The organism is Kitasatospora sp. NPDC058492, from assembly GCF_042720685.1.
GTDB lineage: Bacteria > Actinomycetota > Actinomycetes > Streptomycetales > Streptomycetaceae > Kitasatospora.
This window is the reverse complement of the sequence record NZ_JBHXMU010000034.1, coordinates 1-54,523: the sequence shown is the minus strand read 5'-3', so window position 1 is coordinate 54,523 and position 54,523 is coordinate 1. Positions and strand designations below refer to the sequence as shown.

48 protein-coding genes and 2 pseudogenes are annotated in these 54,523 nt (G+C 73.6%); 26 read left to right on the top strand and 24 right to left on the bottom strand.

What is annotated here, in order from left to right; genetic code table 11:
- Nucleotides 1–143: 143 nt before the first annotated feature.
- Together ACFWPI_RS22560 and ACFWPI_RS22555 are read left to right on the top strand one after the other, a co-directional pair.
- Nucleotides 144–782: a DUF6461 domain-containing protein gene (locus ACFWPI_RS22560; protein WP_380371498.1), complete on the top strand. Its 639-nt coding sequence runs from the start codon at nt 144–146 to the stop codon at nt 780–782.
- Between the two features lie 165 nt (nt 783–947).
- A pseudogene (locus ACFWPI_RS22555) lies at nt 948–1,205 on the top strand (transposase family protein); the annotation flags it as partial.
- A 93-nt stretch (nt 1,206–1,298) separates the two neighbouring features.
- On the opposite strand, the pseudogene ACFWPI_RS22550 reads toward ACFWPI_RS22555, so the two are convergent.
- The 3 genes and pseudogenes from ACFWPI_RS22550 to ACFWPI_RS22540 all read right to left on the bottom strand — a co-directional run.
- Nucleotides 1,299–2,141: pseudogene (locus ACFWPI_RS22550) on the bottom strand (IS5 family transposase); the annotation flags it as partial.
- Between the two features lie 60 nt (nt 2,142–2,201).
- Complete coding sequence (locus ACFWPI_RS22545) at nt 2,202–2,639, bottom strand: Scr1 family TA system antitoxin-like transcriptional regulator (RefSeq protein WP_380371501.1); 438 nt, start codon at nt 2,637–2,639, stop codon at nt 2,202–2,204.
- A gap of 110 nt (nt 2,640–2,749) precedes the next feature.
- The gene (locus ACFWPI_RS22540) at nt 2,750–4,795 is read right to left on the bottom strand and encodes an alkyl/aryl-sulfatase (RefSeq protein WP_380371504.1); all 2,046 of its coding nucleotides are present in this window, start codon (nt 4,793–4,795) and stop codon (nt 2,750–2,752) included.
- 769 nt (nt 4,796–5,564) lie between these two features.
- On the opposite strand from ACFWPI_RS22540, the gene ACFWPI_RS22535 reads away from it, so the two are divergent.
- Entirely contained in the window at nt 5,565–6,674 is a 1,110-nt protein-coding gene (locus tag ACFWPI_RS22535) for a hypothetical protein (protein ID WP_380371506.1), read from the top strand.
- A gap of 205 nt (nt 6,675–6,879) precedes the next feature.
- Entirely contained in the window at nt 6,880–7,389 is a 510-nt protein-coding gene (locus ACFWPI_RS22530; protein WP_380371509.1) for a hypothetical protein, read from the top strand.
- A gap of 78 nt (nt 7,390–7,467) precedes the next feature.
- On the opposite strand, the gene ACFWPI_RS22525 is transcribed toward ACFWPI_RS22530, so the two are convergent.
- The 6 genes from ACFWPI_RS22525 to ACFWPI_RS22500 form a co-directional block, all read right to left on the bottom strand.
- The gene (locus ACFWPI_RS22525) at nt 7,468–8,367 is read right to left on the bottom strand and encodes a Gfo/Idh/MocA family protein (protein ID WP_380371513.1); all 900 of its coding nucleotides are present in this window, start codon (nt 8,365–8,367) and stop codon (nt 7,468–7,470) included.
- A gap of 33 nt (nt 8,368–8,400) precedes the next feature.
- A complete protein-coding gene (locus ACFWPI_RS22520) occupies nt 8,401–9,069 on the bottom strand; it encodes an O-methyltransferase (RefSeq protein WP_380371515.1) in 669 nt (222 codons plus the stop codon).
- Between the two features lie 108 nt (nt 9,070–9,177).
- The gene (locus ACFWPI_RS22515; protein WP_380371518.1) at nt 9,178–9,843 is read right to left on the bottom strand and encodes a DedA family protein; all 666 of its coding nucleotides are present in this window, start codon (nt 9,841–9,843) and stop codon (nt 9,178–9,180) included.
- A gap of 202 nt (nt 9,844–10,045) precedes the next feature.
- A complete protein-coding gene (locus tag ACFWPI_RS22510) occupies nt 10,046–10,858 on the bottom strand; it encodes a class I SAM-dependent methyltransferase (protein ID WP_380371520.1) in 813 nt (270 codons plus the stop codon).
- Between the two features lie 218 nt (nt 10,859–11,076).
- Nucleotides 11,077–11,871, bottom strand: coding sequence for a fused MFS/spermidine synthase (locus ACFWPI_RS22505; RefSeq protein ID WP_363373491.1), 795 nt, complete (start codon nt 11,869–11,871; stop codon nt 11,077–11,079).
- 83 nt (nt 11,872–11,954) lie between these two features.
- Nucleotides 11,955–12,971 (bottom strand): alpha/beta hydrolase, encoded by a 1,017-nt coding sequence (locus ACFWPI_RS22500; RefSeq protein WP_380371523.1) that lies wholly within the window; start codon nt 12,969–12,971, stop codon nt 11,955–11,957.
- Nucleotides 12,972–13,218: 247 nt separating this feature from the next.
- Here ACFWPI_RS22500 and ACFWPI_RS22495 point away from each other — a divergent pair, with 247 nt between their 5' ends.
- Nucleotides 13,219–14,625, top strand: coding sequence for a selenium-binding protein SBP56-related protein (locus tag ACFWPI_RS22495; RefSeq protein WP_380371526.1), 1,407 nt, complete (start codon nt 13,219–13,221; stop codon nt 14,623–14,625).
- A 92-nt stretch (nt 14,626–14,717) separates the two neighbouring features.
- Here ACFWPI_RS22495 and ACFWPI_RS22490 read toward each other — a convergent pair whose 3' ends face one another.
- Both ACFWPI_RS22490 and ACFWPI_RS22485 read right to left on the bottom strand, forming a co-directional pair.
- Complete coding sequence (locus ACFWPI_RS22490; RefSeq protein ID WP_380371528.1) at nt 14,718–15,980, bottom strand: globin domain-containing protein; 1,263 nt, start codon at nt 15,978–15,980, stop codon at nt 14,718–14,720.
- A 116-nt stretch (nt 15,981–16,096) separates the two neighbouring features.
- A complete protein-coding gene (locus ACFWPI_RS22485; protein ID WP_380371531.1) occupies nt 16,097–16,993 on the bottom strand; it encodes a helix-turn-helix domain-containing protein in 897 nt (298 codons plus the stop codon).
- Between the two features lie 158 nt (nt 16,994–17,151).
- On the opposite strand from ACFWPI_RS22485, the gene ACFWPI_RS22480 reads away from it, so the two are divergent.
- Nucleotides 17,152–18,246, top strand: coding sequence for an NAD(P)-dependent alcohol dehydrogenase (locus ACFWPI_RS22480; protein ID WP_380371533.1), 1,095 nt, complete (start codon nt 17,152–17,154; stop codon nt 18,244–18,246).
- A gap of 131 nt (nt 18,247–18,377) precedes the next feature.
- Here the strand turns inward: ACFWPI_RS22480 and ACFWPI_RS22475 are convergent, their stop codons facing one another.
- The 3 genes from ACFWPI_RS22475 to ACFWPI_RS22465 all read right to left on the bottom strand — a co-directional run bounded on the left by ACFWPI_RS22475 (nt 18,378) and on the right by ACFWPI_RS22465 (nt 20,456).
- A complete protein-coding gene (locus ACFWPI_RS22475) occupies nt 18,378–18,902 on the bottom strand; it encodes a DUF6114 domain-containing protein (RefSeq protein WP_380371536.1) in 525 nt (174 codons plus the stop codon).
- Between the two features lie 2 nt (nt 18,903–18,904).
- A complete protein-coding gene (locus ACFWPI_RS22470) occupies nt 18,905–19,561 on the bottom strand; it encodes a DUF6230 family protein (RefSeq protein WP_363373305.1) in 657 nt (218 codons plus the stop codon).
- A gap of 142 nt (nt 19,562–19,703) precedes the next feature.
- Entirely contained in the window at nt 19,704–20,456 is a 753-nt protein-coding gene (locus tag ACFWPI_RS22465; protein WP_380371540.1) for a TetR/AcrR family transcriptional regulator, read from the bottom strand.
- 387 nt (nt 20,457–20,843) lie between these two features.
- Here ACFWPI_RS22465 and ACFWPI_RS22460 point away from each other — a divergent pair, with 387 nt between their 5' ends.
- The 3 genes from ACFWPI_RS22460 to ACFWPI_RS22450 all read left to right on the top strand — a co-directional run bounded on the left by ACFWPI_RS22460 (nt 20,844) and on the right by ACFWPI_RS22450 (nt 24,078).
- Nucleotides 20,844–21,515 carry a hypothetical protein gene (locus ACFWPI_RS22460; RefSeq protein ID WP_063346150.1) on the top strand — a complete coding sequence of 224 codons (672 nt, stop codon included), beginning with the start codon at nt 20,844–20,846 and terminating at the stop codon, nt 21,513–21,515.
- Between the two features lie 263 nt (nt 21,516–21,778).
- The gene (locus tag ACFWPI_RS22455; RefSeq protein ID WP_380371543.1) at nt 21,779–22,651 is read left to right on the top strand and encodes an AAA family ATPase; all 873 of its coding nucleotides are present in this window, start codon (nt 21,779–21,781) and stop codon (nt 22,649–22,651) included.
- On the top strand, nt 22,648–24,078 hold the full coding sequence (locus tag ACFWPI_RS22450) for a VWA domain-containing protein (protein ID WP_380371545.1): 1,431 nt from the start codon (nt 22,648–22,650) through the stop codon (nt 24,076–24,078). The genes ACFWPI_RS22455 and ACFWPI_RS22450 overlap by 4 nt, the downstream gene beginning before the upstream one ends.
- Nucleotides 24,079–24,119: 41 nt before the next feature.
- Here ACFWPI_RS22450 and ACFWPI_RS22445 read toward each other — a convergent pair whose 3' ends face one another.
- On the bottom strand, nt 24,120–24,962 hold the full coding sequence (locus tag ACFWPI_RS22445; protein WP_380371546.1) for a DUF4328 domain-containing protein: 843 nt from the start codon (nt 24,960–24,962) through the stop codon (nt 24,120–24,122).
- Between the two features lie 308 nt (nt 24,963–25,270).
- Complete coding sequence (locus ACFWPI_RS22440; protein WP_380371548.1) at nt 25,271–26,173, bottom strand: MBL fold metallo-hydrolase; 903 nt, start codon at nt 26,171–26,173, stop codon at nt 25,271–25,273.
- A gap of 129 nt (nt 26,174–26,302) precedes the next feature.
- On the opposite strand from ACFWPI_RS22440, the gene ACFWPI_RS22435 reads away from it, so the two are divergent.
- The 4 genes from ACFWPI_RS22435 to ACFWPI_RS22420 all read left to right on the top strand — a co-directional run bounded on the left by ACFWPI_RS22435 (nt 26,303) and on the right by ACFWPI_RS22420 (nt 28,983).
- Nucleotides 26,303–26,581: a hypothetical protein gene (locus tag ACFWPI_RS22435; protein ID WP_380371552.1), complete on the top strand. Its 279-nt coding sequence runs from the start codon at nt 26,303–26,305 to the stop codon at nt 26,579–26,581.
- Nucleotides 26,568–27,959, top strand: a complete 1,392-nt coding sequence (locus tag ACFWPI_RS22430; RefSeq protein WP_380371554.1) for an amidase — start codon at nt 26,568–26,570, stop codon at nt 27,957–27,959. The genes ACFWPI_RS22435 and ACFWPI_RS22430 overlap by 14 nt, the downstream gene beginning before the upstream one ends.
- 104 nt (nt 27,960–28,063) lie before the next feature.
- On the top strand, nt 28,064–28,645 hold the full coding sequence (locus ACFWPI_RS22425; protein ID WP_380371556.1) for a TetR/AcrR family transcriptional regulator: 582 nt from the start codon (nt 28,064–28,066) through the stop codon (nt 28,643–28,645).
- 137 nt (nt 28,646–28,782) lie between these two features.
- Nucleotides 28,783–28,983, top strand: coding sequence for a hypothetical protein (locus ACFWPI_RS22420; RefSeq protein WP_063346158.1), 201 nt, complete (start codon nt 28,783–28,785; stop codon nt 28,981–28,983).
- Nucleotides 28,984–29,046: 63 nt separating this feature from the next.
- Here ACFWPI_RS22420 and ACFWPI_RS22415 read toward each other — a convergent pair whose 3' ends face one another.
- The 3 genes from ACFWPI_RS22415 to ACFWPI_RS22405 all read right to left on the bottom strand — a co-directional run bounded on the left by ACFWPI_RS22415 (nt 29,047) and on the right by ACFWPI_RS22405 (nt 34,963).
- Nucleotides 29,047–30,015, bottom strand: coding sequence for an alpha/beta fold hydrolase (locus ACFWPI_RS22415; RefSeq protein ID WP_380371559.1), 969 nt, complete (start codon nt 30,013–30,015; stop codon nt 29,047–29,049).
- A 157-nt stretch (nt 30,016–30,172) separates the two neighbouring features.
- On the bottom strand, nt 30,173–33,523 hold the full coding sequence (locus ACFWPI_RS22410) for a S8 family serine peptidase (RefSeq protein ID WP_380371562.1): 3,351 nt from the start codon (nt 33,521–33,523) through the stop codon (nt 30,173–30,175).
- A gap of 588 nt (nt 33,524–34,111) precedes the next feature.
- Nucleotides 34,112–34,963 (bottom strand): siderophore-interacting protein, encoded by an 852-nt coding sequence (locus tag ACFWPI_RS22405; protein ID WP_380371564.1) that lies wholly within the window; start codon nt 34,961–34,963, stop codon nt 34,112–34,114.
- A gap of 82 nt (nt 34,964–35,045) precedes the next feature.
- Here ACFWPI_RS22405 and ACFWPI_RS22400 point away from each other — a divergent pair, with 82 nt between their 5' ends.
- Nucleotides 35,046–35,843, top strand: coding sequence for a TetR/AcrR family transcriptional regulator (locus ACFWPI_RS22400; protein WP_380371566.1), 798 nt, complete (start codon nt 35,046–35,048; stop codon nt 35,841–35,843).
- A 31-nt stretch (nt 35,844–35,874) separates the two neighbouring features.
- Here the strand turns inward: ACFWPI_RS22400 and ACFWPI_RS22395 are convergent, their stop codons facing one another.
- Complete coding sequence (locus tag ACFWPI_RS22395) at nt 35,875–36,072, bottom strand: hypothetical protein (protein ID WP_363373336.1); 198 nt, start codon at nt 36,070–36,072, stop codon at nt 35,875–35,877.
- Nucleotides 36,073–36,284: 212 nt separating this feature from the next.
- On the opposite strand from ACFWPI_RS22395, the gene ACFWPI_RS22390 reads away from it, so the two are divergent.
- The 3 genes from ACFWPI_RS22390 (at nt 36,285) to ACFWPI_RS22380 (ending at nt 38,561) form a co-directional block, all read left to right on the top strand.
- Complete coding sequence (locus ACFWPI_RS22390; protein ID WP_380371599.1) at nt 36,285–37,598, top strand: D-alanyl-D-alanine carboxypeptidase family protein; 1,314 nt, start codon at nt 36,285–36,287, stop codon at nt 37,596–37,598.
- Between the two features lie 25 nt (nt 37,599–37,623).
- The gene (locus ACFWPI_RS22385) at nt 37,624–38,034 is read left to right on the top strand and encodes a PPOX class F420-dependent oxidoreductase (RefSeq protein WP_380344840.1); all 411 of its coding nucleotides are present in this window, start codon (nt 37,624–37,626) and stop codon (nt 38,032–38,034) included.
- 113 nt (nt 38,035–38,147) lie between these two features.
- Entirely contained in the window at nt 38,148–38,561 is a 414-nt protein-coding gene (locus ACFWPI_RS22380; protein ID WP_380371570.1) for an NTP pyrophosphohydrolase, read from the top strand.
- A 102-nt stretch (nt 38,562–38,663) separates the two neighbouring features.
- On the opposite strand, the gene ACFWPI_RS22375 is transcribed toward ACFWPI_RS22380, so the two are convergent.
- Nucleotides 38,664–39,101 (bottom strand): hypothetical protein, encoded by a 438-nt coding sequence (locus ACFWPI_RS22375; protein ID WP_380371572.1) that lies wholly within the window; start codon nt 39,099–39,101, stop codon nt 38,664–38,666.
- 610 nt (nt 39,102–39,711) lie between these two features.
- Between ACFWPI_RS22375 and ACFWPI_RS22370 the strand changes: the two genes are divergently transcribed.
- Nucleotides 39,712–42,051 carry a heavy metal translocating P-type ATPase gene (locus ACFWPI_RS22370; RefSeq protein ID WP_380371575.1) on the top strand — a complete coding sequence of 780 codons (2,340 nt, stop codon included), beginning with the start codon at nt 39,712–39,714 and terminating at the stop codon, nt 42,049–42,051.
- 8 nt (nt 42,052–42,059) lie between these two features.
- Nucleotides 42,060–42,566: a copper chaperone PCu(A)C gene (locus ACFWPI_RS22365; protein ID WP_380371577.1), complete on the top strand. Its 507-nt coding sequence runs from the start codon at nt 42,060–42,062 to the stop codon at nt 42,564–42,566.
- 152 nt (nt 42,567–42,718) lie between these two features.
- Here ACFWPI_RS22365 and ACFWPI_RS22360 read toward each other — a convergent pair whose 3' ends face one another.
- From ACFWPI_RS22360 to ACFWPI_RS22350, 3 genes are all read right to left on the bottom strand, one after another.
- Nucleotides 42,719–43,141, bottom strand: coding sequence for a PIN domain nuclease (locus tag ACFWPI_RS22360; RefSeq protein WP_380371579.1), 423 nt, complete (start codon nt 43,139–43,141; stop codon nt 42,719–42,721).
- Nucleotides 43,138–43,353, bottom strand: coding sequence for a type II toxin-antitoxin system VapB family antitoxin (locus tag ACFWPI_RS22355; protein ID WP_280695502.1), 216 nt, complete (start codon nt 43,351–43,353; stop codon nt 43,138–43,140). Before ACFWPI_RS22355 ends, ACFWPI_RS22360 begins: the two co-directional genes overlap by 4 nt.
- A gap of 266 nt (nt 43,354–43,619) precedes the next feature.
- Nucleotides 43,620–44,486 carry a universal stress protein gene (locus ACFWPI_RS22350; protein ID WP_380371582.1) on the bottom strand — a complete coding sequence of 289 codons (867 nt, stop codon included), beginning with the start codon at nt 44,484–44,486 and terminating at the stop codon, nt 43,620–43,622.
- 339 nt (nt 44,487–44,825) lie between these two features.
- Here ACFWPI_RS22350 and ACFWPI_RS22345 point away from each other — a divergent pair, with 339 nt between their 5' ends.
- From ACFWPI_RS22345 to ACFWPI_RS22315, 7 genes are all read left to right on the top strand, one after another.
- Complete coding sequence (locus tag ACFWPI_RS22345; RefSeq protein ID WP_380371601.1) at nt 44,826–46,523, top strand: GAF domain-containing protein; 1,698 nt, start codon at nt 44,826–44,828, stop codon at nt 46,521–46,523.
- A gap of 223 nt (nt 46,524–46,746) precedes the next feature.
- Nucleotides 46,747–48,330 (top strand): amino acid adenylation domain-containing protein, encoded by a 1,584-nt coding sequence (locus tag ACFWPI_RS22340; protein ID WP_380371584.1) that lies wholly within the window; start codon nt 46,747–46,749, stop codon nt 48,328–48,330.
- Complete coding sequence (locus ACFWPI_RS22335) at nt 48,320–48,562, top strand: phosphopantetheine-binding protein (RefSeq protein ID WP_063346173.1); 243 nt, start codon at nt 48,320–48,322, stop codon at nt 48,560–48,562. The genes ACFWPI_RS22340 and ACFWPI_RS22335 overlap by 11 nt, the downstream gene beginning before the upstream one ends.
- Nucleotides 48,559–50,007, top strand: a complete 1,449-nt coding sequence (locus ACFWPI_RS22330) for a flavin monoamine oxidase family protein (RefSeq protein WP_380371587.1) — start codon at nt 48,559–48,561, stop codon at nt 50,005–50,007. Before ACFWPI_RS22335 ends, ACFWPI_RS22330 begins: the two co-directional genes overlap by 4 nt.
- Before the next feature lie 103 nt (nt 50,008–50,110).
- Nucleotides 50,111–51,934: a class I adenylate-forming enzyme family protein gene (locus tag ACFWPI_RS22325; RefSeq protein WP_380371590.1), complete on the top strand. Its 1,824-nt coding sequence runs from the start codon at nt 50,111–50,113 to the stop codon at nt 51,932–51,934.
- A 6-nt stretch (nt 51,935–51,940) separates the two neighbouring features.
- Nucleotides 51,941–53,329: a KamA family radical SAM protein gene (locus ACFWPI_RS22320; protein WP_380371592.1), complete on the top strand. Its 1,389-nt coding sequence runs from the start codon at nt 51,941–51,943 to the stop codon at nt 53,327–53,329.
- On the top strand, nt 53,326–54,468 hold the full coding sequence (locus ACFWPI_RS22315; RefSeq protein ID WP_380371594.1) for a RimK family alpha-L-glutamate ligase: 1,143 nt from the start codon (nt 53,326–53,328) through the stop codon (nt 54,466–54,468). The genes ACFWPI_RS22320 and ACFWPI_RS22315 overlap by 4 nt, the downstream gene beginning before the upstream one ends.
- Nucleotides 54,469–54,523 lie beyond the last annotated feature (55 nt).

The window sequence follows — 54,523 nt, the reverse complement described above, 5'->3', positions numbered from 1 at the left end:
GTTGCTCACCCTCCCTCGCGCCCCCCCGCCCGCCCCGGGCGCCCCCCCCTACCCAGCGGGGGGGCGGGGGGGGGGGCACCGCCCCCCGGGCGCGGCCGCGGAGCCCCGACAACGAACGGCCCAGCAGAAAGAGGATCGCGACGATGACCACGCAGGACCCCTGGTGGGCGCACGACATCATCGTGTGCCTGACCTTCGCCCGCCACCGCGGCCCCGCACACGTCCTCGACGCCTACGGGGCAGCCGCCGAACCGGTCCGGGAGCTGACGCTGCAGCAGGCCCGCACCACCCTCCCGATCGCGGAGGGAGGCGTCGTCCTGCGCACCGGTGTCCTCGGGGACGGGGAGTGGGCGTTCTGCCACGAGAGCGGCGAGCCCGAGGGCTTCAAGGAGGCCGTGCTCTCACGCCTGTCGGCAGGCACCGAGGCCGTCCAGCTGTACAGCGTCGACGGCATGACCACCCTCGAACGCTACCGGGACGGCGTACGGATCGAGTCCTTCGAGGCGGGCTTCCCGTCGACGCTGCGCAGCGGCCCGGACCACCCGCTGTGGGACGCGGTCCAGGTGCTCCCGGACCGCTCCACGGCCACGCAGGCGGCCGAGGGAGTCCAGGCGTACCTGGGCGTCCGCATCGACGGCGACGTCCTGGAAGGCCCCCTGCCCACCGCGTACCTGCCTCCGGAGCGACGGGCGCCACTCTCCTCCCGCGCCCCCGCAGCCCCGGAGGACGCGTCCTCACAGGGGCTCGGCCGCCTCCTCCCAGGGCTTCCCCCGCACCCCTGACCCGCCGGCGCAGGACGCCACCGCTCGGGACGCCACCGGCCTCGACCTCCACCCCGCCAGAATGGGGTCTGTACAGCCAAAGGCTCTGTCCAGTAATCGGTGGTGACGAAGGGTGACGTCGGTCGTCGGCATGATGTGCGTGATGTCAACGAGCTTGTGAGCGTGGTGTTTTCGGGGCTGTCGGCCCTCGTCATCGAGGGGGTGGCGGACGAGGGCGAGGTCATCCGGGTGTCGGCGCGGACGCGGGATGATCCGGTGCCGTGCCCGGTGTGTGGGCGGCCGACGGGGCGGGTGCACGGGTTCCACGGCCGGGTGGTCGCGGATGTCCCGGTGGATGGGCGGCGGGTCGTCGTCTCGGTGCGGGTCCGACGTCTGGTCTGCCCGGTGCTCGGCTGCCCACGGCAGACGTTCCGCGAGCCTGTTCGCGCAGTTGCGCGATGGTCTCGCGCACCAGCAGCTGCCGGGTGCTGATCTTCTCCAGCATGTCCCTCCTGGGGTCCTCCCGTCACAGTCGTCGGCCCGCGCGGCGGGCGGGTCGCGCCAGCTCGCAGTGGCGGTGCGGGTCAGCCGGTGGAGCATGACGTCGGTCATCGACCAGTGGACCACCGCCACCGAGCTGGCGGGCAGTGCCTCGTAGTCCCGCGCCAGGCGGCGGTGCAGCATCAAGGGCCCCACGTCTGCTCGACCATCCACCGCTTCGGCTCGGGCGTGAACCCTCGTGTGCCGGGCGCGCGCTGGACGACCTCGACATCGATGCCCATGCGGGCGCCGTGCGCGACGACGGCGTTCTTGAATCCGGCGTCGACCCATGCCTTGGTCACGGTGGGCGCGCTCGCGGCGACCTTGTCCAGCAGCGTGATTCCGATGGCGTTGTCGTGCACGCTGGCGGCGACCACCACGACGGCGATGATCAGGCCCAGGACGTCGGTGGCGATGCCCCGCTTGCGGCCTGGGCTTCTCTTGCCCGGGTCCAGTCCGGTGGTGTCCTTGGGTGCCGTTCGTCGAGGCCCGCACGGTCTGCGAGTCCAGGACGACAGCGGTGGGGTCCTCGTGACGTCTGCGCATTTCGCGGACCTGCCATCGCATCAGGTCGTGGACGGTCTCGGCGGTGCCGTCGTCGCGCCACAGTGCGAAGTAGTAGTACACCGCGCTCTTCGGCGGCAGGTCATGCGGCAAGTACCGCCACTGGCAGCCGGTGCGAGCCTGGTAAAAGATCGCGTTCACGATCTCCCGCATGTCGTAGCCGCCCTGGTGGCCGCTGACCGAGGTGTGCCGGCCCTTCCAGGAGACGATGACCGGCCCGATCAGCTCCCAGGCCTCATCCGACAGGTCGCTCGGGTACGGAGCGCGTCCACCCACGCCCACCAGCGCACCGCATTTCCGGCCGGTCGGGAAGCCCTAAAACCGGACAACCTGCCTTCAAGCACGACGAGACCCACCGACACTCGCAGAACGCCCTCTCACATCGGCCGCCACCAACGCCTCCGCGTAGGCCCTGGTCTGGAACAACCCAGGAACAACACCCAACTCGAACTGCCGCAGCTCAACCGCCCTTGCCTCGTGCGCCGCATACTCCGGGAAACCTTCCAGCAGGGATCCCCCACCGCTGAGGCTCCAATAGGTCAGCTCCAGCGTCCCTCCCGTGTTCAGAACCCGATCGACCTCAATCACCCAGTCGAGTGTGGGACTGCGTGCCCCTCTTTCGAGGTTCGAAATCTGACTGTCACTCAGCGACATAAGCCTGCCGAGCTCGGCCTGGGTCATACCAGCCGCCTGGCGGGCCTTGCGAAGTTGGGCGCCGAACGCCGCAAGGGAGGATGCCGACGGATCGAGTTTGCCGAGGTGGTCCCGCAGCACGCGCCGGACGGTGTCCCGTTGCGGGGAGGTCGACGCCCCGGAACGTCAGGTACCGGCCGACTGCTGGCAGCCGGCCGGTACCGAATGGGGGTGAATGGGAGGTGAGGGGATCAGGGGGTGGTGAGGGCGAACCAGAAGTCGAAGCTCTCCAGCAGCCCCGCGAGAGTGTTCAGCGGGTCGATGGTGCCGGAGTCGACCGTCAGGTCCTTGCTGTCCGCGAGCGCGGCCACTTCCTTCTGCGCGTCCTTGGCGAGGGCGAGTTGGTTGAGACCGGTACGGGTGAGGGTGTACGAGGCATCGGCGCCGGTGCCGGTGTCGGCGGTGTAGACGAGGACGCCGTTTCGCAGCTGGACGGTGCACTGCGTGGGGTCTCCGGCGTTCCCGCCGGCGATGGTGAGGGCGATGGTGAGCGGGTTGTTCGCGGCGTCGGGGCCGTTGAGGCGGATGCCGAGGTAGTCGAAGACCATGTCCTGGGGCATGGCGGCGATCACGTCGTCCGTGATGATCTCGGGTGCGGGCAGCGCGCCGGTGCTGCCGGTGCCGGCGCCGGGGTTGCGCAGTTCCGCGGCCCCGGCGAGGTAGAAGTTGCGCCAGGGGCCGCTTTCGGCGAGGTAGCCGAGCTGCTCCAGCGCATCGGCCTCCAGCTTCCGGGCATCGGTGTTGGCCGGGTCCGCGAAGACCACGTGGCTGAGCAGTTCGGCGACCCACCGGTAGTCGTCGGCGGTCGTCGCGTTCCCGTAGGCGGTCTGCGCCGCCTTCACAATGGTGTCGGCGCCGAACGTGTCCGTGTAGCGCTTGCCGACCTCCTCGGGGGGCAGGCCGTGCAGGTGGGCCGCGTTGCCGTCGAACCAGCCGAGGTAGCGCTGGTAGACGGCCTTGATGTCGTGGTTGGTGGTGCCGTAGTAGCCGCGGTTGAACCACTGGCCGGCCAGGCTCTGGGGCAGCTGCTGGTCGAGGTCCTCGGCGATCTCGTGCATGGTCCGGCCGTGGTTGGCCAGGCGCAGGGTCTGGTCGTGCAGGAAGCGGTAGAGGTCGGCCTGGCTGGTGAGGAAGTCGACGATCTCGTTGCCGCCCTCGCTCTTCCAGCGGGGCCAGAAGTGGCTGGCGAACAGGGAGGTGGCGTCGCCCCCGTAGAGAGTGGCGGACTCGGTGAGGTAGTTCGACCACTCCTTGGCGTCGCGGACCTGGGCGCCGCGCAGGCTGTAGAGGTTGTGCAGGGTGGGCGTGGCGTTCTCCGCCATGCACAGCGACTTGACGTCGGGGAGGTAGAAGTTCATCTCCGCCGGCGCCTCGGTGCCGGGCGTGAGCTGGAACTCGAACTGGATCCCGGCCAGGGTGCAGGGGACGCCCGCGGGGATCTGGGTGTCCTCGTCGGTGACACTGGCGACGACGGTGTGGGTCGGGGCGAGCAGGCCGGTGGTCCCCGACGACATCGTCTTGCCGAGTCCCGCGTCGATCTGCTGGTCCGCGCCCTTGTGGAGCAGTGATCCGTACATGAAGGTGGCGCGACGGCTCATCGCGTTGCCCGCGTACACGTTCTCGCTGACGGCGTGCTCCAGGAAGCCGTCCGGCGCGACGATCTTGACGTCGGCATCGGGGGTGCCGCCCGCGAACAGGCCCCGGACGCCGCCGTAGTGGTCGGTGTGGGAGTGGCTGAAGATGACGGCCTTGATGGTGCGCGCACCGCGCTCGCCGAGGTAGAGGTCGAGGGCGGCCTTCGCACACTCCTCGCTGATCAGGGGGTCCAGGACGACGATGTCGCTGCTCTGCTGGGTCGGGTCCTCCATGAAGGTGATGTTGGATATGTCCATGCCGCGGACCTGGTAGACGGCGTCCTTCACCACCTCGTACAGGCCGGCGTTCATGTTCAGCACGGCATTGCGCCACAGGCTCGGATTGGCCGTGTCCGGCGCGGGGGTCTGCTCCGACAGGAACGCCGCGTAGGGGGCCAGGTTCCAGGCATAGGGCTGACCGCTGGGGCTGGGGCCGGGAACGGGGTCGTTGGGGTCCAGGGCCACCAGCAGGCCCTGCTTCGCGAAGTCCGCCTCGGCGTCCTGGCCGGGCGGCGGGAGCGCGACGCCGGCGTTCAGCTGTGCGGTCAGCGGGGTCGCCGGCTGCGGTTCGTCGTAGGGGGTGGGAAGAGCGGAGTCGGGCATGGACGCTTCCTCTCGGTGGTGGGGCGGAGCAGCGGCCGGCGGGCGAGCGCGCACGGCGCATCGCCCGCCGGGGGCCGCGGAATCCCGGGACGGTGGAAGACCAGGGGTCGCGACGACTCCCCCAGCGCGTCCCGGCAGGGTTCAGAAAGTACGCAGCCCTCCCCCGCACCGGCAGGGAATCGCCAAGAGCCGACACCTGCGCCTCCCAGAACCGGACAACCCGTCAGACCGGGGTTTCGGAGAGCTCCGGGCAAGCGCCGCACGGGGCTTACGTCACCACCGCCCCGCGGCCGGACACCACACGGGTGGTCGGGACGAGCGGACTCACCGGCGAACGGAATCGAACACGAGCGTGTGGGATCACGGGGCCGCGAGCGGGGCACGGTCTACGCAGCCCATCCGGCCGGATCCCGCCGGTGGCCGGATCAGATACGGCGCCCGGTGGCGGCAGCACGCGACCGAGCGACAGCCCGTAGCAGTCTGATCACGACGTCCGCGATCACGGACCGGCGCGTCCTCGTCGCCGGACGTGACCGCGACATGGCCGAAGACGTCCCCGCACTCACCCGCGGGTCCGAGGACATCTCCAGCGACGCGAGCCGCGCGCCGGCCTCGACAACCGCACGGGGAGCGGTCCCAACCTCGTCCGCGCCGCCCCGGCCACAGCGCCCCCGGATCTGGCCCGATCAAGGCCCGGCCGGCACCGAACTCCGCCACCCGGCGCCCGCCCCGCGCCGCACCCGTCCCACCCGACCGCCACAATGGCGCCATGAGGTTGATCCACGCCGTGGCCGGCGCACTGCTGCTCCTGCTCATCGTCGGCAGCATCCTGCGCACGCTGGTCGTCCCGCGCGGGCTGTACTCGGCGCTGGTCAGCCGGCTCTGGCGGGTGCTGCGGACCGTGCTCCGGCTCTACGCGACGCCGTTCCGCACCTATTACGCGCAGGACCGGGCGCTGACCTGGCTGGCGCCGCTGATCCTGCTCGGCATGCTCGGGGTGTGGCTCAGCGGCATGCTGCTCGCCTACACCCTGCTGCTGCACGGCACGTCCGACCTCAGCTGGTCGGTGGCCATCCGGGAGGCCGGATCCAGCCTCTTCACCCTCGGTTACGCCAGCGGCGAGCGCCTGCAACTGTCGGCGATCGACTTCATGGCCGCCGCCAGCGGCCCGCTGGTGATCGCCCTCCAGATCGCCTACCTGCCCACCCTCTACGCCGCCTACCAGCGGCGGGAGACCGAGGTGACCCTGCTCCAGTCCCGGGCCGGCGAGCCCGCCTGGGGCCCGGAACTGCTGGCCCGGCAGTCCCTCGTCGACACCGAGACCGCCCTCCCCCAGCTCTACCGGGACTGGGAGCGGCTCGCCGCCGACATCGGCGAGAGCCACTCCAACTACCCGGTGCTGCTGTCCTTCCGCTCCCCGCAGCCGAACCGCAGCTGGGTGGTCGGCCTGATCGCGGTGCTCGACGCGGCCGCCCTCCACCTCGCGCTCTGCCCGCGCTCGGCCCCGCCCGAGGCCCGCCTGGTGCTGCGCGCGGGCTTCACCGCGCTGCGCGACATCGGCCGCTCCGTGCGGATCGACTTCGACCCGGACCCGGACCCGGACGTCCCGATCCGCCTGACCTACACCGAGTACATCGGCGCCGTCGCCATGATCACGAGCGCCGGTTTCCCCCGTGAGCGCCCGGTCGACGAGGCCTGGCAGCACTTCCACGGCTGGCGCGTCAACTACGAGGCGCTGGCCTACGAACTCGCCCGCCGCGGCGACGCCGTCCCCGCCCTGTGGACCGGCCCGCGCGACTTCCACGCCCCCGTCATCCCCCCGGCCCGCCCCACCGACCGCCGCCCGGGCCCGACCGGCCCCACCCTCCCCGCAGCCTGACCCCACGACCGCGTGGCACCGCACAGCCGTATGGCACCGCGACCGAGACGGATCGAACCATCAGAAGCGCCACCAGGACGGAGTTCACCGAGTGACACCATCGCGACTACCCGCGTGGTCGGCCGCCGTGCTGACGGCAGCGGGGTTGCTGTGTGGCTGCGGTACCAGTGCGTCGGCCGGTGGCGGCCCTGCTGGTCCCGGGGCCGTGGTCTCCTCGCCGGCGCAGCAGGTGGACGCGCTCTCGCTCGCAGCGCTGCAGGACTTGGCGTCGGCGCTCGGAGAGCAGGGGCGCGGCGAGTTCAAGGACACCTTCGGCGCGCTGAAGCTGGACCCGGCGGCAGGCCGGGTCGTGCTGTTCGCGACGGACGAGCCGCGGGCCAGAGCCCTCGTCGCGGCCGCCGCCCAGGCGCATCCCGGCGTCGAGACGGGACGCGCCGAGATCCGGCACGCGTCCTACGCGCGGGCGACCGTCGACCCTGTCCTCAAGAGGATCGGCGATGCGGCACAGGCCGATTCGCTGCCGTTCCCGGTCTATACGGCGGCCCTGCTGCCGGACGCGTCGGGTATCACGGTCACCACGTCGCATGAAGGCGCAGCGTCGTCAGCACTCAAGAAGGCCGTGGCCGAGCTCGCGGGTACCGTCCCGGTGTCGTACGAGGAGGCCAAACCGGTCCGCAACCTGGACGCCACCGCTCAGATGGTGCCTCCGCCGTGAGCGGGCGCTGGCTCGTCACGTCATGACCCGGGCGGGCCCGCTGCGATGGTCCGCAGCGGGCCCGCCCGGGTGTCACAGCTACACCGCGACCGGTGCGCCCGTGGTCAGGGAGTGTTCGGCGCCGGCCAGGATTTCGACCACGCGCAGGCCGAACTCCGCGTCGCAGGGGTGTGGTTGGCCGGTGGCGGCCGAGGCCTGGAGGGCGTCCAGGGCGCGGTGCAGGGCTGCGGTCGGGCCCTCGCCGCGCTCGGGCAGGTGGGCGATGCCGTGCTCGCCGCGCAGTTCCAGGCCTGCGCCGCCGGCGCCGACCGGCGCGGTGAGGCTGAGCGCCAGGGTGCTGGAGGCGCCGGCGGCGTGCCGCAGCACCAGGTGGACGGTGTCCAGCGGGCCGGCCACCGCCGTGACCTGCGTCGCGTCGCCGAGCACCGGCAGCAGCACCGACAGCGCGTGCGGGCCGACGTCCCACAGCGCGCCCTTCTCCTCGCGCCACGGCGAGGCCGCGTACGGGCTGGTGCTGCCGGGGGCGAACACCGAGCCGAGCCAGTCCGAGCGGCCGGTGAACCAGCCGCCCAGGCCTGCCTGTTGCTCGATCCACGGGATCTGCTCCCCGCCGAAGCGGACGGTGAAGAAGACCACGGAGGCGACCTCGTGGGCCCGGACGGCCTCGGCCACGGCCTGCGCGTCCGGCACGGTCAGCGCGACCGGCTTGTCCAGCAGCAGGTGGCAGCCGGCCTCGGCGGCCCGTACCGCGAGGCCCGCCTGCACGGTCGGCGGCAGCGCGATCGAGACCGCGTCCACCTCGGCGAGCAGCTGGTCGAGGTCCGCGTAGCCGGGGACGCCGTACGCCCCGCCGAGGGCCGTGGCCGCCTCAGGCCGGCGGGCCCAGACGCCGGTGAACTCCAGCCCGGGGTGCTCGGCGAGGACGGGTGCGTGCACCCGCTCCGCCCAGGGGCCGGCGCCCAGCAGTCCGATCCGCACGATGTCTCCGTTCCTCCGTGGTACTTGAAAAATTCAGTTCTGCACGCGGGCCAGCGTGAAGCCGTCGTAGCCCTTGCTGCCGACCGTCTGCACCGACGTCGCGGTGACCCTCGGCTCGGCGGCGATCAGGTCGTGCAGCGCCCGGGTGCCGACCACCGCCGGGTTGGTGCTGTCCGCGTCGGCGACGGCGCCGCCGCGCACCACGTTGTCGACGATGATCAGCGAGCCGGGCCTGGTCAGCTGGAGCGCCCGCCGGAAGTACTCGGGGTTGCTGGGCTTGTCCGCGTCGATGAAGACCAGGTCGAAGGGCTCCACGCCCTGCTCCACCAGCGCGGCCAGCGAGTCGGCGGCCCGGCCGAGCCGCACCTCGGCGACCTTCTCCAGCCCTGCGCGCGCAATGTTCCCCTGGGCGACCTCGGCGTGCTTCGGGTCGATCTCCAGGGTGATCAGGGTGCCGTCCGCGGGCAGCGCCCGGGCCAGCCAGATCGCGCTGTACCCGCCGAGCGTGCCGACCTCCAGGATCCGCCGCGCGCCCTGGGTCAGCGCCAGCAGGTGCAGCAGCTTGCCCTGGTTGGGGGCGACGGCGATCTCCGGCAGCCCGGCCGCGTCGGCGGCGGCGGCCGCGGCCTCCAGCGCCGGGTCGTGCCCCACCAACTGCTCGGAGAAGTACGCGTCCACGGCATCCCACGTCGACTGGGTCATCGGGCCCTCCAGTTGTGCATGATCGGCAGGTACCCGCCGATGCTACTCCGAGGGCTCGACAGCCCCGCCGTGCTCAGTGCAGACGCCTCGTCACTGCGCTTACTGCGCTTATTCCGCGACGGGCGCCTTGGCGGCGGTCGCTGCGGCGGCCGCTTGCTCCGCCTCGATCTTGGCGTGGGTCTTGGCGGCCCGGCGCTTCATGAACCAGGCCGAGGCGCCGCCGATCAGCACCGCCGCGGCCAGGCCCGCCCAGGAGAAGCGGGACAGCCAGGGCTCGATGCTCTTGCCGACCTTGTAGACGAGCAGGGTCGTGCCGCCGGCCCAGACGATGCCGCCGAGCACGTTGGCGATCAGGAACTTCCAGTACGGCATCTTCAGCGCGCCGGCGAGCGGCCCGGCGAAGATGCGCAGCAGGGCGATGAAGCGGCCGAAGAAGACCGCCCACATCCCCCACTTCTGGAAGGAGCGCTCGGCGGTGGCCAGGTGGGACGGTCCGAAGTGCTTGGGGAACTTCCGTCCGAGCTTCTCGAACAGCGGCTTGCCGCCCTTGCGGCCGATCGAGTAGCCGATCGAGTCGCCGATGATCGCCCCGAGGATCGCGACCACCGCGATCCATTCCGGGCTCACCACACCCTTGACCGCCATCAGGGTGGCCGTGACCAGGGCGATCTCGCCGGGCAGCGGGATGCCCAGCGACTCCAGGCCGATGATCAGGCCGACCAGGGCGTACACCGCGGTCGGTGGGACGCTCTCGATCCAGGCGTCGATGTGCAAGGCCAGTACCTCCGTGGCAGGTCGGAACCGGCGCGGCCCTCAGCGGTGCCGCGCGCCGATTCCGGCAGTTGTCCGATGGCGGCAACGCGGCCGCTTCCCCATAAGGGCAGCCTAACGTGCCGGGCGGCCTGTCCCCCCGGCCGATCACCCGTGGTTACGACGTGCGGTGGTGCCTCATGGTTCCCGCTTGACCAGCCGTTCTTCAAGATCCGGCAAAGCGAAGTGCGACCACGGACGGCCGCGCGTTCACCCGGCGCACGAGCGGCAGCAGGGCGCGGAGCAGGCCCCGCCCGCCCTCCGGGTAGACCTCGCGCACGTCGGTCACCGCCGGGTGCGCGCCGGCCAGCTTGCCGCGTTCGTCCGCGTCCATGCCGAACGGCATCGGCGGCGCCTGGTAGTGCCGGTTCCGCAGCTTGCCCTGGACGGAGCGGGCGCTGAACCAGCGCGGCACCGCGTCCAGCACCATCGACCCGCCGGGGAAGCGCTCGGCGCAGGCCGCGATCAGTGCCCGCACCTCCTCCGGCCGCAGGTACATCAGCAGGCCCTCGGCGCAGATCATCACTCCGCGCGCCGGATCCACCTCGTCCATCCAGCCCGGGTCGGTGACCGGGCAGGCGAGGATCCGGCGCCGCTCGTCCGGCGGCAGCAGCCGCTCCCGCAGCGCGGCCGCCTCCGGCAGGTCCACCGACAGCCAGTCCGCCCGGCCGTTGTCGACCCGCCACGCCTGGGTCTCCAGGCCGTCCCCGAGGCCGACCACGGTGCCGCGCGGGCAGCGGGTGAGGAAGTCCGCCACCTCACGGTCGAAGCAGGCCGCCCGCAGCGCCTGCAACTGGCTGACCAGCGCGCCCTCCCCGAAGCGCTCCGCGAACGGGAAGTCGATCCGGTCGACCAGTTCGACCGCCTTCGGGTCCTCCAGGACCGTGTCCGGCCGACGCGCCTCCACCGCGCGGTGCCACAGCGTCCACAACGCCGTCTCCGGCACCTCCGCCAACTCCGGCCGCTCCCCGCCGCTCATCGCTCACTCCTTCGGACGTGCTCCGCGCTGGACCTGCTCCGCGCCGGACGTGTTGCGCGCTCGGCGTGCTCGACGCTCGACGTGCTCGACGCTCGACGTGCTCGACGCTCGACGTGCTCGACGCTCGACGTGCTCGACGCTCGACGTGCTCCACGCTCCGGCCTGAACCCGCCGATTCTGACACCCCGGACGCGGGGACGCTCGGGCCGCCGCGCCGCTCAGCCGATGCTGAACGCGCCGTCCGGCGGGGGCGGGGAGTCGGTGGCGTCGGCGTCCGTGACCGGGGCGGTGCGGCCGACCAGGGCGGCCAGGTCGGCGCCGTCGGTGAGGCGGGCCGGGAAGATGTCGCCGGCCAGCAGCCGGGTGAGCTCGGCGGCCGGGAGCGGGGCCGTCGAACCGGCGAGCAGGATGTTGCCGTACCGGCGGCCGCGCAGCACCGGGGCCTCGGCGACCAGGCAGGTGTACGGGAACACCGCGCCGACCGTCGCGGCCTGGGCCCGGGCGAAGGCCAGCGGCGGGCCGTCGGCCAGGTTGGCGGCGTAGCAGCCGCCGGGGCGCAGGGCGGCGGCGGCCAGCCGCAGGAACTCCACCGAGGTGAGGTGGGCGGGGGTGCGCGAGCCGTGGAAAACGTCCGCGATCACCAGGTCCCGGGTGCCGGGCGGGGTCTCGGCGAGGGCGGCGCGGGCGTCGCCGACGGTCGCGGTGATGTCCGCGCCGGGCCCCTGCCAGGGCAGGTGCTCGGCGACCAGGTCGAGCAGCGGCCCGTCCACCTCGACCACCCGCTGGCGCGAGCCGGGGCGGGTGGCGGCGAGGTAGCGGGGCAGGGTGAGCGCGCCGCCGCCCAGGTGCAGCACGTCCAGCGGCCGCCCGGCGGGGGCGAGGGCGTCGGCGAGGTGGCCGAGCCGCCGGGTGTACTCGAACTCCAGGTGGGTCGGGTCGGCGAGGTCGACGTAGGACTGCGGGGTGCCGTCCAGGGTGAGCAGCCAGCCGCCGTCCCGGTCGAGGTCCGGCATGAGCTTGGCGAAGCCGAGGTCGGTGTGGCGCCCGACCGGCACCGGCTCGTCCGTCACCGGCTCGTGCGTCACCGACTCGTCCGTCACGCGCTCTCCCCCACGGCCTGAGCGTCCACGGCCTGGGCGTCCACCGACCCGACGTCCACCAGTCGGACGTCGAGGTAGGCGGCGAGCCAGCGGTCCAGTTCGGCGAAGGCCCGGGTGCGGGCGGCCTCGCCCGAGAGCACCAGGTCGTGCATGCCGCCCTCGATCCGGACGATGGTGACGTGCCGGCCCAGCCGCGGGCCCTGGCCGGCGATGTCGTCGGCGCGCAGCACGGCGTCCGCGTGGTGCAGGGCGTTGTGCCACTTGGTGGTCGTGATCGACCTGGTCGACGCCATCAGCAGCACCGGCACGTCGATCCCGAGCCCGTGCCGCAGCTGCCGATGGCCCTGGTGGATGGCGGACAGCCAGCCCGCGTACAGCGGGAAGCCCTCGGGGCGCTTGAGGGTGAGGTCGAAGTCCCACTCGCCCTCGTGGTCCTTGTGCAGGCTGTGCGTGTAGTGCGGGTTGAGCGTCGACGGCAGCACGCGGGTGGGCGCCAGCCGTCCGATCGCGGTGACGGCCGGGCCGCCGACGGTCCGCACGGCGGGCGCGGCCGGCATCGACAGGAACGGGCTGTTCAGGAACAGCCCCTCCACCAGACCGCGCCCCGAGCGCCGCCCCGCCCACAGTGCGCCGATCAGCCCGCCGGTGGAGTGCCCGTTCAGCAGCAGCCGCCGGTGCCCGTCCACCTCGCGGATGATCCGCACCGCCTCGTCGATCTCCTCGTCGTACTCGGCGAGGTCGCGCACGAAGTTCGGCGACTGGTGCGGGCGCAGGGAGCGACCGTACTTGCGCAGGTCCAGGGCGTAGAAGGAGAAGCCGAGCGCGGCGAAGTGGTCGGCGAGGTTGGTCTGGAAGAAGTAGTCGTTGTACCCGTGGATGTACAGCACGGCCCGCTCCGCCCCCGGCACCAGCCGGCGCACCAGCGTCGCGCAGACCTCCCCCTCGGCGTCCGGCCGCAGTGTCAGCTCGGCCGTCTCGTAGGGGGCACCCAGGATGTCTTCCCGAAACTCCATCTGCGCCGCACCCGTCCTCATGCTCGACCTGCCGTCCGTCGCAGGTGTTCTTGATCCAGGACCCCGACAATACCGGCCGGTAGCCCGGGGCGGCCTGTCGGGCGCCGCTCTGCCGGGCATCGGTGTGACCCGGCCGTCCGCGCCTCCTGATCGCTCCCCGTGCGCCTGCTGTGCGCCGGTGGTCGTGTGGAACGCTACCCGGACAGATCCAACTCCGGTTGTCACGCAGGCGAGTTGAGGAGAACACATGCCGCAGGCCGGCCACACCGATCCGTCGCTGTACCGTTCGGCCGCCGAGGCGATCGCCGCGCCACCGGAGACGCTGGCGTACGTCGCCGGGTTCGACCGGGCCGGGGAGCGGCCGGACGCGCTGCTCACCGTGGACACCGATCCGGCGTCGGCGAGCTACGGGAAGGTCCTGAACTTCGCCGAACTGCCGACGCTGGGCGACGAGTTGCACCACTTCGGGTGGAACGCCTGCTCCAGCGCGCTGGCGCACGCCTGCCACGAGAACCCCGAGCGGCGCTACCTCCTCCTCCCGGGCCTGCGCTCCTCGCGGCTGCACGTGATGGACACCCGGCCCGACCCCGTCCGGCCGCGCCTCGTCAAGACCGTCGAGGCGGCGGAACTCGCCGCCAAGGCCGGCTACTCGCGCCCGCACACCCTGCACTGCGGGCCGGACGGGGTGTTCCTGTCCTGCCTGGGCAGCGGGGACGGGAACGACGGGCCCGGCGGGGTGGCGCTGCTGGACCACACCACCTTCGAGGTGCTGCGCGCCTGGGAGACGGAGCGCGGGCCGCAGCACTTCGCGTACGACGTCTGGTGGCACCTGGGGACGAACGTGGGGGTGACCAGCGAGTGGGGCACGCCCTGGATGGTGGAGGGCGGGGTCGTCCCGGAGCTGCTGCTGGGCCGCAAGTACGGGCACGCGCTGCACTTCTGGGAGCTGGACTCGGGGCGGCACCTGCAACGGATCGACCTCGGCGACCAGTACCAGATGGTGCTGGAGCTGCGCCCGGCGCACGATCCGCAGGCCGAATGGGGCTTCGCCGGGGTGGTGACCAACGTCGAGGACCTGTCCGCCTCGGTCTGGCTCTGGTACCGGGAGGGCCCGGCGTTCACCGCGCGCAAGGTGATCGAGATCCCCGCCGAGCCCGCCAAGACGGAGGACCTGCCGCCCGCGCTGCAACCGTTCGGCGCGGTGCCGCCGCTGATCACGGACATCAACCTGTCGGTGGACGACCGCTGGCTGTACGTGTCCGCGTGGGGCACCGGCGAGCTGTTCCAGTACGACGTGTCGGACCCGTTCCACCCCCGGCTCGCCGACTCGGTGCGGCTGGGCGGTGTCGTCGCCCGCACCCCGCACCCGGCCGCGCCGGGGCGCCCGCTGAGCGGCGCCCCGCAGATGGTCGAGATCAGCCGGGACGGGCGCCGGCTCTACCTCACCAACTCCCTCTACGGCGCCTGGGACGACCAGTTCTACCCGGACGGCATCGAGCCGTGGATCATCAAGCTGGACGCCGACACCGAGGCGGGCGGGCTGAGCGTCGACGAGCGCTTCTTCCCGCACGGCGCCGACTTCCGGGGCCTGCGGGTGCACCAGACCCACCTCGCGGGCGGCGACGCCTCCTCGGACTCCTACTGCTACCGGTAGGACGTCAACCGGCGGGACGTCCACCGGCGGGACGTGCACCGGCAGGACGTGCGACTACCGGCAGGACGTACGGCTAACGGCAGGACGTACGGCTAACGGGCGAGCGCCTGGTCGTAGCGGACCTGGGCCAGGGGCAGCCCGGCGGCGAGCAGTTCGGAACGGACGGAGGCGACCATGCCGGCCGGGCCACTGACGCAGGCGAGGTGCTCGCGCCAGTCCCCGGCGCCCGCGACGGCGTCGGCGAGCCGGCCGGCGGTGACCGGCGTGAGCGCCAACCAGGGCTTGTGCAGGCCGAGTTCGGCGAGGGCGGACCAGTCGTAGAGGTCGCCGCGGTCCCGGGCGCCGACGAACAGGTGGACGCGGCGGCCGCGCGGGCGCTGGGCGGCCTGCTGCTCGACGATGGCCTTCATCGGGGCCAGGCCGGTGCCGCCGGCGACCAGCAGCAGGTCGCGGGTGTCGTCCTCGGACAGCAGGCCGCCGCGCGGCGGGCCGAGGCGCAGCCGGTCGCCGACCGCGGTGCGTTCGACGAGGGCCGCGCTGACCCCGTCCGGCCCGGTGCGCCGGACGTGGAACTCCAACTCGTTGTCGCTGCGCGGCGCGCAGCCCATCGAGTACTGCCGCCAGGTGTGCGGGAGCGTCGGGTGTTCGACCGTGCCGTACTGTCCGGCCCGGTACGGGTAGGGCTCGCCGGTGCGCACGCGCAGGACGGCGAGGTCGGGGCGGCGGCGCTCGTGGCCGGTCACCACGGCGTGCCAGTACGGGGGTTCGGTGAGCGCGGAGTCGGCGCCGGCGGTCATCGCCGCGACGGCGAAGCGCAGCATCCGGACCCAGGCCGCTTCCATCTCCTCGGTCCACCGGTCGCCCGCCCGGCGCCGGATCGCCGCGCACAGGGCCTCCTCGAAGGCCTCGTAGTGGACCGGCCGGACGCCCAGTTTGCGGTGGTCGCGCCCGAGTTGGCGCAGAGTCGCGGCCAGTTCGGCCGGGTGGTGGAGGTGGTCCACCAGGTGGCGGAGGATCCGTTCCAGGTGGGCCTGCTGGAACTCCATCGAGGCGGGGAAGAGCGGGCGCAGGTAGGGGCGGCGGCGGAACATCACCGCGTAGAGGTGGTCGATCAGTTCGGAGAGCGGGTCGAGCAGGCCGAGGTCGCGCCGGATCAGCCGTTGGTCGGCGGCGCCGTCGTAGCCGTCGTAGCCGTCCGGTCCGCCGGTGCCGCCGTACGCGTCGGCACCGGAGCCGGCCGGGTCGGGCCCGAAGGGCGAGGCGGGGGTGAGGAGTTGGCGCCGGAGCCGCATCGCGTGGTGGCGGGCGATCAGCCGGTCGTACTCGGCGGTGGTGCCGCTGGTGGTGGTGTCCATGACCCGCCCAGTCAATCGCCGCCCGGTTACCGGCGAGAAGGGCCGATGGCCCCGATCGGACCCGGGACCATCGACCCCTTGACGGGAGGGCCTGGCCGGAAGGCCTACCAGGGGCGCTACCGGACGGGATCGACCGGGGTCGCCTCGGCAGGCTCGGCGGGCTCCGGGTGGAACTCGGTGGCCGCCCAACTGGCCAGCAGGCGCAGGGATTCGGCGGAGCTGGAGCCGGGCTCGGCGTGGTAGGTGACGAGCACCTGGTCGACGTCCCCGGCCGGGCGCAGCGTCTCGTACTGGAGGTTCAGCCGGCCGACCACCGGGTGGTGCAGCCGCTTGGTGCCGTGGCCCTTGTCCTGGATGCTGTGGGCGGCCCAGAGGCGGCGGAAGTCGGCGCTCTTGAGGGAGAGTTCGCCGATCAGCGAGGCGAGCCTGGGGTCGTCCGGATCCCGTCCGGCGTCCAGCCGCAGCATGCCGACGACGTCGGTGGCCTTGCCGTCCCAGTCCTCGTAGAGCTCGCGGGAGGCCGGGTCGAGGAAGAGCTGCCAGGCCATGTTGCGCTGCTCGGGCGGCATCGCGGCGAAGTCGCCGAGCAGGGCGGTGCCGAGCCGGTTCCAGCCGATGATGTCCAGGCGCCGGCCGAGGACGTACGCGGGCACGCACTCCATCGCGTCCAGGAGCTGCTGGAGCGCGGGCCGGACCCGCTGCGGGCGGGCGGCGGCCCGGCCGGGGCGGCGGCGGGCGGGCCTGGTGAGCCGGCCGAGGTGCTCGCGCTCGGCGGGGCTGAGCCGCAGCACGCGGGCGATGGCGTCCAGGACGGCGGCGGAGACGCTCTCGCCGTGGCCCTGTTCGAGCCGGGTGTAGTAGGCGGTGCTGACTCCGGCGAGCAGGGCCAGCTCCTCGCGGCGCAGGCCGGGCACCCGCCGCCGGGTGGTGCTGTCCGGCAGGCCCACGTCCTCGGGCCGCAGCCGGGCGCGGCGGGATCGGAGGAACTCGCTGAGTTCGGTGCGCTGGTCCATGCCTGCAGTATGCGGGGGATCCGGGCCGCAGGGGCGGGGGCAAGGGTGATACTGCCGTGCGTACGTTCCGCGGTCGTACGTCCGGGGTCCCTACGCGTGGCCTGCGTACGAAGAGCTCTGGTCTGGCTGGTCGCACCGCACCGGCGCAGGCTGGAAGCATGACGAACTCGACGAACGCAACGACGACGAGCACCACCGAGGGCACCACCCGCACGGTCGCCGCCTACGCCGCGGCGCGGCCCGACTCCCCGCTGGAGAAGACCACCGTCACCCGCCGGGCGGTGGGCGAGCACGACATCGTGATCGACATCAAGTTCTGCGGCATCTGCCACTCCGACATCCACCAGGTCGGCGAGGACTGGGGCACCGGCATCTTCCCGATGGTCCCGGGCCACGAGATCGCCGGCGTGGTCACCGAGGTCGGCGCGGGCGTCACCCGCTGGCAGGCCGGCGACCGGGTCGGCGTGGGCTGCATCGTCGACTCCTGCCGGGAGTGCGACAACTGCCGGGCCGGCCTCCAGCAGTACTGCACCGGCCAGGGCGGCACCGTCTTCACCTACAACAGCGTCGGCCACGACGGCCTGCCGACCCACGGCGGCTACTCCTCGAAGCTGGTCGTCGACGAGGCGTACGCGCTGCGCATCCCCGACAACCTGCCGCTGGACGCCGCCGCGCCGCTGCTGTGCGCCGGCATCACGCTGTACTCGCCGCTCGCGCACTGGGGTGCCGGGCCGGGCAAGAAGGTCGCGATCGTGGGCCTCGGCGGGCTCGGCCACATGGGCGTGAAGCTCGCCCACGCCATGGGCGCGGAGGTCACCGTGCTCAGCCAGTCGCTGCGCAAGCGCGAGGACGGGCTGAAGCTCGGCGCCGACCACTACCGGGCCACCTCCGACCCGGCCACCTTCACCGAGCTCGCGGGCACCTTCGACCTGATCGTCAACACGGTCTCCGCCGACCTCGACCTGAGCGCCTACCTCGGCCTGCTGCGCACCGACGGCACCATGGTGCAGGTCGGCGCGCCGGAGAAGCCGGTCACGGTGAACGCGCACGCGCTGCTGTCCGGCCGCCGTTCGCTGGCCGGTTCGATGATCGGCGGGCTGCCGGCCACCCAGGAGATGCTGGACTTCTGCGGCGAGCACGGCATCACCGCGGAGATCGAGCTGATCCGCGCCGGGCAGGTCAACGAGGCCTACCAGCGGGTGCTGGCCGGCGACGTCCGGTTCCGCTTCGTGATCGACGCCGCGACGATCTGACCGTCCCGGCCTGACCTCGCACTCCCCCGTGCCCCGACGCCCCGCCCCCTGGTGCTCTCCCATCACCAGGGGGCGGGCGCCGTCGGGGCGCCTCGGGCCAGACCCCGGCCGGGTCGGCCCCGGGCTGCGGGTCAGACCCCGGCCGGGTCGGCCCCGGCCGTGCCCGCTCGGGACGACCGGCGTTCCTGGCGCCGGTCCTCCCGCCGTTGCCGCCCCCGGCGCAGCGGCTGATCGGGCAGCCAGCCGAAGGTGAGGCAGGCGCCCACCAGTCCGAGCAGCATCCCGATCACGAAGCCGCCCAGGTTGGAGGTGAGCCAGCTCGCCAGCGCGGCGAGCACGGCGAGGACGGAGTAGAACAGCCGCTGAGCCGGGTTGAACAGGATCAGCAGGCCGCACAGCACCATCACCGCCGGCACCAGGTAGCCCGCCAGCCCCTGCATCCCGATGTGCAGGACGACGGGCAGCGGGGCACGCAGGGTGAACAGGATCTCGGCGCCGCCGAACAGCACCAGCAGCCCGCCCCAGAACGGCCGTTGGCCCCGCCAGTCGCGTTTGACCGGTCGGGTGGTGGCGGGAGCGGGGGCGGGAGCCGTCCCCACGGCCCCCTCCGCGACGCCCTCGCCGGAACCGGCCGGCTCCGGTACGGACTCCGTCATGGTCAGCAGCCCTGGGAGCTGAAGCTCAGCCGCAGGTTGGGCAGTTTGAACCCGACGGCGGTGCTCGCGTAGTTGTGCTGCTTGAGGTGCGTCAGCACGACGGTGTCGGCCTGCTGCCCGAAGACGCCCGGGTTGCCCTTGCCCGCGTTGCCGGCCTTGGTGTACGTGCTGGCGTCGCCGCCGATCTCGATGTTGGTGAACTCCGCGTCACCGGACAGCATGTCGGAGTCGGTGGTGAGGTCGGTGGCGGAGACGGGGGTGCCGGCGTCGCCGGCGTGGATCACCAGGTTGACGCCACCGAGGTCCACGCTCTGGCACAGGTTGGTGATCTCGGCCTTCTTGATCGCCGAGACCGCGACCAGCACCTGACCGCCGGTGGAGCCCTGGTTGGGGCTGTCGGGGATCATCGAGTCCAGGCTGCCGAACTGGGCGAAGCCCTTGCCGTCGAGCTTGTCCGCGGTGATCGTGAACGGCATGCCGCTGATGGAGAACTGGGCGGCGAGTACGCCCTGGGCGGTGAGGGCCATCAGGACGGCGCCCGCGGCGACGGCCGGAACGGCCATCCAGGCGCTGCGCTTGAGCCGTACCCGCCCTCTCCTGCTGCCGGTCGGCGTCTCCGGGGTCTCGGCCGCGGCGGCGGCGTCCTCGGACATGGCCATGTGTGCTCCCTGTTGGGTGGGTGGGATGTGCAGGCACTGGCACGGTGCCCTGGCGCGGACAGCGTTCCACGGCCCGACCGGGCCGCCCGCCCCTCGGCAGCGGGGCGGGCACGGTCAAGCCGCGCTTTGAGTAACTGGGAAGCTACTGCCCGGTAGTGGCCGGGTCAATACGGGTGCACGAAGGATCTTCACCGATCGGAAACCCGAGCCGGACGGCCGCCTGCGCCGGGCCGAGGAAGGGCGCGAGACAGAACATGCTCAACACCGGAAGGAGTTCCGGAAGTTGAACCGTCCGGCCGGAGTCGATCCGCCGGTAGAGCGCGCTGTAGACCCCGCCCACCACGGCGTCCACCAGCTCCACCACCCGCACACCGCCCAGCGGTTGGGGCACCTCGGCGAAGAACGCCCGGAACCGGGTGAGGAGTTGGTCCCGCTCACGGCGGCCGGCCGGTCCGACCGCCTCGATCTCGATCACCGCCATGGTCGCGAAAGCCGGCGTCCCCGCCAGCAGATGGAGCATCGCGCCGAGCGCCTGCCGGATCCCGGCGCACCAGTCGGACTCCGCCGCGAAGGCCGCCGCCATCCGCCGGAGCACCACTCCGGTGCCGTGCCGGTGCGCGGCCAGGAAGGCGTCCTCCTTGCCGCTGAACAGCTCGTAGAAAACCGGCCTGGTCACACCCGCCGCGCGGCAGATGTCGCTGACCGTGGCGTGCTGGTAGCCGCGCGCGGCCACCGTCTGGACCAGCCCGTCGAGCAGCCGCTCGCGCTGGGTCGCGGCCACCACGCCCGGGGGCAGCCGGCTCGGGCCGCGCTTGATGGACCGGGCCGGGTCACGACCGGCCCGCGCGCCCGGCAGCAGGATCACGTCGGCACTTCGGAGGTGTTTCCGTTCCATCACCAACTCCTGTTACCTGTATTGACATTGACGCAACATCGGGTTTACAACACTGACAGGTTTCCAACCGGTGGGCGACCCTGTCACCACCGGACGACCTCCAGGGGCTCCGGCGGCCCCGGGCGAACAGCCCGGGCCACGGGACCACGAGCGGACGCAGGCCCGCGGCGGTGGCAGCCGCCGACGTGCACTCCTGCACTCGCAGCGCACGTCCGCACCTTCACACCGCTGTGCCGTACGAGCGGGCCCGTGGCGCCGGGCCCGCCGCACCACGGCCCCGCGAAGCCCCCGGTACGCCATGCCCACGCACCTCCCCCGCCGTGCACGCCACCACACCCGCACCGCGGGCCACCCCCACCCGTCTCCGCACGGAGAGAGGTCACCCTCATGCGCTTTCGCCGTACGCTCGGTACCGCCGCCCTCGCCGCCCTCGCCTTCACCTGCGCCGCCGTCGCACCCGCCCAGGCCGACGGCTCCGCGGTGCTGACCACCGGCAGCAGCAGCGGCCCGGACGTCGCCGTCGGCGACGTCCTCACCGCCAGCCTGGTCTCGGGCACCGCCGCCACCTTCTACAGCAGTGCCAGCGGCACGAGCGGCATCAGCTGCGCCAACTCGGCCTTCTCCGCGACCGTGACGGCCAACCCGGCCGCCCCCGGCAGCGCGGTCGAGCAGCTCAACACCCAGACCTTCGGTTCCTGCTCCTCCAACGTCCTCGGCGTCACCGGCGTCAAGAGCATCACCGTCAACAACCTGCCGTTCACCAACACCGTCGGCGACGGCCCCGGCAACCCGGTCGCCCTCACCCCCGGCGCGGCCGGCGCGATGAAGACCACGGTGGTGCTCAACACCATCCTCGGCAGCATCAACTGCGTCTACCAGACCACCACCGGGATCAACGGCACCACCTCGAACACCGGCAACACCATCGGCTTCTCCTCCCAGCCGTTCAACCTGGTCTCCGGCTCGGGCCTGTGCTTCTCGACCGGCTGGTTCAGCGCCACCTACGGCCCGGTCACCGACACCTCGGTGGCGGGCAGCCCGCTCATCTTCGTCAACTGACGACCCGAGGGGCACGCACCACCTGACGTCCGATCAGGCCCCGTCGACTGACGGCCGAGACCGGCGGGAACAGACGGGCGGTGTACGGCGGCCGTGGTTGCCGTACACCGCTCCGGCGCGCCCGCGCGCCCGCCAGGTGATCCGGCAGCACGCCACGACCCCGGCCCCGCGCCGCGCCACCCCGCCGAAGCCCCGAGACAGCGAAGTGACCGGCCGGTAGGGTGCTGCCGCACGGACAGGGCGGACAGGAACGGGGCGGGCAGATGAGCGGCGACGGCACGGGGTTCTTCGCATCGGTGGCGGACACCGCCGACCAGCTGGCCGCCACCGGCTACCTGGCCTCCACCGCCGTGGCCACCACCGTCTTCCTCGCCGACCGGCTCGGCAAGCCGCTGCTGGTCGAGGGCCCCGCCGGGGTCGGCAAGACCGAACTCGCCAAGGCGGTGGCCGCGGTCGGCCGGGCCCGGCTGGTCCGGCTCCAGTGCTACGAGGGCATCGACGAGGCCCGCGCCCTCTACGAGTGGAACCACGCCAAGCAGCTGCTGCGGATCACCGCCGGCCGCGACGAGGGCTGGGACGAGGCCCGCACCGACATCTTCGGCGAGGAGTTCCTGCTCACCCGCCCGCTGCTCACCGCCATCCGCGGCGACGAGCCCACCGTGCTGCTGATCGACGAGATGGACAAGGCCGACGTCGAGGTGGAGGCCCTGCTGCTGGAGGTGCTCAGCGACTTCCAGGTCACGGTGCCCGAACTCGGCACCATCGCCGCGAGCCGCCGCCCCTTCGTGCTGCTCACCTCCAACGCCACCCGCGAACTGTCCGAGGCGCTGCGCCGACGCTGTCTCTTCCTCCACCTCGACTACCCGGACGCCGAGTTGGAGCGGCAGATCGTCCGGCTCAAGGTGCCCGGCCTGGACGACACGCTGGCCGCCTCGCTGGTCCGGGTGGTCGGCGCGCTGCGCGCGATGGACCTGCGCAAGGCGCCGTCCGTCGCCGAGACCATCGACTGGGCCCGCACCCTGCTGGCGCTCGGCGCCGACACGCTCGACGAGGCGGTCGTCCAAGAGACCCTCGGGGTGATCCTCAAGCACCAGGACGACATCCGGAAGGCCGCACGGAAGCTCACCGTCGCATGACCACCGCCCCACCGCCGGCCGACACCGCCGCCCGGCTCACCGGCCTGGTCCGCGCGCTGCGCGGGCACGGCCTGCGGATCGGCCCCGCCGAGACGGTCGACGCCGCCGCCGTCCTCGACGTCCTCGGGCTCGCCGACCGCGAGCAGATGCGGGCCGGCCTGGCCGCCGCGCTGCTGCGCTCGGACACCCAACGGGCCGCCTTCGACGCCACGTTCGACCTGTTCTTCCCACTCGGCGTCGGCACCCCCGAGGCCGTCCGCGCCGACCCGCCCGCACTCCCGGACGACCCCCGGCCGCCGCGCCCCGGCCGGCCCGACCCGCTGCGCGACGACCTGCGCGAGCGCCTCGCCGCCGCCCTGGCCGCCGACGACCGGGCCGCCCAGGCCCGGCTGGCCGGCGAGGTGGTGGAGGCCCTGGGCCGGTACGGCGCCGGAGCCACGCCGGCCTCGGACGGCTGGTCGGCCCACCAGGCGCTCGGCCGGCTCGCCCCCGAGACGCTGCTCGCCCGGATCCTCGCCGCCCTGCGCGGGCAGGCCACCACCCCGGACCTGTCCGACCGCGTCCTCGCCGACGAGATCCGCCGCCGCATCCAGGACTTCCGCGCCCTGGTCGCCACCGAGGCCCGCCGCCGGGTCGCCGAACTGCGCGGCGCCGAGCGGATCGCCGAACGCGCCGTCGCACCCACCGCCGACCGGATCGACTTCCTCGCCGCCGGCCGCGACCAGCTCGCCGAACTGCGCCGCACCGTACACCCGTTGGCCCGCAAGCTGGCCACCCGGCTGGCCGCCCGGCGCCGCCGCGCCGCACGCGGACAGATCGACCTGCGCCGCACCCTGCGCCGCTCGCTGTCCACCGGCGGGGTGCCGCTGCGCCCGGCCTACCGGCTGCGCCGCCCGGCCCGGCCGGAACTGGTGCTGCTGTGCGACGTCTCCGGCTCGGTGGCCGGATTCGCCGACTTCACCATGCTGCTGGTGCAGGCGATGAGCGAACAGTTCAGCAAGGTAAGGGTGTTCGCCTTCGTGAACCGCACCGCCGAGGTCACCGCCCTGCTGGCGCGCGGCGACGCCGACCCGGCCCGGCTCGCCGCCCGGATCCTCACCGAGGCCAAGGTGATGGGCCACCACGGCAACAGCGACTACGGCTCCGCCCTGGGCGAGTTCGCCGAACGGCACCTGGACGCGGTCGGCCCGCGCACCAGCGTGCTGATCCTCGGCGACGCCCGCAACAACCACCGCGACCCGAACCTGGACGCGCTGCGCCGGATCGCCGGCCGGGCCCGGCGGGTCCACTGGCTCAACCCCGAGCAGCCCGCCCTCTGGCCGACCGGCGACTCCGCCGCAGCCGCCTACGCGGGCGTCGTGGAGATGCACTCCTGCCGCAACGCCCGCCGCCTCGGCGAACTGATCGCCCGCCTGCTGCCGGTCTAGGGAGCTTCCGAGTCCGTTGCCGTGGCGGCCGAAGCCTGGGCCTACGCCTCGGCCTGAGCCTGGGCCTGGGCCTGCGCCTGCGCCTGCGCCCGGGCCTCCTCGGCCGCCAGCTGCGCGGCCCTGGCGGCCAGCGGGTTGATGTCGGCCCGGCGCGCCGACTGCATGGCCGTCAGCCGCTGGACCACCACGATCGCCGCGACGGCCGCGACCAGGCGCAGCACCGAGCCGGCGGCCTCCACCCGAATGGTCTCGCGCAAGTCCCCCAGGCTGGCGAGCACCGTCACGTCCACGTACTTCATCTTCGAGTTGGCGATCCGGTTGACCACCAGCGCGCCGATCCAGGTGGACCACCACAGGACCAGGACCTTCTCCGACACCGCGCGGCGCCGTCCCTCCGCGTCCAGCGGAGCGCTCGCCCGCCAGCAGTCCACCATCAGCTGCCAGGGGAACCAGAGCAGGACGACCGGGGTGACCCAGGCCCCGATGGTCCAGCCGCGTCCGAGGCGGTGCCCGTTCGGCAGCAGCAGGTCGGCATTCTGGCGGATGCGGTAGAACCAGATGATGAACAGCACGGCGGTGACCATCGTCAGCGGAATGACGGCTTTGTCCAGCCCGTTCGCCAGGGAGTCCAGGGCATCGAATTCGTCAAGGCCGATGTCGCCCGAGCCGTCCACCAACCGGCCCAACAGGACATCGCCCCAGACGTCGGCCACGACCGCCGCCGCCGCCAGCACCGCGTTCAACCCCAGCAGGACGTAGACCGCGACGGCAAGGCCGTTCGCCGGTCGGAGCGCCGCCGCCCAGCCCGGGGCCGCCTCCGCGCAGCCGAAGCAGCGTCGGCTCTCGGTCCCCGCGGGACGCGCCCCACACGCCACACACACCATCAGATCGTCAACTCCTGGAATCGCCGCGTGCTCGGACTCGCACGCCGGTGCCGCCAGCGCCCCGACCGGGGCGGGCGCGCCGACTCTAGGGGATCACCGACGTCCGCTGCCAGCGGGATTTCGCAGCTCAGCGGCGGTATCGCCGGATAAACGACAGATCGCGCGGGAATCGAACCCCGGGGAGCCGACTCCGGCTCCCCACCCCGACCCGGCGCACCCGTCCCGCTCGATCCGGGTGTGCGGTCGACGGGCCCCGGGCGCAGGACCGGTGAAGGGGTGCGAGCATCCTGGGGAGGTCGAACGCGGCGTCAGGCCGAGGGGGCGGGCAGCAGCCGGTAGGCGTCCCCGTCCGTGAGCACGCGGCCGGCGGTGGGCGGCGCGAAGTGGGTGCCGAGCAGCAGGGTGTCCGTGCCGGCGAGGGAGCCGAGGAGCTTGCGGCGCGAAGCCTCGGACTGCCGCGGGTCGATGTCGACGCAGGCGCCGATGGCGGGGTGGGCGAGCTGGACCGGGTGGTGGATGCAGTCACCGGTGATCAGCGCCGCCTCGCCCCGGCTGGTCAGTTCGACGGCGACGTGGCCGGGGGTGTGACCGGGGGTGGGGATCAGGCGCAGGCCCGGGGCGATCTCGACGCCCTCGGCCGGGACGTCGACGAGGTCCAGCAACCCGGCCCGCTCGACCGGGATCACGGAGTCGAGGAACATCTGCCTGCGCGCCTCCTCCAGGTCGTACCCGGCCCAGAACTCCCGCTCGGTGCGGGAGGTGAGGTAGCGGGCGTGGGGGAAGGTGGGGACCCACTCGCCGTTCACCTCCCGGGTGTTCCAGCCGACGTGGTCGGCGTGCAGGTGGGTGAGGATCACCAGGTCGACGGAGTCCGGGGGGAAGCCGGCGGCGGTGAGGCGCTCCAGGTAGTCGGTCCGCAGGTGGTGCCAGGCCGGGTTGGCCCGCTCCTTGCCGTTGCCTATGCCGGTGTCGACGAGGACGCGCAGCCCGCCCACGGTGAACGCGAAGCTGTGGCTGTCGAGGTGCAGGACGCCCTCGTGGTCGGCGAAGTGGGGGTGCAGCCAGTCGTGGCCGGTCACCACCTCGGGGGTGGCCTCGGGCAGCAGCCAGGGCCCGGTCGCGGGTGGCAGGAGGGTCTCGTCGATGCGGTGGACGGTGACGCCGCCCACCGTCCAGGCGGGGGCGGGGGCGTCGGACGTGGCGCTGGACATGGGGGCTCCTCCCGTAAACGCAATCTGTTTGCGTTAAGCCATCGTAGGACCTACAGTCTGGCTAACGCAAACGGTTAGCTTTTGCTGCGGGTGCCATCTCGCGCCAGCCCCGATCAGGAGAGAACGCCCATGTCCTCCGCCGACCGCCCCTCAGGCGAACCACCCACCACCGACCTCACGCCACCCGCCACCGACCTCACGCCGCCCGAGGCCGCCCGCTGGGCCGCCCGGGCCGGGCTCCCCCTGCCCGCCGACCGCCACGACGCGGTCGCGGCCACCGCCAACCAGCTGCTCTCCGTCGTCGCTGTCCTGCGGGAGCTGGACTTCGGGGACACCCCGCCCGCGAGCGCCTACCGCGCGGAAAGCGCCCACGACACGGAAGAGGAGCAGCACGATGCAGCCGTATGAGCTCTCCCTCACCGCCGCCGCGGAGGAGATCCGGGCCCGGCGACTGTCCCCCGTCGAACTGGTGGACTCGGTCCTCGACCGCATCGAGCAGGTGGAACCGCACCTCGGCGCCTACGTCGCGGTCACCGCGGAGCGGGCGCGCCGGGCGGCCCGCGAGGCCGAGCAGGAAGCGGCGCGCGGCCTGCACCGGGGGCCGCTGCACGGCGTCCCGATGGGGCTCAAGGACCTGATCGACGTCGCCGGGCTCGCCACCACGGCCAGTTCCCGGGTCCGCGCCGACCACCGCGCGCAGACCGACAGCACGGTCGCCGCCCGCCTGGCCGCGGCCGGCGCGATCCTGGTCGGCAAGACGCACACCCACGAGTTCGCGTACGGCCTGACCACCCCGCAGACCGGCAACGCCTGGGACCGCGAGCGGGTCGCCGGCGGCTCCAGCGGCGGATCCGCCGTCGCCGTCGCCGCGGGCGCCGCGACCTTCGCGCTGGGCACCGACACCGGCGGCTCGATCCGGGTGCCCGCCGCGCTCAACGGGGTCGTCGGCCTCAAGCCGACCTACGGCCTCGTCCCCCGCCACGGCGTCACGTCCCTGTCCTGGTCGCTGGACCACGTCGGCCCGATCGCCCGGACCGTCGAGGACACGGCCCTCGTCCTGGACGCCCTCGCCGGACACGACCCGCGCGACCCCGCCTCGCTGGCCGCCCCCGCCGTGGACCACCGGCCGGGCGCGGGCACGGACCTGGCGGGGCTGCGCGTCGGCGTGCCGCGCAGCTACTACTTCGACCACGTCGACGCGGAGGTGGAGGCCGCCGTCCGGCGCGCCATCGGGCACCTGGAGGCACTCGGCGCACGGCTCGTCGACGTCGACATCCCGATGACCCGCTACCTCCAGGCGACCCTGTGGGGGCTGGTGGCACCGGAGGCCGCCGCCTACCACGAGCACTCCCTGCGGGCGGTGCCCGAGCTGTACCAGGCGGACGTACGCGTCCTGCTGGAGGCCGGCGAGCTGATGACCGCCGGGGACTACCTGCGCGCCCAGCGCTCCCGGACGCTCATGCGGCGGGAGTGGGCCCGGATGCTGGAGGAGGTCGACGTGATCGCCGCCCCGACCGTCCCGGTCACCGCGGTACGGGTCGACCAGGAGACCGTCACCTGGCCCGACGGCACGGTCGAGGGCGTCCCCGACGCCTATGTGCGCCTGTCCGCCCCCGCCAACATCACCGGGGTGCCCGCCCTGTCCGTCCCGGTCGGCCGGGACGCGGCGGGCCTGCCGATCGGCATGCAGCTGCTCGGCCGGCCGCTCGGGGAGCGCACGCTGCTGCGGGTCGGCCACGCCTACGAGCGGACGCAGCCCGCGCGGGCGCTCGCGCCGGCGGTCTGAGAACAACAGGCGGGCCGGGCCGGACGGCGCCGGCCCGCCGCTCGGCTCCGAGGCGGGCACCCCGGCACCCGTAAACGCAAGGATTGTGCTTTAAGGTGTTTATCATGAGTCGCAAACAGATGGTGCGCCCCGGCGGGCGCAGCGCCCGGGTCCAGGCATCGGTGCACACCGCTGTGCGTGAACTCCTCGCCGAGGTGGGCCGCGACGCGCTGACGGTGCCGCTGGTCGCCCAGCGCGCGGGCGTCACCCCGTCGACGGTCTACCGCCGCTGGGGCGACCTCCAGGAGCTGCTGTCCGACGTCGCCGTGGAGCGCCTGCGGCCCGACACGGCGCCGGAGGACCTGGGCGACCTGCGGTCCGACCTGACGGCCTGGGCCGAGCAGTTCCTCGACGAGATGGCCTCCCCCTCGGGCCGCGCCTACATCCGCGACGCCCTGCTCGGCGACCCGGACGGCGGCAACGCCGGCCAGTGCTCGGACTACGCGGCCGAACAGGTCGACGCCGTGCTGAGCCGGGCGGGCGGCCGCGGGGAGGACACGCCCGCCGTCGAGGCGGTCATGGACGGCGTCGTCGCCCCCCTGATGTACCGCATCCTCTTCCGCCCGGCCGGCCTCGATCCCGCGTACGCACGCCGGCTCGTGGCCGAACTCCTCGACCCGTACGGGGCCGGTCCGTCGAGCGGATGATCGTTCGCCCGGCGGATGATCGTTCGCCGGGCGAGGACGGGCAGCTCAAGTCATGAACGGGCAGCTCAAGTTATAAGCTGCTGCGGGACGTTCACGAGCCCGGCCGGTGGTCGGGACCTCGCCTGGGAGGAAGCGTCGTGGGGAAGAAGATCCCGGTCCGGACCGGATGCCAGAACTGTTCGCGGTGCACCGGCTCGATCGGCGGCAACGCGGCCCGCAAGACGGTGCGGGGTACCGGGGTGGCGCTCGGTGCGGTGGTCACCGTCGGCCTGAGCCTCCTCTTCATCCGGAGGTGCCGCGCCTGCGACCACCCCATGGGCAGCCACCACCACCACTGATCGCGCCGCCGGACCTCCGCCGCCCGGCTCCGACCCGGCACCCGGGCCGGAGCCGGGCGGGCGTCAGGCGTCCAGGTGCTTGAGGAAGTCGAGCAGCGCCTCGTTGACCTCCGCCGGGCGCTCCTGCTGCGTCCAGTGCCCGGTGTCCGGCAGCCGGACGTGGCGGTGCAGCTTGGGCACCCGGCTCAGCAGGTGGGCCAGCACCGCCGGCGGGACGAGCGCGTTCACCATGTCCTGTTCGCCGGCCACGTACAGCGCCGGCACGTCGATCGTCACGCCGTCGAAGGCGGCCATCAGTTCGGCGTTGCGGTCGATGTTCCGGTACCAGTTGAGCCCGCCGGTGAAGGCGTGCTCGCCGTGCAGGGCGTAGTCGGCCGCGAGGGCATCGATGTCCGCCTCGGTGAGCCAGGCCGGCAGCTGCGCCGGCTCCGGGATGGTGTCCAGCAGGGCCTTGCCCTCCGGGACGACCCACGGCTGCGGCTTCCCCTCGCGGAGCAGGCCACCGCCCAGGATGCGGCGGAAGCTGGACTTCACGTCGGCCGCCAGTTCGGCGTCGGCGCGGCCCGGCTCCTGGAAGTAGATCTGGTAGAAGCCCTCGCCGAAGTTCTCCCGGGACTCCCGCAGCGGCCGCGGCCCGCTGGCCAGCGGCGGCACGCTCAGCCCGGCGACCCCGCGCACCAGGTCCGGCCGCAGCGCGGCGGTGGCCCAGGCGACCGGCGCGCCCCAGTCGTGCCCGACCACGACGGCCCGCTCCTCGCCGAGCGCGCCGATCAGCGCCGTGACGTCGCCGACCAGGTGCAGCAGGGAGTACGCGTCCACCCGCTCGGGCTGCTCGCTGCGGGCGTAGCCGCGCTGGTCGGGGGCGACGACCCGGTAGCCGGCCGCGGCGAGCGGGGCGAACTGGTGGCGCCAGGAGTACCAGCTCTCCGGGAAGCCGTGCAGCAGCAGGACCAACGGGCCCTCGCCCTGTTCCGCGACGTGCAGACGGACACCGTTCACCTCGACGTGGCTGTGCTTGATCGCGTCGTTCAAGTCCCGCTCCCGGTCCGGTGGAAGGGCCGGGGCATCCGCTTCGCCCCGGTCCCACCCGGCGCAACACCGGCGGGGCACGGGGCATTCCCGCCGGCCCCGGGCAAACGACCGAGGCCGCCCCGGAACTCCGGGACGGCCTCGGCGTGGTGATGGAAGGTCAGTTCACCGTGTAGCTGTACGGGATCGCCGCGAGCACCGAACCGGTGGTGCCCAGGGTGTTGTTGGCGGTCGCCACCGAGCTGGGGGCGGACACCAGGTACAGCACGCCGTGGACGGTGCTGCCCTTCGGACCGGTCGGAGTGACGGTCACCTGGAGCGAGCCCTTGCCGCCCGACGGGACGGTCACCGGGTTGGCGGCCGGGGCCGAGGCGTTGACCGCCAGGGCGTACGGGTCACCGGTGCTGGAGGTCAGCGCCGGGTCGAACGCCTGGGTGTGCGCGGTCGCGGTGATGGTGGCGGTGCCGGCCGGGGCGCCGGCGGTGCCGAACGGGCCGACCTGCTGCAGGAAGGTGCCCCACACGCCGGGGAGGACCGGCTGCGACGCGCTGCCGTTGTCGGTCACGACCGAGATGGTCGAACCGTCCTGGGCCTTCTTCAGGTCGCCGAAGAGGTCCGGCGAGCCGGTGGTGCCGGACAGCTCCAGGTGGGCCGGCGTCGAGGAGGCCGCCACCGCCTTCAGCTGGTCGGTGCCCGGCGGGACGAGGAAGGAAGGCACCGCGGAGGTGAGGCTCAGCGGCAGGGTGACCGTCGCGGAGGCGCCCTGCGGCACCAGCGGGAGGTCGGTGCGGCGGTCCAGGCGGCCGTCGGCCGAGATCTTCTGGGTGGCGACAGTGTTGTTGGTGTAGTTCACCTGGACGGTGACCGGCTTGCCGGCCGCCAGCTTGGCGTGCGGGTCGTTCGGCAGGCCGGCGGCGGTGGCGACGTTCTGGTTGAACGCGACGGTGCCGGCGAAGTCCTGGGCGAGCTCCTGGCCGCTGACCGGGCCGAGCACGTTCAGGACGAACCGCCAGCGGCCGGCGGCCGGGTTGACGGTGGTGGCCGAGACGCCGGCGGTGGTGCCGGTCAGGTTGCCCTGCGCGTCGAGCAGGCCGTTGCCCTCGATGTCGATCGGGGTGCCGTTCGGGCTGATCAGCGCGCCCTGCATGAGCAGCTTCGGGTCCTTGGCGACGGTGACGCCGACCCGCAGGTCCTTCTGGCCCTTCGGGACGTCGAAGGCGTACGCGAAGCTCTGCGTCGGCGAGGCGTTGCGGCCGTTGCCACCGGTGATGGTGCCGGTGAAGGTGCCCTTGCCCTGGTTGACCGGGACGAGGCTGCGCAGCACGACCGGAACGCTGGTGGCGGTGCCGTTGGAGCTGGCGACGGTGATCGCCTGGCTGGAGTCGCCACTGGTGCCCGGGGTGGTGAGCTGGACCTTGAGGGTCTTGGTCTCACCCGGCTTCAGGTCCGCGACGCTCGGGCTGACGGCGCCGGCCGGCACCGCGCGCTGGGTGGCGGTGCCCAGCTGGACCGCGCCGTTGTAGCCGGCCTTGCCCGCCGGGGTGTACAGGACGGCGGTCCACTCGCCGGCCACCGGGTGCGGGACGTCCACCAGGCCGAAGTCGGCCGGGGTGGCGCCGCCCTGCGGACGGGTGTTGGTCTCGAAGCGGCCCGACGGGTCGAGCAGCGTCATGCGGACCACGGAACCGTTGGTGACCGGGCTGGCCGCACCCTGCCAGGCGATCGACGCCGCGAGGCGGTCGGCGCCGGCCGGGACGGTGAACTTGACCTGCTTCTGCACCCAGGTGGCGCCGTTGGTGGCGTACTTGAAGGTGTCGGTGGAGGCCGTGTCCAGCTGGACGGTCTGCTGGTTGCTCGACTGCGGCACGAAGGTGCGGGTCGCGCCGCTGACCGTCTGCGGGGCGGAGCTGGTGTTGGTGACGGTCACGTCGGCGGTGTGGGTCGAGCCGGGGTTGCCGGCGATGTCGACCTGACCGGTGGTGACGACGACGGTCTTGCTGTCCGACGCGCCGGAGCCGGCGTGGTAGCCGCGGGCGGCCTCGACGGCGGCGCGGACGTTCAGCAGGCCGGCGCCCTGCTCCTCGGCCGGGACGCCGAGGTCCTGGGCGGTGCCGGTGATGAACTTCTTCACCAGCGCCGGGGCGGGCGACTGGCCGTTGTGGGTGTCGCGGTAGGCCTGGATGACCAGGGCCGCGGCACCGGTGACGAACGGCGCGGCCTGGCTGGTGCCGCCGAACGACTGGATCGGCGAACCCTGGCCGCTGAAGCCGGTGCAGTCGGTGTACTTGCTGGTGTCGGGCGAGCAGAGCGCCCAGTCCGACTCGCCCGGCGCGACCAGGTCGACCGTGCGGCCGGCCTGGGTGAAGCCGCCCGAGGAGAGCGCGGAGATGCGGTTGTTGCTCCAGGTCTTGTTGGAGAACTGGGCGGCCGCGTAGCCGGTCTGCTGGTAGTTCTGGTTGTCCGTGGAGGCGCCGACCGCGATCACGTTCGGGTCGGTGGCCGGGGTGCCGATGGTGCCGCTGATGCCCGCGTCGCCGGTGGAGACGGAGACGGTGACACCGGCCTTGACGGCCTGGTCGTTGAACAGCGAGATGGTGTCGTGCGCGCCGCTGTCCGGGGTGACGTTGCCGCCGAAGGACTCGTTCAGCACGTCGACCTTGGCGACCGAGACCGCGTAGTCGATGGACTGCAGGATCGACGAGTTCGACATGATCTCGCCGCCGGCCCGCAGGGCGACCAGCGAGGCGTCCGGGGCGAGGCCGCGGATGCGGATGTTGCAGCCGGCCGGCAGACCGCGCGAGGCGTTCACGAACTTCGAGACGTCGTAGACCTGGCGGCCCTGGGCGATGACCGCCGAGGCGTCGCCGAAGGCCTCCGCGCCACCGGTCGGCGCGTTCACGCCGTCGCCCGCGAAGTCCTGGTAGTCGACGACCGCGTGCGAGCCGTCGGCCCGGATGAAGTCCGGGTTGTTCGGGTCGAGGCCGTCCGCGATGTAGGCGACCTTGACGCCCTTGCCGGTGGCCAGGTCGGCCGCGCCGGGCTTGCCGTCGGCGCCGACGGCGTGCGTCGAGTAGAGGCCCTCCGGCTCCAGCAGCGGCTGGGACGGGTCGGACGGGCAGATCGTGTTGGTCGCGTTCTGCTCGGCGCCCTGGCCGTTGCTGCCCGAAACGGCCTGCGGGGCGGCGGCCTTGGCCGACTTGGCGCCGGCCTTGGTGTCCGCGGCGTCCTTCGCGGCCGCGGCCTTGCCGGCGGCCGGCGGCGTGACGGTGACCTGCTCGTCCGCGACGACCGAGGCGACGGCCGGGTCGGCCAGCAGCGCGGCACGCAGCGCGGGGCTCACCGTGGCCGAGAACGCGTTCCCGACCACGAAGCTCTTGATGTCGGTGCCGCCGTTGGCCTTGACCTTGTCCAGCAGCGGCGCCTGGGCGTTCGCGGCCTTCTGCTGACGGGCGCCGAGGTGGCCGCTGTCGGCCGGGGCGTCCGCTATCTGGTCCTTGAGAATCACGATCACCGGCACCGGGGTCCCGTCCGCGGACGCCACGGGGGCGTTCTGCGGGTCCGGGAGCGGAGCTGCGTTGGCACTGGACCCGAAGGTCAGGACCATGGACGCGGCGGTGACCGTGACGGCAGCCGCTAGCTGGGATTTCCGCCAGCCGATCAATGGACATCCTTTCGTCTGATGAGACGTCAGGTTGCGCGGCCCGGCGTACGCGGATCCAGGTCGGACGCGTGGTTGCTCCGGACCGCGCGTCCCGACAGCGGTCGCATTCCAGCGCATCCGACACGACCACGACAAGGGGGGAAATCCCCATTAGAAAGTAAAAAAGACCATCAGAAAGTAAAATTCACGGCAGAAATCGGGCCATGCCCGCCCCTTTTCGCTGACCAGACCCGGTCGGAACTGTCCGATCCCGGTCGGAAAAAATCGGTGGCGAACTCTGGACAGTGGCGGACCACCGCCACCTTGGACACACCGTCAGCACCGCCACACACCCTTCCCCCCGGACCCACTCTGAAACCGGACATGACAGAACGGGCGGGCGGTCACACCGCCGCCCGGTGGCCGGAATCCCCCGGCCACCGGGCGATCAGCACCCGATCAGCCCGCGGCCATTCGCTCCTGGGCGTCCGCCAGATCCTCGGCGGTGGGCGCGTCGTCCTGGGTCAGCCGGTGGCGCCAGTACCCGGTGAAGTCGATCGACGGCTTCGGCACGCCGCGCTCCGCCACCAGGTGGCGGCGCAGCGCCCGCACCGCGCCCGCCTCCCCCGCGAGCCAGGCGAACGGCGTGCCGGCCGGCAGCTCGGCGGACCGCACGGCCCCGGCCAGCACGACCCCGGGGGCCGCCCCGCCCCGGGCCAGCCAGTGCACGGCCAGCTCGGCGCGGCTCTCCAGTGGCTGCCGCTCGGCCTCGTCCGCGACCTCGACGAACGCGAGGGCCCGCACCCCGGCGGGCAGCGCCTCGACCAGCGTCGCGATCGCCGGCAGTGCCGACTCGTCCCCCGCCAGCAGCACCCAGTCGGCAGCGGCGGCGGCCTCGGCGAGCGGGACCGGCGGGGCGTACAGCGCCGAGGGGCCGACCATCCCGAGCCGCTGCCCGGGCTCCGCGCGCTCCGCCCAGGCGGCGGCCGGGCCGGTGTCGCCGTGCAGCACGAAGTCGATCTCGACCAGGCGGGTGCCGGGCCGGCGGCGCCGGAGGGTGAAGCTGCGCAGCAGCGGGCGCCGGGCCTCGGGGATCGCCAGGTACGCCTGGTACCAGCTCATCGGGTCGTCGCTCTGCGCGGGCAGTTCGGGCACCGCCTGGCCGGGGCGGGGGAAGCACAGCTTCACCTGCTGGTCGGGCGCCGCGCCCACGGAGTCCGCCAGGGCCTCGGCCTCGAAGGTGACCCGGGCGGTGCGCGGCGTGATCCGGCGGACCTCGACGACCTCGACGAAGGTGACGGGCAGTGTCATCGAAAAACCCCTTCGGTTGATAACCTTACGGCATAAAGAGTTGTCGCGGCCGAGGATACTTTACGCCATAAGGAGTTGCTGCATGGTCGTCTACGCCGGACAGGGCGACGCCCACCGGTCCCTGTCCCTGCTCTGGGGCACACCACCGCAACCGCACACCGGGCGCAGCGGCCCCAAACCGGGCCTCAGCGTCGACGCGATCGTCTCCGCCGGCATCGCGGTCGCCGACGCGGACGGCATGGCCGCGCTCTCGATGCGCGCCGTCGGCGAACGGCTCGGCCGCACCGCCATGGCCCTCTACACCTACGTCCCGGGCAAGGCCGAACTCCTCGACCTGATGCACGACCGGGCACTCGGCGAACTACGGCTGGACGTCGCAGACTTGGACGGCTGGCGCCCCGCCGTCACCTCCTGGGCCGAGGAACTGTACGCCTGCTACCTGCGCCACCCCTGGATCCTCCAGGTCTCGCAGGCCCGCCCGGTGCTCGGACCAGCCGAACTCGCCGCCATGGAAGGCCTGTTGCGCGCCCTGCAACCGGCCGCCCTCGCACCCGCGCGGCTGCACGGCGTCGTCGCGGCGCTCTGGCAGTTCGTCCGCGGCACGGCCGCCGTGGCCGCCGAATCGCGCGGCGCCGCCGCCGCGACCGGCATCGCCGACGAGGACTGGTGGACCACCCGATCCGCCCGACTCGCCGAACTGGCACCGGACTTCACCGAACGCTTCCCCCTGCTCACCGCCCTCCAGGGCGCCGGCGACGGCACACCGCAGGACCGCGACCGGGCGGCCTTCCGCACCGGGCTCGCCGTCCTGCTCGACGGCGTGGCGGCCTCGGGGGCGGGGGCGGGGGCTGATCAGGGCGTTGATCGGGCTGCGGACTGAGCGCTGATCGGGCCGCTGGTTGAGCCGCTGATCAGCCCCGGCGGGCCGCCGGGATCGCCAGCAGGATGCCGAGCACCAGCAGAGTGGCGTACCCGGCGGTCTCATGGCCGTCCGGGACCAGGAAACGGACGAAGCCGAACAGCCGGAAGCCCCCCAGCCAGTCCGCCGCCAGGCCGGACCCGCCGCCGAGGATCAGCACGAAACCGAGATAGCCGAGCAGCGTCTTCATACCCCGAGCCTAGGCAGCTCCCGGCGCCCGGGAATCCGACTTTCGGCGCGACCCGGGGATGACCAAAGTCGTCCCGGCGCCATCCCCCGGCCGTCCCGGCGCCGTGCCGCCCGGGATCCGGACCTCCGTACCTCCGTACCGCCCGGGATCCGGACGGAGCAGCAGGCGCGGCGGCCCGGCGGCGCCCCGGGTACGTTCGCCGTGTGCAGCAGATGCCACAGCATGTCAGCAGAGTGGCGGCGGCCGCCGCGGTGTCCACCCTGATGCTCGCCGCCGGCGCCCCGACCGCCCCCGGGCAGGACGCCGCCGGTGCGATCGGCGGCGAACGGCTCGGCCAGTCCACCGTCCAGGTCGCTCCGCTGGCCGGGGCGCCCGCGCTGCCGCCCACGTTGACCGGGCGGTCCTGGCTCATCGCCGACGCCGGCACCGGCGAGGTCCTCGCGGCCCACAACGCCCACCTCCAGCTCCCCCCGGCCAGCACCCTGAAGATGCTCTTCGCGGACACCGTGCTGCCCAAGTTCGACCGCACGACGGAGCACAAGGTCACCACGGCCGAACTGGCCAACGTCGGCGCCGGCAGCAGCCTCGTCGGCGTCAAGGAGGACCTGCCGTACCGCGTCGAGGACCTCTGGCGGGGCGTCTTCCTCAGCTCCGGCAACGACGCCGTCCACGTCCTCGCGCACATGAACGGCGGCCTCCAGCAGACCGTCGCCGAGATGCAGGCCCGCGCCCAAGCCCTGCAAGCCCGCGACACCAAGGTGGTCTCCCCCGACGGCTACGACATGGACGGCCAGGTCTCCTCCGCCTACGACCTCACCCTGTTCGCCCGCGCCGGGCTGCGCAACGCCGACTTCCGCTCCTACTGCTCCACCCGCACCGCGCACTTCCCCGGCGGACTCGACAAGCTCACCGGGCAGCGCACCAGCTTCGACATCGCCAACACCGACCGGCTGCTCGGCAAGTACCAGGGCCTGATCGGCGTCAAGAACGGCTACACCACCAACGCGGGCGCCACCTTCACCGGCGCCGCCCAGCGCGGCGGCCGCACCCTGCTGGTGACGGTGATGCACCCCGACACCCAGACCCGGGTCTACGACGAGGCGGCCGAGCTGCTCGACTGGGGCTTCGCGGCGGCCGACAAGGTCCAGCCGGTCGGGCAACTGGTGGAGGACACCGCCGCCGCCCACCCGGCCACCATCACCGGCCGGGCCGGCGCCGCCTCGTCCGCCGTCCCCGCCGCCATCGCCGGCCAGGCGCACCCGCAGGCCGTCCGGGGCAACGACCCCGGCCTCGCCCCGGCCGCCTGGACGGCCATCGCACTCGGCGCCGTCCTCGCCCTGTGGGCCGCCGCGCGCACCGCCGCCCGCCGCCGCGCCGCACTCGCCGCCGACCCGGCCGCGCTCCCCGACCCGGCCGCGCTCCCCGACCCGGGCGCCACCGCCCTCGGCGGGCACCGCCACCACGGGCTGGCCCGCCGGGCCCGGGCCCTGGTCAGGCACGCTCTGCCGCGCGCCCGGCGGGAATGATCAGGCACGCCCTAGACTTCCGGCCATGACCACGCCCGACCCCGTTCCCTCCGACCGGCTCGCCCGGATCGTCAGCCTCTCCTCCGGGAGCTACCTGCTCGTCACCACCTACAAGAAGGACGGCACCACCGTGCCGACCCCCGTGTGGGTGGTGCGCGACGGCGAGGCGCTCGGCGTCTGGACCGTCGCCGACTCCTGGAAGGTCAAGCGGATCCGCAACCGCGCGGACGTCCTGGTGGGCCCCTGCGACGTCAAGGGCCGGCCGACCGGCGAGCAGTACCCCGCCACCGCCGAGATCCTCGGCCCCGAACGCACCGCCGCCTACCGCACCCTGCTGCGCCAGAAGTACGGCCTGCTCGGTGTGCTCACCCTGCTCGGCAGCCGCCTGCGCCGCGGCGAGCGCGGCACCGTCGGCATCCGGATCACCCTCACCTGACGCACCACCCGGCTGACGGGGCCCCGGTGGGTTCGCCCGGCGGCCCCGCCGGCCCGGTCACTCGCCGGGCCGGCCCTGGGAAAGGCGTGACGAGGAAGGGCGTGGGAGAGGCCATGGAGGACAGGGACGCGATCGGGACCCGGGGCGGGCTGCCGCTGCTGGTGGTGGACGGGGCCAACGTGGTCGGGTCGGTGCCCGACGGATGGTGGCGGGATCGGCGGGGCGCCGCCGAGCGGCTGCGGGACGCGCTGGTCGCCGTCGCCGGGCAGGGCCTGCCGGAGCGGCCCGGGCCGCTGGAGGTGGTGCTGGTCGTGGAGGGCGCGGCCCGGGGCGTGGACGGACTGCCCGAGGTGCGGGTGGTCGCGGCGGCCGGCAGCGGTGACGACCGGATCGTCGAGCTGGTCCGGGCGGCCAGGGCCGAACAGCCGGACCGGGACTGCCTGGTCGTCACCGCCGACCGCGAACTGCGGGCCCGGGTCGGCGCGCTGGGCGCGGCGGTCACCGGGCCGCGCAGCGTGCGGCGTTAGGACCGGTCCCGTTCAGTCCCGTTCAGCTCCGTTCGGTCCCGTTCAGTCCCGTCGCGCGCGCGGCAGGACCGAACGGGACCCGCTCCGGGACGCGTGGCGGGGTCAGTCCGCCTGAGTGGCGTACATGCCCCAGTGGATCGCCTGGTCGGAGGCGGTCACCGTGAACAGGAGGTCCCGGCCGGGCCGGGCGGGGATCTCCACCGAGCCGGTGCCGGTCGCGCCGACCGGGCACTGGACCGTGAAGTCGGCCGGCGCCAGGCCGGCGACATGGACCTGGACCGAGCCGCCGCCCTGGCAGCCCACCGTGACGGTGAAGGGCTGCGAGGGGTTGACGGAGGCCGTCACCGCGCCGCCGTCGCCGATCCAGTCCGGGATCCAGATCAGGCCCGTCTCCCCCGGGTACGGCAGGATCTCCCCCGTCCCCATACCGCTCTGGACCGCAGCCGGGCCCGGCTGCGCCGAGGCCGTCCCGGCGACCGCCAGTACCCCCGCCAGCGCGGCCGCGCTTGCGGCCAGCATCCGCTTCCCCGTACGTGTCATCGCTACTCCCCGCTGCGTTGACCATCCGTCCGGCCGCACGAGCTCGCGCGGCTGGGCCGGGTGCCGGTCTTCGGCACACGAAGGGATCTTATGACGATCAGATTCGATCAGGGGGCGGATTCGCCCGGACCCCGGGCCATGACCCGGGTCACGGGCTGGAACGGCCCCGGGGCCGAACGCGTAGGCGCCTCCCGGAACCGACCACGGGCACCGGCACCTAGTTGACGGGTAGTAGCCGGGACCCAGCGCATCGGGAGGCGCCGTCCCGGACGTTACCTGGTCACATCGGGTGCGTCATCCGAATTAATCCGGGCCCGGAGCCTGCCGTACGGGCCTCGCCGGGCCCGCGGTGCCAGGGCGCGCCCCACCGGTTCGGACCGTACGGGAACCAACCGCCCCCGCCGTCCGACTGCTGGGGGGTGAGTGCGAAGTCGCCGGGTGTCCGGCCCTTGAGTGTGCTGGCGGGGTTCGCCCTGCTGCTGGTGGTGGTGTTCGTGGTGGCGTATGCGGTGGGACGGCAGGCGGGCCCGGTGTCTCCCGGGCTGACGCCCGGGGGCGGCGCGTCGCCCGGGGCGCCCGGGATGGGCGGGCACGACATGGGCGGGATGCGATGAGCCCCGTCGCGGGGGCCGACGCCGGGGCCCTGGTGAGCACCGATCTGGCGGTCGGCGGGATGACCTGCGCGGCCTGCGTGGGCCGGGTGGAGAAGCGGCTGGCCCGGATCGACGGAGTGACGGCCGGGGTGAACCTGGCGACCGGTCGGGCCCGGGTGCTGCACCCGGCCGGGGTGCCGGTCGCAGAGCTGGTGGCGGCCGTCGAACGGGCGGGCTACACCGCCGAGTTGGCGCCCGCAGGGGCGGGCGTCGGACTGCCGGACGAGGAGCCGGCGGAGCGCCGGCGACTGCTGGTGACGACCCTGCTGGCCGTCCCGGTGGTGGTGCTGTCGATGGTGCCGTCACTGCAGTTCCCCGCCTGGCAGTGGGTCTGCTTCGCGCTGGCCGTCCCGGTGGTCACCTGGGGGTCGGCCGGGTTCCACCGCCGGGCCTGGCAGGGGCTGCGGCACGCGGCGGCCACCATGGACACCCTGGTCAGCCTGGGGGTGGTGGCGTCCTTCGGCTGGTCCGCGTACGCGCTGGTGTTCGGCGGCGCCGGGGAGGTCGGCATGCGGATGCCGTTCTCGCTGACCGCGGACGGCGGCGGCGCGGCGCACGTCTACCTGGAGGCGGCGGTCGGGGTGCCGCTGTTCGTGCTGGCCGGGCGGCTGCTGGAGGGCCGGGTGCGGCGGCGCAGCGGTTCCGCGCTGCGGGCGCTGGCCGAACTCGGCGCGAAGCAGGTGTGCGTCCGGGACGGCGGGACCGGCGAGGAGCGCCTGGTACCGATCGAACTACTGCTGCCCGGACAGGAGTTCGTGGTGCGGCCGGGCGAACGGGTGGCCACCGACGGGGTGGTGGTCGAGGGCGGTTCGGCGCTCGACCTGAGCCTGCTGACCGGGGAGAGCGTGCCGGTGGAGGTCGGCCCCGGGGACGCGGTGGCCGGCGCGACCGTCAACGTCGGCGGCGCACTGGTGGTACGGGCGACGGCCGTCGGCGCCGACACCCAACTCGCCCGGATCACCGCACTGGTGGCGGACGCCCAGGCCGGCAAGGCCCGGGCGCAGCGCCTCGCCGACGCGGTGGCCGGGGTGTTCGTGCCGTGCGTGCTGGCGGGCGCGGTGTGCGTGCTGGGCTTCTGGCTCGGCGCGGGCGCAGCCCCCCAGGCGGCGGTGACGGCTGCGGTCGCGGTCCTGGTGGTCGCCTGCCCGTGCGCCCTGGGCCTGGCCACCCCGACGGCACTGCTGGCGGCGACCGGGCGGGGCGCGGAGCTGGGCGTGCTGGTGCGCGGCCCGGAGGTGCTGGAGAGCCTGCGCCGGGTCGACACCGTGGTGCTGGACAAGACCGGGACGCTGACCACCGGGCGGATGGAACTGGCGACGGTGACGGTCGCCCAGGGCCTCGACGCAGGGCTCGACGAAGGCCGCCGCGAAGGTCTCGACGCGAGGCTCGACGAAGGGCTCGACTCGGGGCTCGACGAGGGTGCGGTGCTGCGGCTGGCCGGCGCGGTGGAACACCGCTCGGAGCACCCGATCGGGCGGGCCGTGGCGGCGGCCGCGCGGGAGCGCTGCGGTCCGCTGCCCGCAGTGGACGGCTTCGCGGCCGCCACCGGGGTCGGGGTGTCCGGGGTGGTCGAGGGCCGGAGCATACGGGTGGTCCGCCCGGACGGCACGGCGCAGCCGCTGCCCCCCGACCTCGCGGACGCAGTCACCGCCGCCTCGGACACCGGCCGCACGGCCGTGGTGGTCGAGCTGGACGGGCGGGCCGCGGCCGTGCTCACCGTCGGCGACACGCTGCGCTCGGGCAGCTGGCGGGCGCTCCACCGGCTGCGCGGGATGGGGCTGGAGACCGTCCTGTTGACCGGCGACGGCCCGGGCGCGGCCCGGGCGGTGGCGCGCGAGCTGGGCATCGAACGGGTGCACGCCGCGGCCTCGCCGGAGGGCAAGGCCGCGGTGGTGGCCGAGCTGCGGGGCGCCGGGCGGACGGTCGCGGTGGTCGGCGACGGCGTCAACGACGCGGTGGCACTGGCCTCGGCGGACCTCGGGGTGGCGCTGGCCTCGGGCAGCGACGCCGCGATCGGCGCGGCCGGACTGACCCTGGTGCGCGGCGACATCGAGGCGGTGGTGGACGCCGTCCGGCTGGCTCGACGGACCCTCGGCACGATCCGGGCCAACCTGCTGTGGGCCTTCGGCTACAACGTGGTGCTGATCCCGCTGGCGGCCGTCGGCCTGCTCAATCCGATGCTGGCGGCGGTGGCGATGTCGCTCAGCTCGCTGCTGGTGGTCGGCAACAGCCTGCGGCTGCGCACCTGGCAGCCCGGACGGGGCACCTCGACGGCCCGGAAGGGGGCCCGGCGATGAGCGGGGCGATGAGCGCGCTCGGACGGCTGCGGGTGGTCGGCCCGCCGGTGGGCGCGGCGGCGCTGACGCTGGTGCTGCTGACCGGGTGGACCGCGGTCGGCGGGGCCGGGCGGCCCCGGCCGGTGGAGGCCGGCCCGGGCTGGCTGCTGCTGCCGACGGCAGGCGCGGCCCCGGCCACGGCGGCGTTCTTCACGATCCGCAACCCGGGCGACGTACCGGACGAACTGACGTCCGCCAGCTGGGAGTTCGGCGGCCGGATCACAATCAAGCGACACCTCCACCAGGGCGCCGCAGGCCGCTGGGAGCCGGTGACCGCCCTCCCGATCCCGGGCCGCGGCGAACTGGCAATGGCCCCGGAGGACGCCGACCTGATGATCGCCGACCCCCCACCCCTACGAGCCGGCCAGTGGGTGGACTTCACCCTCGGCTTCCGCCACAGCCCGGACCTCCACCTCAAGGCCCAAGTCCTCCCCCCGGGCACCCGCCCCCGCCCAACCGAACCGCCGACACCCTGACACTCCCCGCCCGGATCACGCCCCGCCCCCCGTCGAGGCGCGATCCGGCCCCGCCGATGGCCTGTCGGGCGGAGGAAGAGTTGCGAGATTGCGGTTCGAGCAGGACCAGGGCCCTCTTCCGGCTCCCGGTCCTGGACTGGACCGGGCAGGATTCACTTACCGCTCTCCGGCCCGTACCACTGGAGGGCCTGTCCGGTGACGTTCGCGATGCACTCGAAGTCGCGGTCCCGGTGCAGGAGGGTCAGGCCTTGCAGTTCGGCCGTGGCCGCGACGATCAGGTCCACGGCTCCGGCGCTGCGATGCTGACCTCGCTTGGTCAGCATGCCCTGGACGTGCCAGGCGCGATCGTAGGCGCGGTCATCGACCGGCACCCAGCCGAACAGCAGCCGCATGTCCTCGATCCCCTGAGCGCGGTCGGCTGCTGTCCGCGCGCTGTAGAAGAACTCAAGCTCGGTGATGGGGCAGGTTGCGACCAAGCCCGCCGCTGCGGCCTGGTCCCAGCCGTACTGCTCGGCGTCGCCGCGCATGAAGCGCGCGAGCGCGCTGGTGTCGATCAGGAATTGCGCCGCGTTCACCGACGGTAGTTCCTCTTGTCCTCGAAGATCTCCAGGTCGAAGGCCCCCGCGTCCGCCGCGGCACGCAGTCGCGTGAGGGCGAGCGCTCGCCGTCTGTTCTCCAGTACCTCGCGTAGAGCGGTGTTGACCGTCTCCTTCTTGGTGCTGGTGCCGAGAGCCTGAGCCACGTCGGCGAGCAACTCGTCGTCCAGGTCGATCACGGTCCGGCTCATGTGATGCACCTCCTGATATCAACTCGCGCCTCAAGTATATCTCGCCATGTGCCAGGCGGAAGGTACGCGTGGGCGGCGATGCCCAGCGCTGCCGGAATCCCTGTGACGCCGGGCCCATTGGCGCCTCCCTGGAGTCCTCGTGCGGGATACACCGATGGCCCGGACCGCTGTGCGGTCCGGGCCATCTGTCGGTGGAGGGTGCGAGGTTCGGACTCGTGAGGGGTTGCCTTGGCCCGCTTTCCGGGCGGGCGCTGCCGGGGCGTTGGTCAGGGGTGGGGGATGACGGCGACTGGGGACTGGGCGTGGTGGAGGGCGGCGTGGGCGACGCGGCCGAGGCGGGGGCCGAAGTCGAGGGAGCGGTGGCGGCGGCCGACGACCAGGAGGGCGGCGCCGGCGGAGGCTTCGACCAGGCCGCGGGCGGCGCCGAGCCGGACGTCCTCGATCACCGCGGTGTCCGGGTGTCGCTCGCGCTGGCCGGCCAGGGCGAGGGAGAGCAGTTTGGCCTCCAGCGCCTCCAGTTGGGCGATCTCGGTGGGCGGCACGGCTCCGCCGGCGTAGCCGAAGACCGGCGGGAGGTCCCAGCCGTGCACGGCCCGCACCCGGGCTCCGCGCAGGGCGGCCTCCTGGAAGGCGAAGGCGAGCACCTCCTCCTCCGGGGCGTGCGCGTCGACGCCGACCAGTACCTCGGGCACGCCGTCGCCGGCGCCGTCGGGCGCGCCCGGCTCGCGCACCACGACCACCGGCACCGTGCTGCGGGCGGCCGCGGCCATGCCGACCGAGCCGAGCAGCAGCCCGGTGAAGCCGCCGAGGCCGCGCGAGCCGAGCACCAGGAGGGCGGCGTCCGCGGCCGCGGCGACCAGGCCGTCCACCGGCGCGTCCAGGACGGCGTCGGTGTGCACCGCCAGGCCGGGGTGGCGCTCGCGGATCGCGTCGGCGGCCGAGGCCAGGACCCGCTGCGCGGCGGCCGGCAGGTCGTCGGGCTCGGCGAAGGTGGCCACGCCGTCGGTCAGCCACGGCCAGGCGTGCACCAGGCGCAGCGGGGTGCCCCGGAGCACCGCCTCGTCGGCGGCCCAGAGGGCGGCGGTGGTGCTCTCCGGCGAGCCGTCGACCCCGGCCAGGACGGATGGCGTCATGAGGGTTCCTCCACTGTGTCGGCGCTTGGCGGGGCGGCGCGGGGACGGTGTGCGCACTGACGGCCCGTCCGCTCCTCCCCCACCCTGGCGGTCCGCCAGGGCCTCGCGACAGAGGCCGCAGGCCCCTCCGCGACGGGACGAAAGGCCCGCCCGTGGGAGCGTACGGCGCACCCCGGCGTGCGGGGTGCCGACACCCGGGCACTACCGTGAATCCGGCAATCGCCCTGATCGGGCGGCACCTGGCGCCCTCCGGCGGCGGGTGGAGGACGGGCCAGGGCGAGTACGAGGAGGACAGCGGTGGGCGGAGCGGACGGCAGCGCGGCGGGTGGCGGCGCGCGGATGCCCCGGCTGCGCCTGGACGAGTTGCTGGAGGAGCTCCAGTGGCGGATCGACGCGGCGCGCGGCACCCAGAACCGGGTGCACAGCCTGTTGGAGGCGGTGCTCGCGGTCGGCCGGGAGCTGGACCTCGCCCAGGCGCTGCACCGGATCGTCGAGGCCGCCGCCGACCTGGTGGACGCCCGTTACGCCGCGCTCGGGGTGATCGGCCCGGACGGGCACTCGCTGTCGCAGTTCCTGACGGTGGGGATGTCCGAGGAGGAGATCGCCGAGATCGGCCCGCCGCCGTCCGGCCGGGGCATCCTCGGCGAGTTGATCCGCGACCCGCAGCCGCTGCGCTGCCCGGTGCTGTCCGAACACCCGGCCTCGGCGGGCTTCCCGCCGAACCATCCGCCGATGCACACCTTCCTCGGGGTGCCGGTGCGGGTGCACGGCGAGGTGTTCGGGAACCTGTACCTCACCGACAAGCGCGGCGGGCTGGACTTCGACACCGACGACGAGGCGGTGATCTCCACCCTGGCGGTCGCGGCCGGGGTGGCGATCGACAACGCCCGGCTGTACGAGGAGGCGCAGCTGCGCCAGCGCTGGCTGCGGGCCAGCGCGGAGATCAGCCGCAGCCTGCTGTCGGGCGCGCCCCGGCTGGAGGTGGTGGAGCTGATCGCCCGCCGGGCCGGGGAGATCGCCGGCGCCGAGCTGGCCGACGTCTCGGTGGCGCTGGACGGTCCGCAGGAGCGGGCGGAGGAGCTGACGGTGGAGGTCGCGCTGGGTGGCGCGCCGGCCGCGCGGCTGGGGGTGACGGTGCCGGTGGACGGCACGCTGTCGGGCGCCGCGTACGCCTCCGGTTCGCCGGTGACCAGCGACGACCTGGCCTGCGACGCCCGCTACCCGGCGGGCCCGGCGGGGCGCTTCGACGGACTGGGCCCGGCGGTCGCGGTGCCGCTGGGCACCGGGGCGGGGTACGGGCGGGGCGTGCTGCTGCTGGCCCGCGCGGCCGGGCAGCCGGCCTTCGGGCCGGACGAGACCGGGCCGCTGCTGGGCTTCGCGGACCAGGCGGTGCTGGCCCTGGAGCTGGCCGAGCGGCGGCGCGACGCCGAGCACCTGACGCTGCTGGAGGACCGTGACCGGATCGCCCGGGACCTGCACGACCTGGCGATCCAGCGGCTGTTCGCGACCGGGATGACGTTGCAGAGCGCGGGCCGGCTGATCGACAGCCCGGCCGCCGCCGACCGGGTCGCCCGCGCGGTGGCGGACCTGGACGAGACCATCAAGATCATCCGGTCGACGATCTTCGGGCTGCGCGCCCACAGCGAGCCCGACCGGGGCCTGCGCGCCCGCGCCACCCGCGTCGTCGCCGAGGCACAGGGGACGCTCGGCTTCGCGCCCCGGCTGAGCATGGAGGGCCTGCTGGACACCGACGTGCCGCAGGAACTGGCCGACCACGCGGTGGCCGTCCTCGGCGAGGCGCTCAGCAACGCCGCCCGGCACGCGCGGGCGGGCCGGGTGGAGGTGACGCTGCGGGCGCTCGCCGGGCGGGTGGCCCTGGTGGTGGCCGACGACGGGGTGGGCGTGCCCGAGGGCGGCCGGCGCAGCGGGCTGCGCAACCTCGCCGAGCGGGCCGAGCGGGTGGGCGGCACCTTCACGGTCAGGCCCGCCGAGGGCGGCGGCACCCGGCTCTCCTGGGAGGCCCCGCTCGGCTCCTGACGTACCGTCACCGGGCTGTCGCCGGGCCTTCGCCCACGCCGCTCCGCGCCCTTGCGTGCGCCGTCCCTACTCGAACGACCGAACGCCCTCGGGCGGGTTCACACGTCGAGCACGCCCCCCTCGAAGAACGCTCTCAACATCCATTGTCGCCACGCATGTTCGACGGTAGAGTCGCCGTTCGCCGAGCACGGATGAGCATTCGACAGCATCATTTGGGGCGGCCATGTCAATTAATCAGGACACCCTCCAGGTCGCTCCCGACCTGATCCACGCGTTCACAAAAATGGCACGCCGCAATCCCCGACACCCCGCGATCGTCCAGCGGGGGCGCACCCTCGACTACGGCCGGCTCGCAGAGCTGGCGAACACCCTGGCCAGGCGCCTGGGACCGGACCCCGGCACGGTCTGCGTGCCGGCCGTCCACACGGCCGAAACGGTGGTCGCACTTCTCGGCGTGCTGACCGCCGGAGGTACGTACTGCCCGATCGATCCGGCATTCCCGGAGGCCCGTCGACACGCCATGGCGACGGCCGCGAACTGCCGCACGGCGATACTCGGCGAAGCCGTCGCGGACCACCAACTCGGCACTCGATTAGTGGAGTTACCCGCCCTCTCGGAATTCCCCGGAGAACCGCCCGGAACCCTTCCGGCGGACCGCGCCGCAAGCGGCCCGGAACATCCGGCCTACATTCTCTTCACGTCGGGTTCGACCGGGCAGCCGAAACCCGTCGCCACTCCCCGCCGGGCCGTCGCGGCCACGGCCCACGCACTGCGCGACCTCTTCCACCTCACCCCCCAGGACCGGGTGCTCCAGTTCGCCTCGCTCAACTGGGACACCTGCTTCGAGGAGATCCTCCCGGCACTCACCGCGGGCGCCACCCTCGTCCTCGACCCCGACGCGCACTGCGGATCGTTCCCGCGCTTCCTGCGGATGGTCGAGCGCGAGCGGATCACCGTCCTGGACCTGCCGACCGCCTTCTGGCACGAGCTCGTCCACCACCTCGTCGAAGACCGGGCCGAACTGCCGCCCTGCGTCCGGCTCCTGGTGATCGGCGGGGAGGCCGTCCAGCCCGCCCGGCTGGACGACTGGGCCCGGCTGGACACCGGGCGGATCCGGCTGCTGAACACCTACGGCTGCACCGAGACCACCCAGATCACCCACGCCGTCGACCTGTCCGGACCGCTCGCCCGCGAACCGGCCTGGCCCGGCGCCCACCGCGCACCGATCCGCCCCGCACCGATCCGCCCCGCACCGATCGGCCACGCCCTGCCGCACGTCATCGAACGTCTCGGCGAGCAGGGCGAGTTGCTGATCGGCGGGCCGGGCCTCGCGCTCGGCTACCCCGGCCTGCCCGAGGCGACGGCGGCCCGGTTCACCACCGTCGACGGCGAGCGGTACTTCCGCACCGGCGACCGGGTGAGCCGCGGCCCGGACGGCCTGCTCACCCACCAGGGCCGCCTGGACGGCGAATTGAAGGTGCGCGGCGTCCGGGTGGACCCGGCGGAGGTCGAGGCGCACCTCACCGGCCACCCCGAGGTGACCGCGGCCGCCGTCACCGGTGCCACTCTGGCCGACCGCACCACGCTGCTCGCGTACGTCGTAGCACGCCGGCACACCTCCCCGCCGGACCTGGCCCGCGAGTTGCTGTCGTACCTGCGGGCCCGGGTGCCCGGCCACCTCGTGCCCGGGCGGATCACCGTCGTCCCCCGGCTCGTGCACACCCCCAGCGGCAAGGTCGACCGGGCCGGCTGCCACCTGCGCTACGGCGCCCACGACAGGTCGAAGGAGACCTCCGTTGAGCACTGACCTCACCACCCCCGCCACCCCGCAGGACCTGGTGGCCGTCTTCCGGCGCGTGCTGGAACGCGACGACGTGGCGCCCGACTCCGACTTCTTCGACCTCGGCGGCGACTCGCTGATCGCCACCCGGGTGCTGAGCGCCGTCGCGCGCGGCTACGCCGTCGAGCTCACCTTCGACGAGTTCCTGCTCGCGCCCACCCCCACCGCGCTCGCGCGCAGAATCACGGCCGCGAGATGAACGACCACCCGTTCAACGACCGCCCGTTCAGCGACCACCCGTTCAACGACCACCCGTTCAACGGCCGGCAGCTCGACGGCCGGCAGTTCGACGCGCATCGGCCCGGAGGAACCGCCGTCGTGGTCGGCGCCGGACTGGCCGGGCTCACCGCCGCGACCGGGCTGGCGGCGCGCGGCTTCGACGTGACCGTCCTGGAGGCCCGGGACCGGGTCGGCGGACGCACCCACGGCATCGAGGCCGCCCTCGGTGTCCTGGTCGACGCCGGAGCCGCCTACCTGGGCGACCGGCACACCGAACTCCTCGCCATGATGGACGAGTTAGGGCTCAAGACCACCCCCACCACGATGTCCGGCGCCAGCCGGTTCGCGCTCGGCAGCGGCGCCGAAAGCAGCGCCGACGCCACGACCCGCGACGGCCGGTTCCCGCCGCTCGACGGCGTCGCGCTCGGCGACCTGTTCGACCGGCTCTCCGAACTCACCGACACCGTACGGCCGGAGGCGCCCTGGCTCACCCCCGGCGCCGAACGCCTGGACGCCCTCACCGCCGCCGAGTGGGCCGAGCAGCACCTCACCCACCCCGACGCCCGGCTGTTCTTCCCGCTGTTCCTGGGCGAGATGACGGCCGCCGACCCGGCCGACATCTCCGTCCTCCACCTCGCCTTCTACCTGCGCTCCGGCGGCGGCCTGCGCTACCTCAACGCCTTCGCCGGCGGCGCCCAGCAGGACCGGATCTCCGGCGGCGCCCACCAGGTGTGCGAGCGGCTGGCCGAGCGCCTGGGCCACCGGGTACGGCTGGGCGAGCCGGTCCGGGCCGTCCACCAGGACGCCGACGCCGTCACCGTGCACACCGACCACGGCGAACACCGCGCGGACGTCGCCGTCATGGCGCTGCCGCCGCTGCTCGCCGACGCGATCGACCACCGGCCCGGCCTGCCGGTGCGCCGGGCCGGCGAGCGCACCGCGCGCGGCTGCGCGGTCAAGGTCCACCTGGTCTACCCGGCGCCGCTGTGGCGCGACCACGGCCTGTCCGGCTGGTCGGTCAACGCCCGGGGGCCGCTGCTCTCCACCGTGGACGACTCCCCCGCCGAGGCCGGCATCGGCGTCCTGACCGGCTTCGTCACCGGCGCCGAGGCGCACCGCTTCGCCGCCCTCACCCCGCGGCAGCAACGCGCCGCGGCCGTCGGGCAGGCCGCGCAGCTCTTCCCGATGCTCCCCGAGCCGACCGCCTGCCACGTCACCGACTGGCTCAACGACCCGTACAGCCAGGGCTGTTACGCCGCGCTGCTGGGGCCCGGCGACTGGCCGCGGCTCGGCCCGGCGCTGACCGCGCCGCACCACCGGGTGCACTGGGCCGGCACCGAGACCAGCACCGCGTACTTCGGGCTGATGGAGGGCGCGATCCGCTCCGGCCACCGGGTCGTCGCCGACGTCCTCGCCCGCGCCTGAAACCAGCGCCCGACGCCCGCACACCCGCCTTCCCCCCGCCTTTCCCCCTCCCCGGAGCCGGTTCCACGAGAACCCGCGCCCGGTACCCCCTCGGGAGACCCCCATGAGCGACCGCAGTTCCATCGCGCCCCTCGCCGTCAGACATCGGCTGATGACCGAACCCGCCCTGGGCGCTGGCAACTTCCTCGACCACGCCCTCGCGGCCAACCCGCACCGTGCCGTCCCGTCCGTCTTCACCCACCGCACCGACCACCGCGGCGAGGTCGTGCTGCGCGGCCACAGCCTGCTCGACCTGGCCGCGCTGCGCGACCGTTACGCCGCCTGGTACCACGCCAACGGGGTGCGCCCCGGCGAGCCGGTGGGCGTCGTGGTCGGCGAGGGCCTGGAGCCGCTGCTGCACTTCCTCGCGCTGACCTCGCTGGGCGCCGTCCCCGCGCTGGTCAACGACGCGATGCGGCACGACGTGCTGGTCCGCTACCTGGACCACGTCGGCGTGGTCGGCGTGGTCGCCGACGACCCCACCCGGCTGGCCGCCGCCTACCGCGAGGACCCGGGCCGCCGCCCGCGCTTCCTCGCCCTGGCCGCCGAGGTGCAGGCCTTCGACGCCGACGCCGTCGAGCTGCCCGCCGGCCACCCGTACCGGCACGCCCCGGACGACGTGGTGGCGCTGATCCACTCCTCCGGCACCACCGGCACCCCCAAGTCCACGATGCTGGCGCACCGCCAGTTCTGGGACGGCAAGCAGCCGCGGATGGAGCGCTTCCCCGCCGAGCCGTACGACCGGCTGATGTCGCTGATGCCGCACACCCACGCCGGCGGGCTCAGCTACTTCCTCACCGCGACCCTGCTCGGCCTGCCCACCGTGGTGATGTCCGACTGGCGGCGCGCCGTCGTCGAGCCGGTGATGGAGGCCTTCCAGCCGACCATGGTCGCCTCCTTCCCCCGGACCTTCGTCGAGCTGGCCACCGGCGAGCTCCCGGTCCGCGGCGCGGCCCGGGTGCACTCCTGGTTCAACACCGGCGACAGCGCGCACCACGGGCACATCCGCCGCCTGGTGACGCTCGGCGAGCGGCCGGCCGGGCTGATCCGCCCCTGGCTGCTGCCGCAGGACCGGGCCGACCAACCCGCGCTTCCCGGTTCGCAGTTCGTCGACGGCCTGGGCTCCTCCGAGATGGGCATGGCGCTCTTCGGCCAGGTGACCACCCCGGAGAGCGCCCGCGACGACCGCTGCGTCGGCAGGCCGCTGGAGGTGGTCCTGAAGGCCGCCGTGCTCGACCAGGACGGCACCGAACTCCCGGACGGCACGGTCGGGTTGCTCGGCGTGGTCAGCCCCTCCCGGACCCCGGGCTACTGGCACGACCGGCGGCTGACCGAGAGCTTCGAGCTGGCCGGCTACTGGCTCACCGGCGACGTCGCCCGCCGCGCGTCCGACGGCCGGTTCTACCACCTCGACCGCACGGTGGACGTCATCGACACCACCGACGGCCCGGTCTACAGCCTGCCGATCGAGGAGGTGCTGCTCGCCGACTGCGCCGACCTGGTGCAGGACTGCTCGGTGGTCGGCGTCCCCGGGGCGGTCGGCGAGGGCCAACGCCCGGTCGCCGTCGTCCGGTTGCAGGCCGGGGCCGGAGGGGCCGCCGGGGCCGGCGCCGAGGAGGTGCAGGACGCGGCGAACAAGGCGCTGGCCGCGGCCGGGCTGGCCGCGCTCGCCGCCGTCCGGATCGCCCGCACGCCGCAGGACTTCCCGCTCGGGCCGACCGGCAAGGTGCTCAAGCGCGAGCTGCGCACCCGCTTCGCCGGCCTCTTCACCGACCCCCAAGCCGACCCCCGAGCCGACCCGCGAACCGACCCGCGAACCGACCCGCGAACCGAGCCCCGAACCGGCACCCAAGCCGGGCCCTCCACCGCCCCCTCCGCCGGCCAGTAGCCGGCCATGGACCACCCCGTGATCCGCCAGCCGTACACGTACGCGCGGACGGCGCTGGTCGAGCCGGACTGGCGGCGGCTGCCGGGCTGGCGCCACGTCACCGAGGCGCAGTGGCGCGACGCCCAGTGGCAGCGGGCCCACTCGGTGAAGACCGCCCGGCAGCTGCGGGCCGTCGTCGGCGACCGGCTCACCGACCACTTCTACCAGGAACTCGCCGCCGACCAGGCCGGGTTCGCCACCATGCCGATGCTGCTGCCGCCACAGCTGCTGAACACCATGGCCCCGGCCGCCCCGGACGCCCCGCGGGCCTTCACCGAGGCGTTCCTGGCCGACCCGGTGCGCCGCTACATGCTGCCGGTGCGCACCGACCGGCACCCGCACTGGCCCAGCCACCCCAGGGCCGAACGGGACTCGCTGCACGAGGCGGACATGTGGGCCGTCGAAGGTCTGACGCACCGTTACCCCACCAAGGTGCTGGCCGAGTTGACCGCCACCTGCCCGCAGTACTGCGGCCAGTGCACCCGGATGGACCTGGTCGGCACCTCGACACCCCAGGTGGCAAAGACCCGGCTGCTGCTGCGCCCCGCCGACCGGCAGGAGCAGATGCTCGACTACCTCAAGCGCACCCCCGCCGTGCGCGACGTGGTGCTGTCCGGCGGCGACCTCGCCAACGTCCCCTGGCCCCGGTTGGAGTCCTTCCTGCTGCGGCTGCTGGACCTCGGCACCGTCCGGGACATCCGGCTGGCCAGCAAGGCCGTGGTCGGCCTGCCCCAGCACTGGCTGCAGCCGCAGTTGCTGGACGGCCTGGCCCGGGTCGCCGAACTGGCCGCCCGCCGCGCGGTCAACCTGGCCGTGCACACCCACGCCAACCACGTGCGCTCGGTCACCCCGCTGGTCGCCGAGGCGGCCCGGGCCCTGCTGGACGCGGGTGTGCGGGACGTCCGCAACCAGGGCGTGCTGATGCGGGGCGTCAACGACACCCCCGAGGACCTGCTCGACCTGTGCTTCGCCCTCCAGGGCGAGGCGAACATCCTGCCGTACTACTTCTACCTCTGCGACGTGATCCCGGGCGCCGAACACTGGCGGACGCCGCTGCACCAGGCGCAGCGCCTCCAGGAGGCGATCATGGGCTACCTGCCCGGCTACGCGACCCCGCGCCTGGTCTGCGACGTCCCGCACGTCGGCAAGCGCTGGGTGCACCAGGCGGTGGCCTACGACCGCGAGCTCGGCATCTCGTACTGGACCAAGAACTACCGCACCGGCCTGGAGAGCGGCGACGGCGGCCAGGACGCCCCGCTCGACCGGCGCCACCCCTACTACGACCCGGTGGACACCCTCCCGGAGACCGGCCGCCGCTGGTGGTCCGGGCCGTCCACCGCACGAGGAGCGCGATGAGCACCCCCGACCCGAGCCCTGCCCCGAGCCCTGCCCCGAGCCCCGGCCCGAGCCCCGCCCCGAGCCCCGCCCCTCCCCGGGACGGCGAACTGCGCCGCCTGTGCTGGATCTTCCCCGACCGGGAGTCCTCCCGGATGGCCGCGATGTGGCACGGCTTCTTCTGGGACCTCTACGCCGAGAGCGCCGCCGACCTCGGCCTGCGCTGGACCAGGCACGCCCCGGAGGCCGTCACGGTGGACGCCACCGGGCCCGGCCGCCCCCGGGTCTACGTGGACGACGAGCCGGTCACCCCCGAGGACACCCTGTTCATCACCGCGCTCTACTCGCTGCCGTACCAGTCGATGGACGTCTTCAACCAGTACGCGCTGTACGCGGTGCTCGAACAGGCCGGGTTCTACCTGCCGTTCCCCCCGCAGGTCTCGCTGATCGGCAACGACAAGCTGGCCACCCTGCTGTTCCTGGGCGGCTCCCCGGTGCCGACCATCCCGACGGTGCGGATCGGCACCGGCCGGGACATCAGCAAGCACGGCTACGAGGTGGGCCTGCGGAACATGACCTACCCCGCGATCGTCAAACCCTCCGGCTGGTGCGGCGGCGGCGGGATCAACCTGGCCCGCGGCCCCGAGGACGTCCGGGGCCTGGCCAGCCTCGCCCAGGGCGGCGACACCACGCTGGTGGTCCAGCCCTACCTGGGCGACGGCACGATCGACTACCGGGTGTACGTCGTCGACGGCGAGCCGTACGCGGTGATGAAGCGGACCCCGGAACCCGGCTCCCCGGTCGCCAACGCCAGCCGGGGCGGCGCCATGGAGTTCCCCCCGGTGCCGCCCGAACTCGTCGCCGCCACCGCCTGGTTCGCCGAGCGGCTGCCGATCCCGTTCTTCTGCGTCGACTTCCTGTACGACGGCGAGCGGTACTGGTTCTCCGAACTGGAACCGGACGGCGTGATCGCCCCCGACCTCACCGACCCGGACCGCACCCTCCAACGGGACGTCACCCGCGCCCGCTTCGCCGCCTACCGCGACGGCCACGCCAAGTGGCTCGCGGACGGCGCCCGCCCGCTCACCCTCGACCCCGCCCGAAGCCCCGCCCACAGCCCGGCGGTTTCTAGGGGTCGTTGCAACACGTGGTCGGTTTGATCAGGCCGCGAGCAGTTTATGCAGGCGCTCGGCTGGGGTTTCCCAGTCGAGCGTT

Coding starts and splice junctions, on each gene's coding strand:
- ACFWPI_RS22405 (WP_380371564.1), bottom strand. CDS start 34,963: ATGACACTGCCCGTCACCTTCGTCGAGGTCGTCGAGGTCCGCCGGATC.
- ACFWPI_RS22505 (WP_363373491.1), bottom strand. CDS start 11,871: ATGCCGGACCTCGACCGGGACGGCGGCTGGCTGCTCACCCTGGACGGC.
- ACFWPI_RS22400 (WP_380371566.1), top strand. CDS start 35,046: ATGGTCGTCTACGCCGGACAGGGCGACGCCCACCGGTCCCTGTCCCTG.
- ACFWPI_RS22355 (WP_280695502.1), bottom strand. CDS start 43,353: ATGAGCCGGACCGTGATCGACCTGGACGACGAGTTGCTCGCCGACGTG.
- ACFWPI_RS22490 (WP_380371528.1), bottom strand. CDS start 15,980: ATGGACACCACCACCAGCGGCACCACCGCCGAGTACGACCGGCTGATC.
- ACFWPI_RS22330 (WP_380371587.1), top strand. CDS start 48,559: ATGAACGACCACCCGTTCAACGACCGCCCGTTCAGCGACCACCCGTTC.
- ACFWPI_RS22475 (WP_380371536.1), bottom strand. CDS start 18,902: ATGACGGAGTCCGTACCGGAGCCGGCCGGTTCCGGCGAGGGCGTCGCG.
- ACFWPI_RS22320 (WP_380371592.1), top strand. CDS start 51,941: ATGGACCACCCCGTGATCCGCCAGCCGTACACGTACGCGCGGACGGCG.
- ACFWPI_RS22325 (WP_380371590.1), top strand. CDS start 50,111: ATGAGCGACCGCAGTTCCATCGCGCCCCTCGCCGTCAGACATCGGCTG.
- ACFWPI_RS22445 (WP_380371546.1), bottom strand. CDS start 24,962: ATGGTGTGTGTGGCGTGTGGGGCGCGTCCCGCGGGGACCGAGAGCCGA.
- ACFWPI_RS22365 (WP_380371577.1), top strand. CDS start 42,060: ATGAGCGCGCTCGGACGGCTGCGGGTGGTCGGCCCGCCGGTGGGCGCG.
- ACFWPI_RS22540 (WP_380371504.1), bottom strand. CDS start 4,795: ATGCCCGACTCCGCTCTTCCCACCCCCTACGACGAACCGCAGCCGGCG.
- ACFWPI_RS22450 (WP_380371545.1), top strand. CDS start 22,648: ATGACCACCGCCCCACCGCCGGCCGACACCGCCGCCCGGCTCACCGGC.
- ACFWPI_RS22520 (WP_380371515.1), bottom strand. CDS start 9,069: ATGACCCAGTCGACGTGGGATGCCGTGGACGCGTACTTCTCCGAGCAG.
- ACFWPI_RS22465 (WP_380371540.1), bottom strand. CDS start 20,456: ATGGAACGGAAACACCTCCGAAGTGCCGACGTGATCCTGCTGCCGGGC.
- ACFWPI_RS22350 (WP_380371582.1), bottom strand. CDS start 44,486: ATGACGCCATCCGTCCTGGCCGGGGTCGACGGCTCGCCGGAGAGCACC.
- ACFWPI_RS22480 (WP_380371533.1), top strand. CDS start 17,152: ATGACGAACTCGACGAACGCAACGACGACGAGCACCACCGAGGGCACC.
- ACFWPI_RS22500 (WP_380371523.1), bottom strand. CDS start 12,971: ATGGAGTTTCGGGAAGACATCCTGGGTGCCCCCTACGAGACGGCCGAG.
- ACFWPI_RS22395 (WP_363373336.1), bottom strand. CDS start 36,072: ATGAAGACGCTGCTCGGCTATCTCGGTTTCGTGCTGATCCTCGGCGGC.
- ACFWPI_RS22370 (WP_380371575.1), top strand. CDS start 39,712: ATGAGCCCCGTCGCGGGGGCCGACGCCGGGGCCCTGGTGAGCACCGAT.
- ACFWPI_RS22455 (WP_380371543.1), top strand. CDS start 21,779: ATGAGCGGCGACGGCACGGGGTTCTTCGCATCGGTGGCGGACACCGCC.
- ACFWPI_RS22440 (WP_380371548.1), bottom strand. CDS start 26,173: ATGTCCAGCGCCACGTCCGACGCCCCCGCCCCCGCCTGGACGGTGGGC.
- ACFWPI_RS22315 (WP_380371594.1), top strand. CDS start 53,326: ATGAGCACCCCCGACCCGAGCCCTGCCCCGAGCCCTGCCCCGAGCCCC.
- ACFWPI_RS22560 (WP_380371498.1), top strand. CDS start 144: ATGACCACGCAGGACCCCTGGTGGGCGCACGACATCATCGTGTGCCTG.
- ACFWPI_RS22470 (WP_363373305.1), bottom strand. CDS start 19,561: ATGGCCATGTCCGAGGACGCCGCCGCCGCGGCCGAGACCCCGGAGACG.
- ACFWPI_RS22385 (WP_380344840.1), top strand. CDS start 37,624: ATGACCACGCCCGACCCCGTTCCCTCCGACCGGCTCGCCCGGATCGTC.
- ACFWPI_RS22340 (WP_380371584.1), top strand. CDS start 46,747: ATGTCAATTAATCAGGACACCCTCCAGGTCGCTCCCGACCTGATCCAC.
- ACFWPI_RS22460 (WP_063346150.1), top strand. CDS start 20,844: ATGCGCTTTCGCCGTACGCTCGGTACCGCCGCCCTCGCCGCCCTCGCC.
- ACFWPI_RS22375 (WP_380371572.1), bottom strand. CDS start 39,101: ATGACACGTACGGGGAAGCGGATGCTGGCCGCAAGCGCGGCCGCGCTG.
- ACFWPI_RS22485 (WP_380371531.1), bottom strand. CDS start 16,993: ATGGACCAGCGCACCGAACTCAGCGAGTTCCTCCGATCCCGCCGCGCC.
- ACFWPI_RS22380 (WP_380371570.1), top strand. CDS start 38,148: ATGGAGGACAGGGACGCGATCGGGACCCGGGGCGGGCTGCCGCTGCTG.
- ACFWPI_RS22510 (WP_380371520.1), bottom strand. CDS start 10,858: ATGAGCGGCGGGGAGCGGCCGGAGTTGGCGGAGGTGCCGGAGACGGCG.
- ACFWPI_RS22390 (WP_380371599.1), top strand. CDS start 36,285: ATGCCACAGCATGTCAGCAGAGTGGCGGCGGCCGCCGCGGTGTCCACC.
- ACFWPI_RS22345 (WP_380371601.1), top strand. CDS start 44,826: ATGCCCCGGCTGCGCCTGGACGAGTTGCTGGAGGAGCTCCAGTGGCGG.
- ACFWPI_RS22435 (WP_380371552.1), top strand. CDS start 26,303: ATGTCCTCCGCCGACCGCCCCTCAGGCGAACCACCCACCACCGACCTC.
- ACFWPI_RS22495 (WP_380371526.1), top strand. CDS start 13,219: ATGCCGCAGGCCGGCCACACCGATCCGTCGCTGTACCGTTCGGCCGCC.
- ACFWPI_RS22425 (WP_380371556.1), top strand. CDS start 28,064: ATGAGTCGCAAACAGATGGTGCGCCCCGGCGGGCGCAGCGCCCGGGTC.
- ACFWPI_RS22430 (WP_380371554.1), top strand. CDS start 26,568: ATGCAGCCGTATGAGCTCTCCCTCACCGCCGCCGCGGAGGAGATCCGG.
- ACFWPI_RS22535 (WP_380371506.1), top strand. CDS start 5,565: ATGAGGTTGATCCACGCCGTGGCCGGCGCACTGCTGCTCCTGCTCATC.